This window comes from Streptomyces sp. NPDC052107 (assembly GCF_040680215.1).
In the GTDB taxonomy this organism is placed as follows: Bacteria; Actinomycetota; Actinomycetes; order Streptomycetales; family Streptomycetaceae; genus Streptomyces.
Genome location: NZ_JBFAWG010000010.1, coordinates 1 through 57671, shown reverse-complemented (window position 1 = coordinate 57671; position 57671 = coordinate 1). Strand labels below are relative to the sequence as shown.

General features: G+C 71.1%; 48 protein-coding genes, 3 tRNA genes and 3 pseudogenes (1 of these 54 running past the window's edge). 26 read left to right on the top strand and 28 right to left on the bottom strand.

Features of this window, described 5'->3' with window-relative positions:
• Positions 1-47, top strand: the 3' end of a protein-coding gene (locus tag AB0M27_RS13745; protein ID WP_365721189.1) for a rod shape-determining protein. Its footprint begins 991 nt before the window's first position; the window shows 47 of its 1038 coding nt (coding positions 992-1038); the start codon falls outside the window, past its left edge; its stop codon occupies positions 45-47.
• 27 nt (positions 48-74) lie between these two features.
• On the opposite strand, the gene AB0M27_RS13740 is transcribed toward AB0M27_RS13745, so the two are convergent.
• From AB0M27_RS13740 to AB0M27_RS13720, 5 genes are all read right to left on the bottom strand, one after another.
• Complete coding sequence (locus AB0M27_RS13740; protein ID WP_365721187.1) at positions 75-335, bottom strand: hypothetical protein; 261 nt, start codon at positions 333-335, stop codon at positions 75-77.
• Positions 336-975: 640 nt separating this feature from the next.
• Positions 976-1203: a hypothetical protein gene (locus AB0M27_RS13735; RefSeq protein ID WP_365721185.1), complete on the bottom strand. Its 228-nt coding sequence runs from the start codon at positions 1201-1203 to the stop codon at positions 976-978.
• Entirely contained in the window at positions 1200-1805 is a 606-nt protein-coding gene (locus AB0M27_RS13730) for a protein kinase (RefSeq protein WP_365721183.1), read from the bottom strand. The genes AB0M27_RS13735 and AB0M27_RS13730 overlap by 4 nt, the downstream gene beginning before the upstream one ends.
• Before the next feature lie 35 nt (positions 1806-1840).
• Positions 1841-2248 (bottom strand): PIN domain nuclease, encoded by a 408-nt coding sequence (locus tag AB0M27_RS13725; RefSeq protein WP_365721181.1) that lies wholly within the window; start codon positions 2246-2248, stop codon positions 1841-1843.
• The gene (locus AB0M27_RS13720; protein ID WP_360943527.1) at positions 2245-2478 is read right to left on the bottom strand and encodes a type II toxin-antitoxin system VapB family antitoxin; all 234 of its coding nucleotides are present in this window, start codon (positions 2476-2478) and stop codon (positions 2245-2247) included. Before AB0M27_RS13720 ends, AB0M27_RS13725 begins: the two co-directional genes overlap by 4 nt.
• An 844-nt stretch (positions 2479-3322) precedes the next feature.
• Here AB0M27_RS13720 and AB0M27_RS13715 point away from each other — a divergent pair.
• Positions 3323-3562 carry a hypothetical protein gene (locus AB0M27_RS13715; protein WP_365721178.1) on the top strand — a complete coding sequence of 80 codons (240 nt, stop codon included), beginning with the start codon at positions 3323-3325 and terminating at the stop codon, positions 3560-3562.
• Between the two features lie 39 nt (positions 3563-3601).
• Here AB0M27_RS13715 and AB0M27_RS13710 read toward each other — a convergent pair whose 3' ends face one another.
• Entirely contained in the window at positions 3602-4624 is a 1023-nt protein-coding gene (locus AB0M27_RS13710) for an LLM class flavin-dependent oxidoreductase (RefSeq protein ID WP_365721176.1), read from the bottom strand.
• Between the two features lie 273 nt (positions 4625-4897).
• Positions 4898-5050 (bottom strand): annotated as a pseudogene (locus AB0M27_RS13705) (transcriptional regulator); the annotation flags it as partial.
• 231 nt (positions 5051-5281) lie between these two features.
• On the opposite strand from AB0M27_RS13705, the gene AB0M27_RS13700 reads away from it, so the two are divergent.
• Positions 5282-5863 (top strand): hypothetical protein, encoded by a 582-nt coding sequence (locus AB0M27_RS13700; protein WP_365721174.1) that lies wholly within the window; start codon positions 5282-5284, stop codon positions 5861-5863.
• A gap of 669 nt (positions 5864-6532) precedes the next feature.
• Here AB0M27_RS13700 and AB0M27_RS13695 read toward each other — a convergent pair.
• Together AB0M27_RS13695 and AB0M27_RS13690 are read right to left on the bottom strand one after the other, a co-directional pair.
• Positions 6533-6961, bottom strand: a pseudogene (locus AB0M27_RS13695) (alpha/beta hydrolase); the annotation flags it as partial.
• Positions 6916-7557 carry a hypothetical protein gene (locus AB0M27_RS13690; RefSeq protein WP_365721521.1) on the bottom strand — a complete coding sequence of 214 codons (642 nt, stop codon included), beginning with the start codon at positions 7555-7557 and terminating at the stop codon, positions 6916-6918. The pseudogene AB0M27_RS13695 and the gene AB0M27_RS13690, both read right to left, overlap by 46 nt.
• A gap of 40 nt (positions 7558-7597) precedes the next feature.
• Here AB0M27_RS13690 and AB0M27_RS13685 point away from each other — a divergent pair, with 40 nt between their 5' ends.
• Both AB0M27_RS13685 and AB0M27_RS13680 read left to right on the top strand, forming a co-directional pair.
• Positions 7598-7813 carry a type II toxin-antitoxin system VapB family antitoxin gene (locus tag AB0M27_RS13685; protein ID WP_030606272.1) on the top strand — a complete coding sequence of 72 codons (216 nt, stop codon included), beginning with the start codon at positions 7598-7600 and terminating at the stop codon, positions 7811-7813.
• Positions 7810-8220: a PIN domain nuclease gene (locus tag AB0M27_RS13680; protein ID WP_365721172.1), complete on the top strand. Its 411-nt coding sequence runs from the start codon at positions 7810-7812 to the stop codon at positions 8218-8220. The genes AB0M27_RS13685 and AB0M27_RS13680 overlap by 4 nt, the downstream gene beginning before the upstream one ends.
• 988 nt (positions 8221-9208) lie before the next feature.
• Here AB0M27_RS13680 and AB0M27_RS13675 read toward each other — a convergent pair.
• Genes AB0M27_RS13675 through AB0M27_RS13660 form a run of 4 tightly spaced genes read right to left on the bottom strand, consistent with a single transcriptional unit; the run spans position 9209 to position 17422 of the window.
• The gene (locus AB0M27_RS13675; protein WP_365721170.1) at positions 9209-10471 is read right to left on the bottom strand and encodes a TIGR02679 family protein; all 1263 of its coding nucleotides are present in this window, start codon (positions 10469-10471) and stop codon (positions 9209-9211) included.
• Positions 10468-14589 (bottom strand): TIGR02680 family protein, encoded by a 4122-nt coding sequence (locus tag AB0M27_RS13670; protein ID WP_365721168.1) that lies wholly within the window; start codon positions 14587-14589, stop codon positions 10468-10470. The genes AB0M27_RS13675 and AB0M27_RS13670 overlap by 4 nt, the downstream gene beginning before the upstream one ends.
• Positions 14586-15815: a TIGR02678 family protein gene (locus AB0M27_RS13665; protein WP_365721166.1), complete on the bottom strand. Its 1230-nt coding sequence runs from the start codon at positions 15813-15815 to the stop codon at positions 14586-14588. The genes AB0M27_RS13670 and AB0M27_RS13665 overlap by 4 nt, the downstream gene beginning before the upstream one ends.
• Entirely contained in the window at positions 15812-17422 is a 1611-nt protein-coding gene (locus tag AB0M27_RS13660; protein WP_365721164.1) for a TIGR02677 family protein, read from the bottom strand. Before AB0M27_RS13660 ends, AB0M27_RS13665 begins: the two co-directional genes overlap by 4 nt.
• 346 nt (positions 17423-17768) lie before the next feature.
• Here AB0M27_RS13660 and AB0M27_RS13655 point away from each other — a divergent pair, with 346 nt between their 5' ends.
• Positions 17769-18032: a type II toxin-antitoxin system prevent-host-death family antitoxin gene (locus AB0M27_RS13655; RefSeq protein ID WP_365721162.1), complete on the top strand. Its 264-nt coding sequence runs from the start codon at positions 17769-17771 to the stop codon at positions 18030-18032.
• A complete protein-coding gene (locus AB0M27_RS13650; RefSeq protein ID WP_365721160.1) occupies positions 18029-18283 on the top strand; it encodes a Txe/YoeB family addiction module toxin in 255 nt (84 codons plus the stop codon). Before AB0M27_RS13655 ends, AB0M27_RS13650 begins: the two co-directional genes overlap by 4 nt.
• 703 nt (positions 18284-18986) lie before the next feature.
• Here AB0M27_RS13650 and AB0M27_RS13645 read toward each other — a convergent pair.
• From AB0M27_RS13645 to AB0M27_RS13610, 8 genes are all read right to left on the bottom strand, one after another.
• The gene (locus AB0M27_RS13645; protein WP_365721158.1) at positions 18987-19424 is read right to left on the bottom strand and encodes a hypothetical protein; all 438 of its coding nucleotides are present in this window, start codon (positions 19422-19424) and stop codon (positions 18987-18989) included.
• Between the two features lie 168 nt (positions 19425-19592).
• Entirely contained in the window at positions 19593-20060 is a 468-nt protein-coding gene (locus tag AB0M27_RS13640; protein WP_365721156.1) for a hypothetical protein, read from the bottom strand.
• On the bottom strand, positions 20060-24379 hold the full coding sequence (locus AB0M27_RS13635; RefSeq protein ID WP_365721154.1) for a DUF6531 domain-containing protein: 4320 nt from the start codon (positions 24377-24379) through the stop codon (positions 20060-20062). Before AB0M27_RS13635 ends, AB0M27_RS13640 begins: the two co-directional genes overlap by 1 nt.
• Entirely contained in the window at positions 24369-24734 is a 366-nt protein-coding gene (locus AB0M27_RS13630) for a hypothetical protein (protein ID WP_365721152.1), read from the bottom strand. Before AB0M27_RS13630 ends, AB0M27_RS13635 begins: the two co-directional genes overlap by 11 nt.
• 382 nt (positions 24735-25116) lie before the next feature.
• The gene (locus AB0M27_RS13625; protein ID WP_365721150.1) at positions 25117-25473 is read right to left on the bottom strand and encodes a hypothetical protein; all 357 of its coding nucleotides are present in this window, start codon (positions 25471-25473) and stop codon (positions 25117-25119) included.
• Between the two features lie 958 nt (positions 25474-26431).
• Positions 26432-26508, bottom strand: a tRNA-Ile gene (locus AB0M27_RS13620).
• A 177-nt stretch (positions 26509-26685) separates the two neighbouring features.
• Positions 26686-26758: transfer RNA gene (locus AB0M27_RS13615), tRNA-Asn, on the bottom strand.
• Between the two features lie 6 nt (positions 26759-26764).
• A tRNA-Asn gene (locus AB0M27_RS13610) sits at positions 26765-26837 on the bottom strand.
• Positions 26838-26996: 159 nt separating this feature from the next.
• On the opposite strand from AB0M27_RS13610, the gene AB0M27_RS13605 reads away from it, so the two are divergent.
• From AB0M27_RS13605 to AB0M27_RS13590, 4 genes are all read left to right on the top strand, one after another.
• Entirely contained in the window at positions 26997-27302 is a 306-nt protein-coding gene (locus tag AB0M27_RS13605; protein WP_351798025.1) for a YtxH domain-containing protein, read from the top strand.
• 72 nt (positions 27303-27374) lie between these two features.
• Positions 27375-28814, top strand: coding sequence for an FGGY family carbohydrate kinase (locus AB0M27_RS13600; RefSeq protein WP_365721147.1), 1440 nt, complete (start codon positions 27375-27377; stop codon positions 28812-28814).
• A gap of 114 nt (positions 28815-28928) precedes the next feature.
• Positions 28929-30662, top strand: coding sequence for an ABC transporter ATP-binding protein (locus AB0M27_RS13595; protein ID WP_365721145.1), 1734 nt, complete (start codon positions 28929-28931; stop codon positions 30660-30662).
• On the top strand, positions 30662-32590 hold the full coding sequence (locus AB0M27_RS13590) for an ABC transporter ATP-binding protein (RefSeq protein WP_365721143.1): 1929 nt from the start codon (positions 30662-30664) through the stop codon (positions 32588-32590). Before AB0M27_RS13595 ends, AB0M27_RS13590 begins: the two co-directional genes overlap by 1 nt.
• Positions 32591-32620: 30 nt before the next feature.
• Here AB0M27_RS13590 and AB0M27_RS13585 read toward each other — a convergent pair whose 3' ends face one another.
• The gene (locus AB0M27_RS13585) at positions 32621-33919 is read right to left on the bottom strand and encodes an RNA polymerase sigma factor (protein WP_365721141.1); all 1299 of its coding nucleotides are present in this window, start codon (positions 33917-33919) and stop codon (positions 32621-32623) included.
• A gap of 113 nt (positions 33920-34032) precedes the next feature.
• Between AB0M27_RS13585 and AB0M27_RS13580 the strand changes: the two genes are divergently transcribed.
• Together AB0M27_RS13580 and AB0M27_RS13575 are read left to right on the top strand one after the other, a co-directional pair.
• Complete coding sequence (locus AB0M27_RS13580) at positions 34033-34659, top strand: hypothetical protein (protein WP_365721139.1); 627 nt, start codon at positions 34033-34035, stop codon at positions 34657-34659.
• Entirely contained in the window at positions 34656-35591 is a 936-nt protein-coding gene (locus tag AB0M27_RS13575) for a nucleotidyl transferase AbiEii/AbiGii toxin family protein (RefSeq protein WP_365721137.1), read from the top strand. The genes AB0M27_RS13580 and AB0M27_RS13575 overlap by 4 nt, the downstream gene beginning before the upstream one ends.
• On the opposite strand, the gene dnaG is transcribed toward AB0M27_RS13575, so the two are convergent.
• The 4 genes from dnaG to AB0M27_RS13555 form a co-directional block, all read right to left on the bottom strand.
• Positions 35588-37492, bottom strand: a complete 1905-nt coding sequence (dnaG, locus tag AB0M27_RS13570) for a DNA primase (RefSeq protein ID WP_365721135.1) — start codon at positions 37490-37492, stop codon at positions 35588-35590. The two genes, AB0M27_RS13575 and dnaG, sit on opposite strands and share 4 nt — an antisense overlap.
• A gap of 38 nt (positions 37493-37530) precedes the next feature.
• Positions 37531-38796 carry an FAD-dependent oxidoreductase gene (locus AB0M27_RS13565; RefSeq protein WP_365721133.1) on the bottom strand — a complete coding sequence of 422 codons (1266 nt, stop codon included), beginning with the start codon at positions 38794-38796 and terminating at the stop codon, positions 37531-37533.
• A gap of 104 nt (positions 38797-38900) precedes the next feature.
• Complete coding sequence (locus tag AB0M27_RS13560) at positions 38901-40172, bottom strand: deoxyguanosinetriphosphate triphosphohydrolase (RefSeq protein ID WP_365721131.1); 1272 nt, start codon at positions 40170-40172, stop codon at positions 38901-38903.
• A 107-nt stretch (positions 40173-40279) separates the two neighbouring features.
• Complete coding sequence (locus tag AB0M27_RS13555) at positions 40280-41140, bottom strand: sirohydrochlorin chelatase (protein WP_365721129.1); 861 nt, start codon at positions 41138-41140, stop codon at positions 40280-40282.
• Positions 41141-41302: 162 nt separating this feature from the next.
• Between AB0M27_RS13555 and AB0M27_RS13550 the strand changes: the two genes are divergently transcribed.
• The 4 genes and pseudogenes from AB0M27_RS13550 (at position 41303) to AB0M27_RS13535 (ending at position 46548) form a co-directional block, all read left to right on the top strand.
• The gene (locus AB0M27_RS13550; protein WP_365721127.1) at positions 41303-41983 is read left to right on the top strand and encodes an ElyC/SanA/YdcF family protein; all 681 of its coding nucleotides are present in this window, start codon (positions 41303-41305) and stop codon (positions 41981-41983) included.
• Between the two features lie 174 nt (positions 41984-42157).
• Positions 42158-43453: a membrane-associated oxidoreductase gene (locus tag AB0M27_RS13545; protein ID WP_365721125.1), complete on the top strand. Its 1296-nt coding sequence runs from the start codon at positions 42158-42160 to the stop codon at positions 43451-43453.
• A 98-nt stretch (positions 43454-43551) separates the two neighbouring features.
• On the top strand, positions 43552-45657 hold the full coding sequence (locus AB0M27_RS13540) for a molybdopterin oxidoreductase family protein (RefSeq protein WP_365721123.1): 2106 nt from the start codon (positions 43552-43554) through the stop codon (positions 45655-45657).
• Positions 45658-45714: 57 nt separating this feature from the next.
• Positions 45715-46548: pseudogene (locus tag AB0M27_RS13535) on the top strand (arylamine N-acetyltransferase).
• A 1-nt stretch (position 46549) separates the two neighbouring features.
• On the opposite strand, the gene AB0M27_RS13530 reads toward AB0M27_RS13535, so the two are convergent.
• A complete protein-coding gene (locus AB0M27_RS13530) occupies positions 46550-47005 on the bottom strand; it encodes a gamma-glutamylcyclotransferase family protein (RefSeq protein ID WP_365721121.1) in 456 nt (151 codons plus the stop codon).
• 139 nt (positions 47006-47144) lie between these two features.
• On the opposite strand from AB0M27_RS13530, the gene AB0M27_RS13525 reads away from it, so the two are divergent.
• From AB0M27_RS13525 to AB0M27_RS13485, 9 genes are all read left to right on the top strand, one after another.
• Positions 47145-48797 carry a M4 family metallopeptidase gene (locus AB0M27_RS13525; RefSeq protein WP_365721119.1) on the top strand — a complete coding sequence of 551 codons (1653 nt, stop codon included), beginning with the start codon at positions 47145-47147 and terminating at the stop codon, positions 48795-48797.
• Between the two features lie 319 nt (positions 48798-49116).
• Positions 49117-49623, top strand: coding sequence for a hypothetical protein (locus AB0M27_RS13520; protein WP_365721117.1), 507 nt, complete (start codon positions 49117-49119; stop codon positions 49621-49623).
• Between the two features lie 143 nt (positions 49624-49766).
• Positions 49767-50405 carry a class F sortase gene (locus AB0M27_RS13515; RefSeq protein ID WP_365721115.1) on the top strand — a complete coding sequence of 213 codons (639 nt, stop codon included), beginning with the start codon at positions 49767-49769 and terminating at the stop codon, positions 50403-50405.
• A 290-nt stretch (positions 50406-50695) separates the two neighbouring features.
• Positions 50696-51913 carry an FAD-dependent oxidoreductase gene (locus tag AB0M27_RS13510; RefSeq protein ID WP_365721113.1) on the top strand — a complete coding sequence of 406 codons (1218 nt, stop codon included), beginning with the start codon at positions 50696-50698 and terminating at the stop codon, positions 51911-51913.
• Positions 51913-54519, top strand: a complete 2607-nt coding sequence (nirB, locus tag AB0M27_RS13505) for a nitrite reductase large subunit NirB (protein ID WP_365721111.1) — start codon at positions 51913-51915, stop codon at positions 54517-54519. Before AB0M27_RS13510 ends, nirB begins: the two co-directional genes overlap by 1 nt.
• Positions 54516-54869 (top strand): nitrite reductase small subunit NirD, encoded by a 354-nt coding sequence (nirD, locus tag AB0M27_RS13500; protein ID WP_365721109.1) that lies wholly within the window; start codon positions 54516-54518, stop codon positions 54867-54869. The genes nirB and nirD overlap by 4 nt, the downstream gene beginning before the upstream one ends.
• 61 nt (positions 54870-54930) lie before the next feature.
• On the top strand, positions 54931-55515 hold the full coding sequence (locus tag AB0M27_RS13495) for a helix-turn-helix domain-containing protein (protein WP_365721107.1): 585 nt from the start codon (positions 54931-54933) through the stop codon (positions 55513-55515).
• Between the two features lie 74 nt (positions 55516-55589).
• Positions 55590-56351, top strand: a complete 762-nt coding sequence (locus tag AB0M27_RS13490; protein WP_365721106.1) for a glucose 1-dehydrogenase — start codon at positions 55590-55592, stop codon at positions 56349-56351.
• 176 nt (positions 56352-56527) lie between these two features.
• Complete coding sequence (locus AB0M27_RS13485; RefSeq protein WP_365721104.1) at positions 56528-57127, top strand: hypothetical protein; 600 nt, start codon at positions 56528-56530, stop codon at positions 57125-57127.
• A 15-nt stretch (positions 57128-57142) separates the two neighbouring features.
• On the opposite strand, the gene AB0M27_RS13480 is transcribed toward AB0M27_RS13485, so the two are convergent.
• Positions 57143-57559, bottom strand: coding sequence for a TIGR03668 family PPOX class F420-dependent oxidoreductase (locus AB0M27_RS13480; protein ID WP_365721102.1), 417 nt, complete (start codon positions 57557-57559; stop codon positions 57143-57145).
• Positions 57560-57671 lie beyond the last annotated feature (112 nt).

Here is a 57671-nt window from a genome sequence, read left to right as displayed (position 1 = left end):
TGGAGGGCCGGATCGAACCCCTGGTCCTGAACCCGCTGGCCGCCTAGCAGCGGCCCGCGCCCGCGAAGAGCTGGTCACCGGTCCGCCCCACCAACAGCGCGGCGATCGCGCCGGCCTGTGGCTGAGCGCGCCCAGCGTGCCGAGCACGGCACGCCGCCCAACGCCGAGCCGGCCTGACGAACACCGTTGAGCGCCCCCTGGCTCGTCGCGGCATACCCGGCCGGCGCCGCGACGGCGCCCGGAATGGACAGCGTGCCGGTCGCGGCCGGCGCCGGCTCAGCGGTCACGGGCAGCGGCACCGGCAGCGGCAGATGCCCGCCCACGTCGGCGGACATGCCGGTCGGCATCGCCGGGCGGGGGGCCGTAGCGGGCGACGGGCCGGCCGGTGAAGAACGGCATCACACACCGGCAAGGCCATCGGCAGGTCGGCGGGGCCGGCGTGGAAGGGCGCCAGGCGACAGGTGTGCTGGAGCCATGCGGCGAGCGGTCCAGGGCACGGCCGGTCCGCGCGGGCGAGCAGCAGCGTGGCCGACTCGGGCCGCTGGAGGCTGCCTTGGGTGTGAGCGTGCTGGTGCGGGCGGGCACGGCCGACGCGGCACGGTGACGCCCGAGCAACTGCTGCGCCAAGACTTCCTGGTGGCCGAATGCGGCTGCACCTCGACCTGGCCCACCGCGCGGACCCCTACCGGAGGTGACGGAGGCACAGCGCGCGCCCTGACGCGGGTACGGGCGCGGCGGTCAGTACGGCAGGATGCGACCGGACGGCGTCCTGCGGTCGATCTCCCGGTCGCGCGGGGCGGCGGGGCGTCGGATGACGCGTACCCGGATGCGACGGTCCATGACGCCCTCCCTCTGCCGAAGTGGCCCGGCTGTCGACGCCGGTAGGAGGTGGGTGCCCAGGACAGGGGCCGTTCAAGCATGTACGGGTCAAGCAGTGGTCGGATACCGCTGTCGGCGAACAGGGTGGCCGGGCCGCTACCGGGGGGCGTATCGGCCGAGGACGTGGTCGAGCCGGGCCAGCCACTCGCCGAGCCGCGCCGACCGCCGGGCGTTCAGCTCGCAGTCGTACACGCCGCCGTCCCACAGCCGTACGACCACCGTGAGATGGTGGCCGCGCCGGGTGCGCCCGACGTGCGCGATCTCGGCCCACTCGAAGTCCGCGGCGGTCCCAGCCACTTCGAGGACGATCCCGGTGGCGTTCACGACGACACGGGACTCCCCGTCGGTGAGTTCGACCTCCGGCACGACGTACGGGACCGGCGGACCGAACCCCGGGACGGCCTGCTGCGGGGGCGTGGCCGGGTAGGGCGGAAGCGGGGCCACGACGGGCGCCGGCGGCGGGGGTGCGGTCGGGGTCGGGGGTACGGCGTCCGCGCCGGGGCCGGCCGCGGTGTCTGCTCGGTCAGCAGGTCCAGAAGTTCGGTGGCGGTCGGCCGGGCCGCCGGGTCCTTCGCCAGGCAGCGCGCGACCAGGCCGGCGAGCGGGGCGGGTACGGCGGCCAGGTTCGGCGGTTCGTGCACGGACCGGTACATCAGCCCCATCGGCGTGCCCTCGCCCCAGGCGCTGCCGCCCGCCGCCGCGACCAGCACCGCGCCGAGGGCGAACATGTCGGCGGCGCCGGTCACTTCGTGGCCCAGGGCCTGTTCGGGCGAGAGGAAGCCGGGTGTGCCGAAGGCGGTGCCGGTGGCGGTGAGCCGGGTGGACTCGACGGCCCGGGTGATGCCGAAGTCGAGGACGGCGGCCAGCTCGGCCCTGGCGACCTTCACCGCCACGGCCCGCCCGCCGCGCGTCCGTGCGAGATACACGGGGCCCAAGCTTCACATTGAGGTACCAGGTGTGATCAGGATCGCGCGTCCCGCTGTTCCACTTCCTTGAGTACCGCGGCCACGGCGGCGAAGTCGTTGTCCACGTGGAGCACGGTGTGGCCGTGGTGGACCGCTGTCGCGCAGACCAGAAGGTCGACGGCACCCACAGAGCGATGCTGGCCGCGCTGAGTGAGCTTGTACTGGGCGGTGTCCACCCAGCGCCAGGCGTTCTTCGGCACCGGGGAGAGCCCGCACAACGCGTCCAACTCCTCGGCGAGTTCATCCCGGTGCACTGGCCCCGTGGCCGAGTACAAGAACTCGGTACGGGTGGGCTCGCAGATGTGGAACACCCCGGCGGCGATATGCCCCTCCCAGGGACGCAGGGCCCCGGGACTGCGGAAGAGGTGCCACAGGGCCGAGGTGTCGAGAAGATAGGTGATCACTCGAAGGCTGCCCGACGGGCATGCTTACGGGCCTCGTGCGCGGCCGCCGCGGCGTCGAACTCGCCTCGCTCACCGCGTGCGGCCAGCTTCTCCGCCGCCTCCAGTCGCCTGATCCGGGCTACGTAGTCCCGCAGGGCCGCATTGACCGTCTCCTTCTTCGTGGACGCCCCCATCAGGCGCATCGCCTCGGCCAGCGCCTCGTCATCAAGATCGATCTGGGTCACGGACATACGGCCACCCCAACGCCGAGAGGACATGATGTACATAGTTAAGATACATCACCAACATGCGATGCGTCGCGCCCTGATGTGCCACGGCGACCCGTTCGCGCCCGTACCCCGGGTTCGATCCGCCATGCTGGGGGCGGTATGGCCATGCACCCCATGGGTCGGCCACCACGAGCCCGCACGTTCCCAAGGCAAGGTTGCCCTGCTGGCACGCTCCCTTCGCCCCCGCGCCGCCCACCCCGCCCCTGACACCCGTCTCGCCGGCGAAGGTCGACGCGGAGGCGTTCGCCGCGGCCACCGTGTTCGCCGCCCACGCCGCCTCGGTCCTGTCGGTGTGCGCGACGGACCCGCCCGCCCGGCTCAAGTTCCGGTGGAGTCGGAGCGCGCGAGCTGACCCGGGCGGCCGAGGCGGCACACTGCGAGGAGGCCGTCGTGCGCCTCGCCCTGGAAACCGCGTACGAGGCCGGGCTGTTGGCCCGTGACGGGGACAGGGTCGTAGCCACCGACTCCTATGGGAGCTGGGCGCATCTGGAGCCCGCGGAGCGGCTCCCGGTACTGCTGCACGCCTGGTGGCCCCTCGCCCTCACTCCGTCCGCGGCCCGCGACGAGGACAACAAGGCACTGCCCGCCCTGGCCGGGGCGCCGCCCTGCACCGGCTGTCTCCAGGCCCGGCAGGGGCTGCTCAGCGCCGCCTCCCGGCTCCCCGCCGGACAGGGTGCGAAGAACCCGGCGGACCTGGGCCCCCTGACCCACTGGCCACGTTCGTTCGCCGAGCTGCTGCCGCAGGATGCGACACCGTTCGCCACCGTGATCCGGGAGGCGGAGCGGCTCGGCGTCCTCGCCCGCGGTGCCCTGTCCCCCCCTTGGCGCCGCTCTGCTGACCGGCGACGCCAAGGAACTGGCCGCCGCCTGCCGCCGCCTGCTTCCCGCGGCCACCGCGACGGCCCGGTTCGGCGCCGACCTGACCGCCGTCGTCACCGGTGCTCCCACCGCGCGCCTGGTCACACTGCTGGACCCGGTCGCCGACCGGGAGACCAGCGGCACGGCCTCGGCATGGCGGTTCAGCCCCGGGAGCATCCGCCGATGATCAGGATCTTGCTCACGACGACTCCCCGCTGGGTGGCGGTCAGCGCCAGCCGAGGACCGGCGCGACGTGGGTGAGGATGCTGTCCAGTACGTGAGTGTTGTAGTCGACGCCGAGCTGGTTGGGCACGGTCAGCAGCAGCGTGTCGGCCTCCTGGATCGCCTCGTCCTCGGCCAGCTGCTTGACGAGGACGTCGGGCTCGGCGGCGTACGTACGGCCGAAAATCGCCCGCGTGTCGGCGTCGATGTAGCCGACGTGATCACTGCTGTCGCTGTCGCGGCCGAAGTACGCGCGGTCCCGGTCGTCGGTGAGCGCGAAGATGCTGCGCGACACGGAGACACGCGGCTCGTGCTTCCAGCCCGCCTCTGCCCAGGCCTCACGGAAGGCCCGGATCTGCGCCGCCTGCTGGACATGGAACGGCGCGCCGCCCTCGTCGTCCTTGAGGGTCGAGCTCATCAGGTTCATACCGAGCTTGGCGGCCCAGGCGGCGGTGGCGTTGGAGCCGGCGCCCCACCAGATGCGCTCGCGCAGCCCTTCGGAGTACGGCTCGATCCGCAGCAGCCCCGGCGGGTTGGCGAACATCGGCCGCGGGTTCGGTTCGGCGAACCCCTTGCCCTGGAGCACGGTCAGCAGCACCTCGGTGTGTGTACGAGCCATGTCGGCATCGCTCTCACCCTCACTGGGCGCATACCCGAAGCACCGCCACCCGTCGATGACCTGCTCCGGTGACCCACGGCTGATGCCGAGCTGGAGCCTGCCGCCGGAGATGAGGTCGGCGGCGCCGGCGTCCTCGGCCATGTACATGGGGTTCTCGTAGCGCATGTCGATCACGCCGGTGCCGATCTCGATGCGCGAGGTCTTGGCACCGACGGCGGCGAGCAGCGGAAACGGCGACCCGAGCTGCTGGGCGAAGTGGTGCACACGGAAGTAGGCGCCGTCAGCACCGAGCTCCTCGGCCGCCACGGCCAGGTCGATGGACTGCAACAGGGTGTCCGAGGCCGTCCTGGTCTGGGAGTGCCTGGTGTCGGACCAGTGGCCGAAGGAGAGGAATCCGATGCGTTTCATGCACCTGTGAACGACGGACGGAACTAATTGATTCCTCAACTACCGACGAAGTCGATCACGGCGATCAGGTACTGAGCACGGTCATGGCCCAATGCGCGAACAGCCACTCACCGCCGACCCGCACGACTCGGCCCTGAGCGACGTAGGCCACGAACGCGTCCCAGATCCTGCTCAACTGACGGCCGAGAACAGGCGATCACCTGCCACGGCGGCCGCCGTCGCGCCCACCCACATCCACAGACGATCGGGGGATCACGTTGTGGGGCAGCCCTGTCAGTGGAGTGCGTCGATGGCCTTCACGATCAGCGCCCGGGCGTCGGCCCCGTACACGGCGAGCTCCGCGAGCCGGGCGAACGCCCGCAGGTAGATGTCCAGTTCACCGGGGGCCGTGGCCGCCACCTTCGCCGCGAGCAGCTCCACGTGGAGCGTGGATGACCCGCGCGCGCCGCATACGGACCGCGACGAACACGGCGCGGACAGTAGATCAGGCAAGGCTTACCTAGCAAGTACCCGTGCGTCGGATATCGGTGGCATCACACCGCGATCACGCTTCGACCATACCCAGAGGTTGTCGGCCTCTCCGTATCTTGACGGTGAGAGCTGATCTTAGGTAAGCCTTACCTAATCCATTTGCTGTGACTTTTCTGGGAGTTTCCTGTGTCAAGCCTGTCGTTGGAGTCATCGGCGGCCACCCCGCCTGCCCCGTCCCGGCGGCTCGGCTTGTACGACACCTGGTGGACGGTCGCCACGGCCGCACTCGCGGCATGCCTGGCGCTCTCGGCCTGCGCCTGGGTGTCTCTGCACCTGCACACGGATCACGCCCTGCATACCGCGGCCCTGTTCGTCCACCTGGCCTCCCTGGTGCTCGGCTTCGGTGCCGTCCTGGTGGCCGACTACCACGGCCTGCTCTGGATATCAGGGCGGTGCAGCCTACGCGACACCCTCGACAGCACCGCCCGCCTGCACGCCCCCATCTGGACAGGCCTCGCCGGACTGATCGTCAGCGGAGTCATACTCCACCCCGATCTGACCTCGCCCCTCACCCGCACCAAGCTGGCACTGGTCCTCATCCTCACCCTCAACGGACTGCAGGCAGGACTCCTCAACAGACGCATGGCCCAGCATGCCTCCACCCCAGTCCCACCACGCTTCCTGGCCTGGGGCGCCACCACCGCCCTCGTCTCCCAGGTCTGCTGGTGGGGCGCCGTCGTGATCGGATTCCACAACAGCCAGCACTAGAGGGCCCCCGACACCGGTCCGTCAACCGCTCGCCGAAAAGGGGCGGCTGGTCGGCAACTTCACAGGAGCCTGCAACGCGGCGAGTGCGCGGCCGCCCTGGCCCTGCTGAACGGCCAACCCTCGCCCCGGCAACACCCGCTGGCGGCGGCTCTGGTCCTGCGCACTACGACAGCGGCCGCCCCCTCTGAGTGAGGGCGATCTGCGGGTGGCGGGCACCGGGCCGCAGGGGGCCAGCCGGGGGCTGGGCCGTGATAAGCGTGATCAGGGTGGTGGCGCCGCGCTGGGACGGCAGACTTGAAGACGCTTTCGGAAAGGCGCTGTTCGAGGTCGGCGAGGCGGCAGCCGAGGATCGCGGTGATACGGGCGGCGAGCGTGGACAGTTCCGTGGGGAGCCGGTCGGGGTGGCGGTGACATCGGTGATACCGAGCCGTCCGCCGGGCCACAGGACGCGGGCGATCTCGGTGGCGGCCTGGGCCTTGTCCTGAACAGGATCTTGGCGGGCCTTGCCGATCAACGCTCATCCATGACGTATCAGCAAGTCAGTACTGGTAGGCGGCGCGTACGGCTGCAGATCCGCGTTGGACCTGCAGCCCCGGCGCCACTGGGTGATCGCGGGCCATGGGCGCCGGACGTGTCCCATGACGTCGGCCACCAGGCGCAGACCTACGGCTACGCGCCGGACGCCCGCCTGATCAGGTCGGCGACCGCGTCGGGCTTGGACAGATACACGGAGTGACTCCCGGGGACCTCCACGGTCGTGGCCCCGATGCGCTCGGACATCGCGCGCTGCGCCGGCGGAGGGATCATGCGGTCGTCGGTGGCCACGAGGTACCAGCTCGGCTTGGTCCGCCAGGCGGGCCGGGACGCGGCCCCGTTGAGAGCATCGACGCCCCAGGGGACCTGGGAATCGGCCATGAAGGCCGCCAGGTCGGCCGGAACGTCCGCGGCGAACGAGGCGGCGAACTTGTCCCGGTCCAGGAACAGGAAGCCGTCCCGCGGCGGCAGGATCGGCGGCACCGGGGCACCGGGCGGCGGGTCGGCGATGAGGCTGCTCACCGACTCGCCCTTGTCCGGGGCGAACGCCGCGATGTAGACGAGGCCGGAGCCGCACGACCGGCCCAGGGGTCCGCGCCGAGTCGCTGGAACGCGTCCACCGCGGCGGCCAGGTGGAGTCGGGCCTCGGTGGTGGCTTTGACGCGGCGCAGGTGCTCCCCGTAGTAGAGCTGGACCCCGGCCATATCGAACGGCCAACGCTCGGCCTCGGGCACGGCCGGCGCCTGCTCGAACCAGGTGCTCTCACCACTGTCGGCGGAGAGGCCGGTGGAGGCGAGCAGCAGCGTCTTCAGTCTCGGTGAGATGGCGTCGAGGCCGGCCTTGCGGGCGGCGGCGACGTGCGCCTGGGCTTCACTGCGCCGGCCGGTGCGCACGGCGGCTTCCGTGAGGTCCATCAGCAGCCACAGAGCTTGCGGTACGAACGCCGGAACGACACCGCGGGGAGCGACAGTCGTTGCCCGCCGGTAGGCCTCCTCGAATGCTCCCCGGCCGAGCGCCGCCAGGGTCCGCGCGTGCGCGGCGTAGGGCTGGAGCCCGTCGACCTCGTCCGGGCCCGATGCCGGTACTCGCGCATACCCCCACTCATCTCGGCGTAGGCCGCCCAAGAGTTCACGGGCCGCCCACCATATACAATTGATCACGTATATTGATATACGTCACCGTGTGCATGAGGAGGTCATCTTGAGCCGCACTGTCATCGACCTCGACGACGAGGCACTGGAAGCCGCCGCCAAGGAACTCGGCACCACCACCAAACGAGACACGATCAACACCGCCCTGCGCGAGATCACCGCCCGCTACCGGCGCCTGCGCGCACTCGAAGACGCCCGGCAGCTGGTGGCCGAAGGCGCTCTGGACATCGACATCCTCCTGGACAAGAGCCAGTACCGGCCGTGACCGTCGCCGACTACCTCATCGACACGTCCGCACTCGCCCGCGTCCTGCTCGGCCAGAACACGACCGAGTGGGACGACAGGATCGGCGCCGGTCTCGTCGCGATCTGCGACCTCACGGAACTCGAGGTCCTCCACTCCGCCCGCTCAGCAGGGGACCGTGCACGATTGAAGGCGGCGCTCGACGCCCACTACGTGTGGTGTCCGATGCCCGACGGCATCTATCGCCGCTCCCGCGTGATCCAGGAGCAACTCACCGCGAAGGGCGAACACCGCAGCGCGGGCCCGGTCGACCTCCTCGTGGCCGCCACCGCCGAAGAGGCAGGACTCACCCTGCTCCACTACGACCGCGACTTCGACACCATCGCCCGGACGACTGGGCAGCCGGTACGCGCGATCGAGCTCAAGTAGCAGAGCTCCCGCGGGCGCTCACTGGGGTTCTGCTGATACGGACACCAACTGGCCGTGACGGCGCCGCCATGCGGCCGATGAGCACCGAGCATCCGCAGATATACGCACGCAGCCTTCGGAAGCGGCACGGTACGCAGCGAACGCCTTCCGCGCCCCCGACAGCCACACGCCCTCGAACTCCGCGCCGGGCACAGCGGCGACGCGCTGTTCTTCGTCCCTAACGGCTTCACCATGCACGCCACACCGGCGACGCACTCCTCCGTCGGCGCCGACGTCTCCCACGGCGAGCATCGATGAACACGACGGCTGCGCCGTGGCGCTTCTTCGAGGGAGGCGAACTGTCGCGTCGACCGTGGCGTATCACCCAGACCACGCGACAGCCGAGGGCTGTTGTACGACGAGGTGGGCTGCCGGCGGCACCTCCGGCCAGGCTGCCAGACCTCCCGCGACCCGCCCCATTTCCTCGTGTCCACTGAGCATCCACTGGATCTTGCATCTCGGCTCCACCGCGTAACCTCCAGCAGACGAGCTTGTTTCGCATTACTGCAGGTCAGATCCTTGACAGAGATAGCCGCACACCCGTCGCGTCACCTCGAACAGTACTTGTGAGCAGCGGATTCCCCTCCGCTGGGCCCGAGTCGTTACTCAGGGCCACTGAAGTGACGTTTTCGCAGGTCAGGGCATGTTACTGGCGGGGCGGGTGGGACTCGAACCCCACGGCCGACGGATTATGAGTCCTTTTTGGATCTTCCGATCCGTCCCGGCTCTTGCCTCATCTTCCCTATAGCCCCAGGTCAGAGGCTCTTCGCCGTGCTGGCTCTGCGTCGGCCTTCCTGATCCTTCCGGGTCTTTCCGTCCCCTGCGCGTCCCCTGCGCGTCCCCTGGCGGTCCGACAGGATGTCCGTAGGCGTTCGCGCCACCGCGGGCGAGGCCCTGCCGCGACCCTGGACACGCGGTGAGATGGCCACGGCGCCGTCGCCGCCCCCGCTCACTGACCGAGGTCGGTCAGCAGGTAGTCGAGTACCGTCTCCTCCTCGATGCGCACGCCGAGTTCGGTGAGAGCAGCGGACAAGTCCGGGTCCCACGCTGCGGTGGCCGGCGTGCCGGCCAGGGGCCGGGCCAGGGGGGTGGCGGCGACCGCGGCGCGGTAGTCGGCGGCCGTGTAGCGCCAGGGGTGCCAGGGGACGCGGCACTGCAGGGCGGAGGCGATGCGCAGGCCGCCCCAGTCGAAGTCGCCGTGGTAACGCAGGGTGCTGCCGTGGCCGTGCAGGTGGCGCAGCAGGGTGAGGGCGGCGGCCGAGGGCTGACCCTGAAGGCAGACCAGTGGCGGGCAGGCCGTGCCCAGGGTGTCGGCCGCGGCGGCCAGCACGGCCGGGTTCTCGCACACGTGGACCACGGCCGGTGCGGTGCGTGGCGGGTGCCGGGTGAGTTGACGCAGCGTCAGGACGGCTGGTTCACCCGCGTCCGCCGCCCACTCCAGAGCGAGGGTGCCGCGCAGGCCCAGGGCAAGGACGGTGGAGGCCAGGGCGTCTTTGAGGAGCCCGACCGAGGCCCATGCCTCGCGGCGCCACTCGGCTCCGCTGCCGTCCGGGAAGCCGGTCAGGGTGCGGACGCCGGACAGGACCAGGGTGGCGAGCGGGGTGCCGTCGTCGAGGGCGTGAGCGTCGCCGAAGGTGCCGGCGGCGAAGGCGGGCAGGGACACGGCAGGCTCGACCGGCAGCCGGCGCAGGGCCTCGGCCGTGTCGCGCAGCAGGCTCTTCGCCGTCCTCGGGGTGCGGGCGAGCCGGCGTACGAGGCCGTCCCCGCGCAGCCGCTCGGCCCAGTCGGCCAGTTCGGGCCGGTGGGTGCGGATGAGGTCGTCGAGCGGGGCGCACGCGTCCCGCCAGGCGCGCTCCTCCCGCTCGCGTACGTCGGCCAGCCGGGCGACGGGTCCGGTGAGGGCGGTGACGGCGGCGCCCAGGCCGTCGGGGCTCACACCGGAGCGACGCAGGACGGCGTCCACGGCGTCGAGGCGGACAGTCAGCGCGCGTCCGGCGCCCGGGGCGCGGCCCAGCAGTCGTTCGACGGCGGCCCGCTGCGCGGCGGTGGGGGCGGTCAGGGTGACCGGGCCGGTGAGGGGTTCGTCCCGCGCCATGCGCCGACGGACGCGGTCGACCAGCCAGGCGAGGTCGGGGCTGCCGAGCAGCCGGGTCAGGCGGTCGCGGTCGACGGGGGCCGCAGGCTGGCGCGGGGTGTCCATGTACTCGCTCATGTCCACAAGGCATCCTGGGCTTCGGCCGTGTTCGGCGTTGCCCGCGGGCCGGTGTTCGGGCCTGTCTGCGCGGGGACGGCCGCCGCCAGGTGGCCCGGTCCACTGCCCCTGACCCGTGCGGCGCCGTCCCACTCCCAGCGGGTCACCAGGACGGCCGGGATCTCGTCGACGCGGGAGAGCTGGGCGATGGCGATACCGGGGACCTGCGGGTAGCAGGCCCATTCGCGTTCGGATGTCATCACCACGTCCAGGTCGAAGGCGTGCAGCAGGCCCAGGCACTTGGCGCGGGAGTCGTCGTCGACGCCGGCGAAGGCCTCGTCCAGGGTGACCAGGCGCGGGGCGTGCGGGGCGGCAGTGGCGTAATGAGAGGAGGCCGCGGCGAACAGCGGCACGCTCACGGCCAGGACTCGCTCGCCGCCGGAGGCCGGCCCGGTGGCGGGAACCCACTTGCCGTGCTGATGTCGTTCGATGCCGAACTCGTGCCAGGCACGGTAGTCGAGGGCCGCGGTGAGCACCTCCAGCCAGCTGCCCGCTGTGTCGTCGGCCTGTCGGCGGGCGATCTCGGCCTGCAGGAACTCACCGACCGCGGCCCGGTCCTCGGCTGTCCAGGCGTCGGTGGACTGGCGCAGCCGCTCGCGGGCCTGCGCGAGCCCGGCCGGCGCCTTGCGCGAGGGGCGCCAGAGAAGCCTCAGTCTCATGCCGGTGGAGGTGGGCCGCTCCCGCAGTTCGGCGTTCATGGCCTGTACCTGGCGCTCGGCGGCGCCGATCAACTCCTGCAGGGTGCCGGCGACCTCGGTGAGCAGGTGGGTTTCCAGGATCTCGCGCTCGTGCGCGGACAGGATGCGGGTCAGCTCGGCGACTTCCGCAGCGAGGGCCTGGGCGAGGTCGGGGACGGCACGGGTACGGCCCTGGTAGACGATCTCGACGACCATGCCGTCCTCGGTCATCCGGGCCGAGGCGCTGTGGCCGCCTCGGGAGAGCGCGTCCTGCAGCTTCTTGTACTCCTCGCTGAGCCGCTTCTGCACGCGCTCCCAGGCGCCGTCGGAGTCGTCGGTGCCGGACAGGTCGCTCTCGATGGCGCGGGCGAGTGCGATGGCGGGAGTGGCGGCCCAGGGTCCGGTGTCCAGGGGTGGTACGGCCGTCTCGGGCAGGGCGACGGCCAGCAGACCGGTGGCCGTGAACCGCTGGAGCGCGGCGATGGCCTCGGCGCGCGACGCGGTGGCCTCGCGGACGTCCACTTCCAGGCGTTCGATGTGCCCGAGCGCCAGATGGGCACGCCGGTCGGCGGCCGTGTGGTCCTCGCGTGCCCGGCGCTGCTCGCGGTCGCAGGCGGTGAGCGCGTCGGCGGTCTCGGCGAGCAGCCGCTGAAGCTCGGCCACGGCGGCGCCGACCGTGGAGCGCAGGGTGGCGTGGCGCTCGTCGGCGGCTGCCGCGACACGGGCGGCCTCCTCGGCGCGCAGCGCCAGCTCCGCCACCCTTTCCCCGGCCCGCTCGGCTTCCGCGCGCTCGTCGGCCAGGGCCCGTGCCGCGTCGGTGCGCTCGCTCAGCGCGGGCCACAGGCCGGCGAGGACGGCGGTGTGGTCGGCCAGGGCCTGGCGGACGGCGGCCAGGTCCGCCCGGCCCGTGGGCAGGTTCACCGCGGCGGCCGTGTCGGCGAGTTCGGTGGCGGCCTCGGCCTCCTGCCGGGACATCTCGTGGAGTTCGGCGGCGCGTTCGTCACAGCGGACGCGGGCCCGGTGAGCTGCGTCCGAGGCCGCGGCGGCGAGGGCGTGCGCGTGGCGCAGGGACGCGTCGTCGGGGACGCCGGTCAGTTCGGCGTCCAGGGTGCTGCGTCGCCGGGCGACCGTGGCGCGTTCGGCGTCGAGGCGAGAAATGTCCTCGGCATATGCCGCCAGTTCGCCGTGCAGGGCGGTGATCCGGGCGCGGCGAGCCTCCTCACGGGCGCCCTCGCCCACGTAGACGGCAGTCTGCTTCGACCAGCTGCCGGTCAGCGCGCCGACGCGGAAGCGGCCGTCCGAGCTCACCCAGGTGTCACCGCCCGAGCCGAGGCCCACACCGGCGAGAAGACGGGCGACGGTCTGCTCGCCCACCGCCGCCGCCTGGGGATCGCCGTGGTCCGCGGCCGGGCGCAGCACGTCGGCGAGCGTGCTGCCGGTCAGCGGACCGGCAGGCGACAGCAGGACATCGTGCCCGTCCGCGCGCAGGGCTGTGCCGTCCGGGCACACCCAGGCGTCCAGGAGCCCGGATGCCTCCAGCGCGGCCTCCAGCCCCGCCCGTTCACCCGCCGTGACATGGTCGTGGAAGTCGACCAGCCGCCACAGGGGCGCGCCCGGCATCTGCTCGCGCAGGCCGAGGGTACGGGTGTGAGGCGCCACCGGCCCACGCTGGCCGCCGGCCTCCAGCTCGGCCAGCTCCCGCTCGGCCTCGGCGCGCCGGGCCTCAAGGCCGGCCAGTTCCTGCCCGAGGGCGGCGGCCCGGTCGGCGAGTTGCGCCGCTCGTACGCGATGAGTGTGACCGGCTTCTTCCCGCGCGGGGAAGGGACCTTGGCAGTGGGTGACCCAGTCCTGGAGGGCGTCGAGCAGTCCGGTGGGATCGGGGACAGTGAGTTCCTCGCAGCCGTCAAGGTGGGTGCGGACGCCGGCGACCAGGTCCGCGCCCGCTGCCTCGGCGCACTGCTCGGCCTCGGCCTGCCGCTGTGCGGTGTGGCCGGCCTCGGTCTCGGCCTCGTCCAGTCGGCGGGCGGCGGCGCGCCGCTCCGCGGCGGCCCGGTCGGCGCGGTCCGCCAGCTCCTCGACGTGCTCGATGGTGCGCCGCCTGCGGGCCACCGACTCCTCGGCGGCGCGGCGCAGTTCGGCCTCCGGCGCGCCCTCGGTGCGCGGGCCGCCGTCGAGGCGCGCCGCCGCGGCCGTGTCCCGGGCGCGCGCGGCCAGGTCGGCGACGCGTTCCTCGGCTGCCGCGAGGCGCCGCTCGGCCGTGGCGAGGCGCCCGAGGGCCCGGGTGTGGACCTGGGCCGCGTCCTGGCGGTCGGCCTCGGCTCGCTTCAGCTCTTCGGCGGTGCGGCGCGCCTCGGCCGCCGCCTGCTCCAGCTCCCGGGCACTGCGCATTTCCGGACCCTCGCGCAACGCGGCCTGCTGTGCCTTCAGCCGCGTGGCGGTCTGCTCCAGCTCCGAGATTCGCCCGGCCGCCGCCTCCCGGTCCCTTTCCGCCTGTTCCCGCTCGGTCCGGGCCTGGGTCAGGTCGCGGTGCAGTTGCTCGTAGCGGGCGTGCTCGCTGCGCGGCAGCCGGGCGCGGCGGCGGGCGGCGACGCGGGCGTAGCGCCGGTAGTGGTCCAGGAAGGCGGAGGCCGCCCGCTCGGCCTCGCTCGCCGCCCGCAGTTCCTCCTTCTCCTCGTCCAGGGAGCGGAACGCCTCGGCCACGTCGGCGATCACGGCCTGGTCCATCGGCGGCAGCGACTCGGTCAGGGCGCGGGACAGGGCGGCCTCGTTGGGCCGCTTCGACAGCTGCGGCTGACGCAGTTGGATGAGCAGGTCGACCAGGGCGGCGTAGCGTCGCTCGCCGAGGCCGAACAGCGCCTCGTCGACCGCGCGCCGGTAGGCCGTGGCCGTGTCGTACACCATGCCGTGCCCGGCGACCGCCTCCGCGAGCCGGTCCCGCGACAGGGCGGTGCCGGTCGCGTCGAGCAGGCTCAGGTCCTGGCCGATGCGCTGGTCGGTGACCGCGTACCAGTGGCGGGCGATACCGCGGCCCGCCACCGCCTTCAGCCCGCAGGCGAGGGTGCGGAAGTGGGCGCGCCCGGTGTCCTCCTCGACGCGGCCGAACTCGATCCAGGTGTAGCCGAGCCGCTCGGGGTGGGGGTGTTCCCCGCCGAGCAGCAGGTTCCACTCCATGCGCTTGCCCGGGTCGGCATCGGGCTCCACCCGGCGCGGCGACAGGTCGCCGTCCAACAGGAACGGGAGCGTGAGGGCGAGCACCTTGGACTTGCCGGTGCCGTTGTTGCCGCGCAGCAGCAGGCGGCCGTCGCGGAACCAGAACTCCTCGGTGTCGTAGTAGAAGAGGTCGACCAGGCCGATGCGCAGTGGCCGCCACCGGCCGGGCACGGGGTGGGGCAGGGCGGTCACGGTTGTTGTGCCTTTCGCTGGGAGGTGCGCTGTCCGGGTTCCACGACGACGGTCTCGCCGACCGCGTACCGGGCGAGCGCGGGCAGCGCGGCCACGCCGTCGGGTGTGCGCTTCACCAGGCCGAGCGCGGTCAGTCTGGCCAGTGCCCGCTCGACCAGTTCCCCCTCCGTGCCCGGCTGCTTGGCGCTCTTGGACCAGAACGCGCCGTGGACGGCGGTCAGTTCCCGCACGCGCCGTTCCAGTTCGGCCCGGCCGACCTCGCCGTCCGCGGCGGCGAGGTGCTCGGCGAGCAGCAGGGTGACGTGGCCGTGGGTGCCCTGTTCGGGCATGCGTACGTCGGTGAGGTCGTCGAGGGGGTCGACCATCGCGATGCCCTCGGCCCGTACCTCGGGCACCAGGCCGGTGAGTTCGCTCACGCGTGCGGTGAGGAAGGCGCGCTGGCGGGTGAGGTAGACCAGTTCCTCGTCGGTCAGCTCGTCGTAGTACAGCACCGGGTCGTCGAGAAGCCGGCGGGTGAGCTTCTGGCGGATCGCGCGGAACCGAAGCTCGTCGCTGTCAAGGGCGCTCTCCGCGGTGAGTGCGTTCAGCCGCTCCTCGAATCCGTCCGCGTCGATCAGCGACGGGCCGTGGCGGGCGGCCAGCAGCCCGGCCAGGACGCGGCGCTCGACGTCGTAGAGCACGTCGCCCGCTCCGCTGACGTAGGCGTCCTCGTCCCCGGCCACCCGGCGCAGCACCCCGTACCGCAGCAGCAGTCTTACGACGGCGGCGAGGTCCAGGCGTTCCTCGCGCCGCTCGAGGGTGAACTCCACGCCGACGGCGGCCAGATGCGGGTCGGCGGCGTCCAGCACCACCTGTTCGGCGAGGCGGCCGAGCGCGATCTGCGCCTCGCCGCGTTCCAGTGCTGCCAGTGCCAGGCACAGCAGCACATAACGGCGGCGGGTGAACGGCACACCGGCGCGGGACGCCTCGCGCGCCGGGTGGGTGGCATCGGCCAGGGTGCCGGGCGTCTTGCGCAGCCGGGCGGTCTCCGCGTCCACTCGCAGCGACCAGCCGGTGTTGCGCTCGAACCAGTCGCGCAGTTCGGCGGCGTACCGGCGGACCAGGCGGTAGGCGTCGGCGCTCGGGCCGCGGGCGAGCAGCAGCGGTTCCTTCAGCAGGGCGCGGGCGGCCCTGTGGAACTCGGCGGTGCGACGGTTGTCCAGCACCTCGCCGAGGGATGTGGTCATCGTGCCTCCTGCGCGGGGGTGCTCGCCGTGAGGTCGGTGATCTCGACGGTGTGGTCGGGTCCCCAGAACACTCCGCCCGGCGTGTGGATCTCGGCTGTCGTCCCGTCGTCGAGGGCGGTGAGGCGGATCTCCATCGTGCCGTCGTTGCTGGTCGCCACGGTCGTGGTCGTGCCGGGCCGCCAGGTGGCCAGGGCGTCGCCGAGCAGCCGGAGGAACAGGCCGAAGGCCATCGGGTCCAGCTCGCCGAGCGCGGACAGACGGGTGGTGCCGTCCGTCGCCAGCCGGGCGCGGGCGGCCGCGATCTCCTCCGCCTGCTTCGCGGCGAGTTCGGCCAGCAGCCGCCGCTGCTCGGAGCGGTCCTGCACTCTGCGGGGCTTGCCGCGCCGCTCGTAGCTTCCGGTACGGCGCAGCTGCGGGCTGATCCGCAGCGGTTGTGCCTCGGCCCAGGGCGTGGAAGGGGCCACCGGACGCGCCGCGCGTTCGGCGAGGGTGTCGGCGTCGACGGTGAGGTGACGGGCGGGGTGGAGGCCGAAGGCGGCGCGCCACAGCCGGTGCCGCGCCGCGTCGTCCGGGGCATCGGCGAACCAGCGGGCCAGGGTGCGGAAGTCCGCCGAGCGGTCGGAGCGCCCGGCCCGTCTCTCATTCAACTGCCTAACTACGGCCAGGAGTTGCGGGATCGCGCCGAGTGCACGTCCGCGTAGCAGGCGGGCCTGGGACTCACGGCCGTCCGCCGACACGAACCAGGCGGCGAGTCCGGCCCAGCGCCCCGCCCACCGCTCGTACGCTTGTATCTCGGCGGTGTCGGCTTCGTCCGGAGCGGCATCGGCCGCCTCCCGGGCCGCCGCCAGCCGCAGCAGCGCCCCCACCCGGCCCCGGTCCTCCAGCTCCCCGATGAGCAGAGCGATCCGCCCGCCCAGAGTGATCAGGTCCTGGATGAAACGCTCCAAGTACTGGATCAGCCGGTCCTTGTAGGCGAGGAACACCTCCACCTCGACGCCGTGCAGGTCGATGGTGCGCTGCAGCGACCCCATGAACGCCCGTGCGTTCTCGGCCAGCGCCTCGAACCGGCTCGTCAGCGCGGACAGCGCCAGATGCGCCTTGGCCGCGTCCGGTTCCTCCTCTGCGGCGAGCACGAGCAGCGCGCGCAGGTGCGTGACGATGTCGTGCAGCGCCACTGCCTGGAGTGCTCCGCGCCGCCCCAGCGCCTCGTCGTACACGAACAGCGCCTGCTCGGCGGCCTCGCCGGCCTGGGTCAGCTGGTAGATGAAGCGTCTGCGGTAGAAGTCCTCAACCGCAGTGACCCGGGAGGTGTCCGGATCCGCCCGCAGATTGCCCCACCCGACGAGGCTGTCCAGCGCCTTGGCGACGCCGTCCGGGCCGGCGGGGCGGTCCTCCGGTGGCAGCGCGGCGTGCACGTCCTCGGGCCGCAGATGCACCGCGAACCGCTCCTTGGCCGCCAGGAACACACGCATCACCTGACGGTACAGGGCAGCGTTGGGTGCGGTGAGGTGGGCGAAGGGGGCGTACGAGGTCTCTGCGGACGACTCCGCGCATATGGCGGCATCGGCGGGGCCGATGCGGTCCGGTTCGACAGGGCGTGAGGTCATCGTCCTGGCATTCTTCCCGATGAGGCCCCTGCGTGGCATTCCTGGCCACATCCTTGCGCGGGGTCGCCACGCTCTCCCACTGCCGGTCGTCGGCGCGGCCGGCCGCCTCCCGCCGGGCGGCGTCAAAATCGCGGTCGCCGAGCCTTGCTCCAGCCGAACGGGCGATCCCGAAACCGATGACACGGTCGCCGCACCGGTGAGATCAGCCTGCACACCCCGGGTTCGGCGCCGCACTCGGCATAGCCGTGAAACGTCGGCTGCGACCCCTTCATCATCGACTGGCGATCAGTGGACACCATAAGACTCGTACTATATCTTGTACAAGTCGAGAGAGGAGGCGAGAAGCATGTCCATCACCGCCAGCGAGGCGCGCCAGAACCTGTTCCCGCTGATCGAGCAGGTCAACGAGGATCACGCTCCGGTTCACATCACCTCCCGCAAGGGAAACGCCGTCCTGATGTCCGAAGAGGACTTCAGCTCCTGGACGGAGACCGTGCACCTCCTGCGCTCCCCCAAGAACGCCCGTCGCCTGCTCGACTCCATCGCCGAGGCCGAGGCCGGCGAGGCCCGGCATCGTGAGCTGATCGACCCCCACGCGGAGCGTGCGTGAAGATCTCGTTCACGTCGCACGCCTGGGAGGACTACACCTACTGGGCCGAGAACGACCGCAAGATGGTCAAGCGCATCAACACGCTGATCGACGACACCACGCGCGACCCCTTCAAGGGCATCGGCAAGCCGGAGCCCCTGAAGGGGGACCTGTCGGGCTACTGGTCCCGGAGAATCGACGACACACACCGGCTCGTGTACAAGCCGACCGACGACGAGTTGATCATCGTTCAGGCTCGGTACCACTACTGACACGGTCCGAAGAACTCGGCGCCCCCCTTCGAGGGGCACCGGCCCCGCTGTGGGAGCCGATACTCGAAGAGCTGCGGCGCCCCGGCGCAAGAAAGAGGCAGCACAGAGACGAGACCTCGCTCAACGCCTTGCCTCCACAACACCAGTCAGGCGATACGGCCAATTTCGCCTATGACTCGCATGTCGCCCGCGCCATGTCCCCTGCGTGTCCCCTGGACCTTGGTCTGAGCGGGTGAACGGGGGCCGCCAGGCTGGCATGGCGGCCCTCCTTCATACGTTTCTGCAAGTAGAAACGCTTCTGCATCTGCGGTGCCTGGTGGGGCGGGTGGGACTCGAACCCACGGCCGACGGATTATGAGTCCTTTGAGGATCTTGGCGGCCCTTGCCGATCAACGTCTATCCGTGACGTTTTTGCTGGTCATAAGCGGTGCACCATGTCGCCGCCCATCCGTCTTTGTCGGTCTGTTCCTGTCCTTGTGTCCCGACTACGTCCCGACACCGTCCCGTTTGGACGGGGTACGCAGGACTTTCGGGCGATCGCGCCAGCTCAGGATCGGGTCTCGAAGCCGTCCGCAGCGGATTCCCTTTCCAACCGGCAGCGACGAGAAGGTAACGACGTTCTGTGGCAGCTACGTAACTGAAGAGAGGTGCCGAAAATGGCGGCCCGGCTGGTCATGCGGTTCGTCCTCCCGCCTTCGGGCCCTCATCCTTTTCCGCCGGGTACGAGGGGACGGAACGTGGCGAGGGTAGCTTTCCAGTCGGGTGTGACGGGGTCTTCCGGAGGGAGGCCGCGGCCAAGGACCTCCGCAGCGTTCAGCACGGCGGAGACGAGCTCTGGAGCCGTCGTCCGAGCGACGACGCCGTTCTTGCCGACGACCGACAGACCGTTCTTGGTTCGTCGAACGACAAAGCCGAACGAGGTGTCGGCACCGGTGAAGGTGAGCACGCGCGTGTTGCCCCGGAGAAAGTCGCCCAGGCCGTCCAGCAGCTGGACGACCGAAAGGTAGATCATCATGCCCTGATCGGGGACGTGGCCGGCCGAGTCGGCCGTACCGAAGTCCCCGGTGACGGCCATGTCGCCCAGATCGAAACCGCTGGCGTCGCCCTGGCCAGGCCGTACGGTGAACTGCACAGTGATCACGGTGTGCAGCCCTTTCCCAAGGTCTGGATCCGGCGTGCCGGATCGTACGCGAAGGACCGCGCCCCCGGGAGCAAGACCGTCACGCCACTGTGGCAGCTCGTCGAGACGGGCGCCCGCAATCCAGACGGAAGCCGTGCAGCTCGGGAGCCCAGCCAGCTTTGACGAACATCACGGCCGCCACCGGATCAGGGCAGGCATGGCAGCGTGGTCGGTGCCTTCCATTGTCACGATGACTTCCCGGCCCGTCGCCGTTCCCAGCCAGGTCACGAAGGCGCGAACGGGTGCGAAGGTCGCCTTGTCGACTACGTCGGAAGGATCGAAGGTGAACTCGATCTCTTCGATGTCGAAGAAGTAGCAGGTGAACCACACACCGTCGACGTCGATGGCCAGGCTCGCCGATTCCTCCGAATCCTGCTCGAGTCGGGACCATACGGCAGAGGCGTCCAAGGCATCGCTCTCCGTCGTGTCGGAGAGCGTCCAGGTAAGCACATGGTGTCCCGGGACCGAGCGCAGCCCGTCGAACATGCGCCGCCAGTCGTCGATCGTGGTGTCGAGGACGCAGACGTCCCGCAGTGCTCCATCTGCGACGAAGTCCTCTGCCCGGTAGGCCGGTTCGGCCTCGTGCTGCCACGCCATCACAGGAACCCTTCGAAAGTGAGTTGACCCCCACGCCAACTCCATCGGGCGCCCCAGCCTCCGGGAACCCTGAAGTCCCGGGTGATGCCGCCGTATTGGGCCGACGCCGAGGTGTTGACTTTCTCGACCACGTTCGGGTCGGTGAGTATGTCCTGGATCATCTCATTGGCGATCTCGGTCCGCTCACTATTGGTGACCTTGCCGAAATTGTACATATCGACATGAGCTTGACCCCGCTTGGCCAGATTGCCAGGGCTTGGGTCACCGTGTTTCTGCAAAGCCCTGCCGGCCGGTGACAACTGGCCCTTCTTGATGGTGGCGGCCGCCTGGTACAAGTCGTCGGTGCCATAGTTGCAGGGGGAAAGACCGAGGGGATCGATCCAGGTCAGCGGAGTGCGTACATAGCCGTGGTGATGATCCGCCGGCTCCAGCCCCAGCGGGTCCGCGCTGATGTACCGGGCTGTCCCGGGGTCGTAGTAGCGGTGCAGGTTGTAGTGAAGCCCTGTCTCGTCGTCGGCGTACTGCCCTGGGAAGCGCAACGGGCAGTCGACGGGCCCGGCGCCGTCGTCCGGGACCGGGAAGTACGTGCCCCACAGGGTGGTGCGGCGCTGCCAGAGCAGCTCTCCGGACGCGGACACCAGTTCCATGGGCGTACCGACGGGGTCCGTGACCACGGCGTGGAAGCGAGCGGTGCGCTCAGGGTTCGTCTCATCGGCCAGGCGCGCCAGGAACGACGCGTTCGACCGCGTGGCCGACGGCTCGTGGTCGGTCTGGGCCACCGGGCGAGGGGTGCCCGGCTTGTAGTCCCAGGTCAGCACCCGGCCGCCCGGTGCGGTCTGCTCGGCCAGGAGGGTGTCATCCCAGCTGAACTCCGTGCGGTCGTGCTCCGAGCCGTCCACGGCCACCCGGTGCTTGGAGATGCGCCGGCCCAGCGGGTCGTAGGCGTAGCGCCAGCGGTCACCGTCCGGAGTGACCACCTCCGCCAGACGGTCCTCGGCGTTCCAGACGTAGGTCCACGTACGGCTCTGGCCGTTCAGGAGCCTGCGGGTTCTGCGGATCAGGCGTCCCTGCGCGTCGTGCTCATACGCGGTTGCGCCCGCCGAGCGGACGAGGGTGCCGTCGAACTCTCGCTCGCCGGGCGTGTCGTGGGCGGGCGCGGAGGCGTCCACCAGATTGCCCGCCGCGTCGTAAGCGTAGGTCTCGGTCCAACCGTGGGCGCGCACTCCGGTGACGCGTCCCATGCCGTCGAGGTCGAAGCGCCGGGTGCCCGAGGTCAGCTCGCGGATCTCGGTGAAGTAGCCGTCGGCGCGGTGTGTGTAGGTGCGGTGCTGGAGAAGGCGGTCCGCATCGTCCGCCTCCGGGCCGGAGGTCAGGCTCTGACCGGTGAGGAGGTTCCGCGGGCTCCAGCTCTGGGTCAGCCTCACCTCCGTACCGAGGCGGCGCTCCGTCTCGCGGCCCGCGGGATCGTGAGCGAAGTGCAGTTCGCCCACGGGCGAGCGCAGGATGAGCGGGCGGCCCACCGGGTCGTACGTCCACTCCGAGGCCAGCCCGGACGGCGTCACCCGGCTGACACGGCGGCCGAGAGCGTCGTAGGCATGCGTGGTCGTGCGGCCGTTCACCGTCTCCGACAGCACGCGGCCCAGGCAGTCCCGCTGCAGTACGACCTCGGCGTCGGCGTTGGCCGCGTGCGCGAGAGCGCCGTCGGGACCGTATGCGAACGTCGTGACGGCGCCCGCCTCGGATCGCTGCTCCACCACCCGACCCACTGCATCCCGCGTGAGGTGCAGTGTCTCCCCGACGCCGTTGGTCCGGGAGGCCAACTGCCCGGCCACGTCATGGACGTACGTCAGCGTGCGGCCGTTGAAATCTGTCTCCGCAGTCAGCCGGCCCGCCTCGTCGTAGGTGTACGACCAGGTGCTCCCCTGTGGGTTGGTGACACCGGTCAGGCGGAGCTCGGTGTCGTAGGCGAACTGGTAACGGGCGCCATCCGGGTCCGTCCGGGTGGCGGGGACGTCGAAGGGGCCCGGAGTGTGATGGGTCGTGTTGCCGGCGGCGTCGGTGTGGCCGAGGAGGTTGCCTTCCGCGTCCCAGGCCCATGACTCGCGAGTGCCGTCCGGGTGTTGACGCCACGCCGGTTTGCCCTCGGTGGTCCAGCCCAGGCGGGTGGAGTGGCCCAGCGGATCGGTCACCTCGACGATCCGGCCGAAGGAGTCCCGGCGGATCGTCGTGGTGTGGCCCAGCTCGTCGGTCGTCGCGACGGGCAGGCCGGCAGGGTCGTACGCGATGGTGCGGGTGTGGCAGAGGGCGTCGGTGATCGCTGTCGGGCGGCCCGCCTCGTCGTGCGTGTACCGGGTCTCGGCCCCCGTAGGGTCGACGCTCGTGAGGAGGTTGCCCCGCTCGTCGTAGGTGTGCCGCCAGACGGCCCCGCCCGGCTCGACGACCTCCGTCGGCTGCCCGAACGCGTTGCACGCGGCCCGCGCGACCGAGCCGTCCGGCAGGGTGAGTTCCGTCAGATTGCCTGAGGCGTCGTAGGCGTACCGGGTCGTGCGTCCCAGGGGGTCGGTGACGGCGACGGGCCGGGCGCCGTACTCGTCCCAGAGGGTGCGGGTGACGTGCCCCAGCGGATCCGTCTCCTCCTCGACCTGGCCCTCGGCGTTGTAGCGGTGTACCGAGACGCGGCCCAGGGAGTCCGTGTATGTCGTCGTTCGTGCCGTGTCGTCGTACGTCAGCGTCCCGGACAGGATGCCGTCGACGCCCTCGGTGCGGACCACGCGGCCGCGCTCGTCGTAGACGTAGGAGAACCAGGTGCCGTTTCGGTCGGTCCAGCCGGTGACGCGGCCTTCGCCGTCATAGGCGAAACGCAGTGGCTCACCGCTGGAGTTGATGACCTCGGTGAGGTTGCCGGCATGGTCGTAGTCGTAGCGCATGACGACCGTGCCCTCGCCCTGCGTGCCCTGCGGGCCGTAGCGGGAGGGTGGCTCGTCGAGCAGGCGCAGGGCGGTGATGCGCGGGCCCTGGGTGTCGACGGCCACGTAGTAGCCGCCGGAGTGGCGCAGGCCGAAGGGGACGCCGTCGTCGTCGCGTTCGACGTCGATGCGCATGCCGTTGCGGTCGCTCCAGGACTCCAGCGCCAGGTGGAAGACGCCGAAGGTCGGGGACGGGACCGGGGCGGCGAAGGTGCGGGTCACGCCCGTTGCCGGGTCCGTGACCGTCATGGCGCTGTCCGGCTTGCCGTCCCACTCCAGGGGCCACCGGGCGCCCTTCACCGGCATGGTCGGCACGCCCGGTTCGGGCACCGGGTACACCAGGCGCATGCCGTCCGACGCCGCGAAGACGACGCCCTCCCCGTCGATCTGGAGGCACTCGTCCAGGGTGGATATCCAGGTAGGGCCGAAACAGACCCCGCCCCGGTACGAGGACAGGTGGGTGCGCGTGAACTCCAGCGGGAGACTTCCCGGCAGCGTCAGGTCCGTCTGCGTCATCAGCATCGCGCCGGTCGCCACGTCGATCGGCTCGCCCACACACGGGGTGCGCTCGGCATTGCGGGCCGCCGGGCCCAGCTCGACCAGGTCGGGGCGGAGCGATGGCGGGCGCAGCAGCGACGGGGTGCTGCCGCTGAGGCCGCCTTCCATGCTCGCCTTCAGCAAACCGCTGCCCGCTCCCAGCGCACCGCCGAAGATCATGCCGTCCTTGGCGGCCTGGTTGACCTCGTCCAGGCTGAAGCCGTGCTGCAGACCCGTCGCCATCTTCAGCGGCTGGGCCACGGCGAGGTTCACGGTGACTGACTCGACCCCGCCGAACGCGGCGGCGACGAGGGTACCGGCGGCGATCTCGGCCACCGTCGTGGAGACCGCGACACCCATCGTGGCGCCGAACTCGATAACAGCGTCCGCCGCTGCGACGGCGGCCCCGGAGGCGAGGCCCGCGGTGAAGAAGGCGAGCGTCACGCCGCCCGCGATCACGGCGGCGTCGATGCCGATCTGCGTCCAGAGCTTGTTGATGGCGTCGTCGATGGCGTCGGCGAACTTGTCGAGCGCCTTGGCCATTTCGCGCGCCGAGTCCGCCAGGTCCTTCAGCCAGCCGCCGTCCTGGTCCTTGGCATAGCGGCCCCAGAACTTGCTGAACGCCTCGATCGACTCACCGGTGTTGTGGTGGATGATCGACGATGCGCTGCGGTGCACGGGAGAGCGGACGTCGTCGACAGCCCCCGCGAACGTACGCCAGGCCTTCGCCGCGTCCCGCAGCTTGCCGGAGTCGGCCTCCGGCCACCACATGCCCAGCTTGAGAAGGATGTGCCGGGCTTTGTCCTCAACGCTCACCGGCACCGTCGCTCTGCTTGCCGGTCTTCACTTCCGTGAACATGCCGGCGATGAGCTGGTCGTTGTCCACGTGCCCGTCCGCCATGTCCACCATGGCCTCGTGAATGCTCGTCAGCCCGAGCACCAGAACGCCCGCCGCGCTCTCGATCTTCTTTTGCTGCGGCTTGTAGGCGTTGCCGAACTTGTCGCCCTGCTCGTCGTGGCCCCAGGGCTCGCCCAGACCGTCGAGGGTCTGGATGAGGGTGGTCAGCGCCTTGCTCAGATCGATGGCCCCTTGGTGGAAGGCAGGTGCCGCCGCCTTGATGTCCGCGGTCTTGATGTCCAGGACCTTGCCGGGGACCTTGCCGTCGCCCATCGATGAACCCCCGTTCGCAGGCGCGGTCTCCGACTCTATGGTGGTGGGTTCAAGGAGAGATCATGTCTGGGTAATGCAAAGGCAATGCAAAGGCAATGCCGGTTACTGGAACTTGGCATCCACGCAGTTCATGAAGGCCGCCTAGTGCCAACTGGTAATCCTGGTCACAATGCCGCGTGCCGGGCGGTCGCATAGTTGGGCGCAACGCGTGGCCTGGGCCGGGCACTTGAGTTTCCGCAGCTTGGCGCGCGGAGGTCGTCGGGTGCGGACACGATCAGGGCTTTGAGCTGGTTGATCGCGGCGGTGGAGGCGAGAACCGCGCCGTGGCGGGTAGCGAGCAGGACACGGAGAGCCTCCCGTTCGCCGCGGAGCCGGGGCTGGATCAGGTGCTCGGCGGAGAGTGCTTCCTTGGCGGCCACGGATGGCGTCGACCATGTCGGTCTTGCGGCCGCCACGGGACAGCGGGCTGCTTGGGGCGGCAGACCTCCACGGCACGCTCGCCAGCCTGGTCGAGGAAGGGGGCCAGGCCGGCACCGTAGCTGCCGATACCCTCGAGCGCCCAGCAGCGGCGGCCGGCGATCTGCTGGCGGGCGAAGTCGAGCAGGCGGCGGTAACCCCGAGCGTTTGCCGGGGCATCAGTGCTGGACAGGACCGCACCGATGGGGCTGACGGCCGCAGCGGCGAGGGTGTCGCGGTGGGTGTCGACGCCGATGATGCCGTCGACCTGTGCTGCGAGCATGGTTACGCGGTTGTTCTCCCGCCCAGGGCAAACACCACGCTCAAGCCCTCCTCTGCCTCGCGAGACGACGAGCCGACGTGCTCTTCGCGATGCTCCGGAACGGGGCCTTCTACGAGCCTCAGCCTGTCCGGGCCGTCGTCTGGCAGACCTAGACCATGGTCAGAATGATGAGTGGGGCTGTAGTCGATCTTCCAGTCGGCATAGACCCCACAGAATCCGCCCCTGATGCACCGCAGGCCTACGGTCACCCAGCGGACCGACCCGTCGTCGCCGAGCGAGGACGCGATCGCGGCCTCGACTCCTCACCCCCGCACGGGCAGCTGGCCGCACCAGGCTCGTCGCCCTTCCGGGACTCCTCGTTCCAGGACTCCTCGCTATCCGCAATGAACGCACGGCTGCTGCAGACAGAACACTCCCGTTCCCCCCGGACGCGTTGACTGGCACGAAGAACACCCGGCCGCTACGCCCCTCACAAGTGGCAGGAGCATGGGGGCACCCCCGCCCCAGTCCTGTCCCACCTACACTCGCAGTTTCAGAGCAGCCACGGTCTGTGAGCTACCCCCTTGTATACGGGGGATTCCTCGGGCCATTTTCAGTACGGGCCGATTTCCCCCGTCCCCGACGGCCGCAGCCCCCAGCGATCAAGGCGACTCGCTCTCCTGCCAAGCCACCCGTCGACCCCGCCCGTCAGGGTCGGAGGGCGGTGCAAGTGGGTCCACAGACGACTCTTCCCATTCCCTGCGTCCCATCAGCGTCCCAACTTGTGCGTCCAGGCCCGTACGGTTCGACGATTACGGCTCCCCTCGACCATGAACCCACGCATCCGCCCAGGTCAACGCATCGTGAACCTCCGCAGCCCCAACCGCCGTCGAAGTCAGGAGCAGCGGATTCAGTCCGTTCGCCCAAAATCCTGAATCCGCACCCCTGCTGAGACGTTTCTGCAGGTCAGAAGCCTGCATGGTGGGGCGGGTGGGACTCGAACCCACGGCCGACGGATTATGAGTCCGCTGCTCTAACCGGCTGAGCTACCGCCCCATAGCGGCGTGTCGCGTACAAGTGTGCGCGCCGTCTGCCGCAGCATAGCCGCTCATACGATCTCCTGCTTCAGGATGGTCGGCTTCTGCGCTGCTCATGACCTTGAGGACCTCGACGCAGGCACGGCGGTTCCCCCGGGCATGAAAAAGGACCCCCAAGGGGTCCTCGTTCATCGCGCTCCCCCGACTGGACTCGAACCAGTAACCTGCCGGTTAACAGCCGGCTGCTCTGCCAATTGAGCTACGGAGGACCGAAGCTCCCCCGACTGGACTCGAACCAGTAACCTGCCGGTTAACAGCCGGCTGCTCTGCCAATTGAGCTACGGAGGATCGCCTCGTTTGCATCGAACGTACCTCCCCGGGTATTCGCCAGGGGGCGCTCGCTCGCTGCGACACATACATTAGCGCAAGCAGGGGGGTGGTCCGCCAATCGGTTCGCCCCTGCGCCCACGTCGCACCGCAGACCTAGGCAAGGGAAGGGTGGCAGCCATGCGCTACCGGCTCACGTTCGTCGCCGGACTGGCCCTCGGTTACGTGCTCGGCACGAGGGCCGGACGCGAGCGCTACGAGCAGCTGAAGAAGTCCGCTCGGCGGATCGCGCAGAACCCGGCCGTCCGCAACACGGCCGAGACCGCCGCCCAGCAGGGCCGCCAGTACGCCGGCAAGGCCTTCCACACGGTCAGCGACAGGGTCGGCGACCGGGTCCCGGAGACGGTGGCCCAGCGGGTGCGTTCCCTTCGGGAGCGGAACCTGAACGGCACGCCTGAGGACGACTGGGGCACCAGCAACACGTAGGCGTGCACGCATCCCCACGCCCTTGGGCGCCCTGGGCCACCGCATCCACAGGAATGCTGCAAAATTCAGGGCATGGGGATAGTCGCCGGCTTGGACAGCTCACCGGACTTCACACGCATCGTGGTCTGCGACACGGACACCGGTGCCGTGCTGCGGCAGGGGTACGCCCCGCATCCAGTGGAGGGCCGGCCCAGCGACGTGGACCCGCAGGCCTGGCTGCTCTCGCTCGGAGAGGCGGCCGGCGGCGGCCTCCTGGAGGGCGTGCAGGCCATCGGCGTGTCGGCCCAGCAGAACGCGCTGGTCCCGCTGGACGCCCAGGGCAACACCGTGCGCCCGGCGCTGGTCGGCGCGGACAAGCGGGCGCAGGTCGCGGCGGCGGATCTCGTCGACGCGCTCGGCGGCCGGGAGGCCTGGGCGCAGGCCGTCGGGTGCGTACCGGTTGCCGCGCAGCCGGTCACCAAGCTGCGCTGGCTCGCCAAGAGCGAGCCCGAGAACGCCCGCCGCACGGCCGTACTGCTCCAGGCGCACGACTGGCTGGTCTGGCAGTTGCTCGGCCGGCCGGTGCGCAGGACCACCGATCGCGGTGGGGCGTCCGGGACCGGGTACTGGTCGGCTGCCACCGGCGCCTACCGGCCCGAGCTGGTCGAGCTGGCGCTCGGCCATCAGGCGATGCTGCCGGAGGTGATCGGCCCGTCGGACGCGGCCGGTACGACCCCGGAGGGGCTGCTGATCTCCGCCGGGACCGGGGAGACCATGGCCGCCGCGTTCGGGCTCGGTATCGGGCTGGGGGATGCCGTCGTGTCCCTCGGTGCCTCGGGCTCCGTGATGGCCGTGCACCCCGAGGCCCTCGCCGACCAGTCCGGGATGATCACCTCGCTCGCCGACGCCACCGGCATGCATCTGCCGGTCGTGACCACCCTGAACGCCGTACGGACCCTGCGCGGGACCGCCGAACTCCTCGGGCTGCCGGACCTGGAGAGCCTGTCCGAGCTGGCGATGAAGTCCACGCCGGGCGCGCACGGACTCGTCCTGCTCCCCTATCTGGAGGGTGAGCGGACGCCGAATCTGCCGCACACCGCCGGGACGATCGCGGGCCTCAGGCGCGAGTCGATGAAGCCCGAGCATCTGGCGCGGGCCGCGTTCGAGGGCATGCTGTGCGGGCTCGGCGACGCGCTGGACGTGCTGCGCGGGCGGGGCGTGGACGTGCGGCGGATCTTCCTGCTCGGCCAGGCCGCCGAGCTGCCCGCCGTGCAGGCCTCGGCGCCCTCGCTGTTCGGCGCGCAGGTCGTCGTACCGCAGCCCGCGGACTACGCGGCGATCGGCGCGGCCCGGCAGGCGGCCTGGGCGCTAGGTGTGTCGCAGGGCGCGCTCGATCCGCGTACCCCGCCTGTCTGGCAGGGCGCGGCGGCGCAGGTGCTGGAGCCGGGCGACGAGCTGCCCGTGGGGCAGGCGGTGCGCCAGCAGTTCACGGCGGTGCGGGAGCAGACCCACCCGGGGGCGTTCCGCTCTTAGCTCAAGAGGCCGGTCCGAGGCGTTAATCGGTTGAGGTAACGCGGGTGGAGTGTCCGACGATAGGGGCCAAGGGCAACCGACCAGCCCCCACCCGCCGACTGCGAGAGACGCAACGTGCTCATACGACTTCTGCGGACCTATCTCAGGCCCTACAGGAAACCCATCGCCCTACTGGTGCTGCTGCAGTTCCTGCAGACCTGCGCCACCCTCTACCTGCCCACACTGAACGCGCACATCATCGACAACGGTGTCGTGAAGGGGGACACGGACTACATCCTGTCCTTCGGCGCCCTGATGATCGGCATCTCGCTCGCGCAGGTCGTCTGCAACATCGGTGCCGTGTACTTCGGTGCGCGGACCGCCTCCGCGCTCGGCCGGGACGTGCGCGGTGCCGTCTTCGACCGGGTGCAGTCCTTCTCCGCGCGCGAGGTGGGTCACTTCGGGGCGCCCTCGCTCATCACGCGTACGACGAACGACGTACAGCAGGTCCAGATGCTGGCCCTGATGACGTTCACGCTGATGGTGTCGGCGCCCATCATGTGCGTGGGCGGCATCGTGCTGGCGCTCGGCCTGGACGTGCCGCTGTCCGGGGTGCTGGTCGCCGTCGTGCCGGTGCTGGCGATCTGCGTGACGCTCATCGTGCGCCGGCTGCGCCCGCTGTTCCGGTCGATGCAGGTCCGCCTGGACACAGTGAACCGGGTGCTGCGCGAGCAGATCACCGGCAACCGGGTGATCCGCGCCTTCGTGCGCGACGAGTACGAGCAGGGCCGGTTCGGGAAGGCCAACGGCGATCTCACCGAGATGCAGCTGGCCACCGGCCGGATGCTCGCGCTGATGTTCCCGATGGTCATGACGGTGGTGAACCTGTCGTCGATCGCGGTGGTGTGGTTCGGCGCGCACCGCATCGACAGCGGCGGGATGCAGATCGGTGACCTGACCGCCTTCCTCGCCTATCTGATGCAGATCGTCATGTCCGTGATGATGGCGACCTTCATGTTCATGATGGTGCCGCGCGCGGAGGTGTGCGCCGAGCGCATCGACGAGGTCCTCGGGACCGACTCCAGCGTGGTGCCGCCCCTCGCGCCGGTCACCGAGCTGCGCCGGCACGGCCACCTGGAGATCCGGGGCGCGGGCTTCCGCTATCCGGGTGCCGAGGAGCCGGTGCTGAAGTCCATCGACCTGGTGGCCCGGCCCGGGGAGGTGACGGCCGTGATCGGCTCCACCGGCAGCGGGAAGTCGACGCTGCTCGGGCTGGTCCCGCGGCTGTTCGACGCCACCGAGGGCGAAGTGCTGGTCGACGGCGTGGACGTCCAGGAGGTCGACCCGAGGCTGCTCGCGCGGACGGTCGGACTGGTGCCGCAGAAGCCGTACCTGTTCGCGGGGACGGTCGCCACCAACCTGCGCTACGGCAACCCGGACGCCACCGACGAGGAGCTGTGGCACGCGCTTCAGGTGGCGCAGGCCAAGGACTTCGTGAGCAAGCTGGAGGGCGGCCTGGACGCGCCGATCGCGCAGGGCGGTACGAACGTCTCCGGCGGCCAGCGCCAGCGGCTCGCCATCGCCCGCACCCTGGTCCAGCGGCCGGAGATCTACCTCTTCGACGACTCCTTCTCCGCGCTCGACTACGCCACCGACGCGGCCCTGCGCACCGCGCTCGCCCGCGAGACCGCCGAGGCGACCGTCGTCATCGTCGCCCAGCGGGTGGCGACCATCCGGGAGGCGGACCGGATCATCGTGCTGGACGAGGGCCGGGTCGTCGGCTCCGGCCGGCACCACGAGCTGATGGCGGGCAACGAGACCTACCGGGAGATCGTGCTCTCCCAGCTGACGGAAGCGGAGGCTGCCTGATGGCCGGGCCCATGGGACGCATGATGGCCGGGGGCGGCCCCGACCAGCGCTCGATGGACTTCAAGGGGTCGGGCAAACGGCTCGTCTCCCTGTTCAGACCGGAACGGCTCACGATCTACGGCCTGCTGCTGTGCGTGGTCGTCAGCGTGACCCTCAGCGTGATCGGCCCCAAGATCCTCGGCCGGGCCACCGACCTGGTCTTCTCCGGCATCATCGGCCGGCAGATGCCGGCCGGGGCCACCAAGGAGCAGGTCCTCGACCGGATGCGGGCCCATGGCCAGGGCTCCATCGCGGACATGCTGAAGAGCACCGACTTCACTCCCGGCAAGGGCATCGACTTCGGCGCCGTCGGGAACGTCCTGCTGCTCGCGCTCTGTACGTTCATGGTCGCCGGTCTGCTGATGGCGGTGGCGACGCGGCTGGTCAACCGGGCCGTGAACCGCACGATGTACCGGATGCGCGAGTCCGTGCAGATGAAGCTGTCGCGGCTGCCGCTGTCGTACTTCGACAAGCGCCAGCGCGGCGAGGTGCTCTCCCGCGCGACCAACGACATCGACAACATCGGGCAGACGCTCCAGCAGTCGATGGGCCAGCTGATCAACTCGCTGCTGACCATCATCGGCGTGCTGGTGATGATGTTCTACGTCTCCTGGATCCTGGCGCTGGTCGCCCTGGTCACCGTGCCGCTGTCGTTCCTGGTGGCCACCCGGGTCGGCAAGCGCTCGCAGCCGCACTTCGTGCAGCAGTGGCGCTCCACCGGCAAGCTGAACGCGCACGTCGAGGAGATGTACACCGGGCACACCCTGGTGAAGGTGTTCGGCCGGCAGCAGGAGTCGGCGCAGCAGTTCGCCGAGCAGAACGAGGCGCTGTACGAGGCCGCGTTCAAGGCGCAGTTCAACAGCGGCGTCATGCAACCGCTGATGATGTTCGTGTCGAACCTGAACTACGTCCTGGTGGCGGTGGTCGGTGGCCTCCGTGTCGCTTCGGGTGCCCTGTCCATCGGTGACGTCCAGGCCTTCATCCAGTACTCGCGGCAGTTCTCGATGCCGCTGACGCAGGTCGCGTCGATGGCGAACCTGGTGCAGTCCGGTGTCGCCTCGGCCGAGCGGATCTTCGAACTCCTGGACGCGGAGGAGCAGGAGGCGGATCCGGTGCCGGGCGAGCGGCCGGCTCAGCTGCGCGGCCGGGTGCGGCTGGAGCACGTGTCCTTCCGGTACGACCCGGAGAAGCCGCTGATCGAGGACCTCTCGCTCACGGTGGAGCCCGGGCACACGGTGGCGATCGTCGGTCCGACCGGCGCGGGCAAGACGACGCTGGTCAACCTGCTGATGCGGTTCTACGACGTGTCGGGCGGCCGGATCACCCTCGACGGGGTCGACATCCGGAAGATGTCCCGGGACGAACTCCGGTCCGGCATCGGCATGGTGCTGCAGGACACCTGGCTGTTCGGCGGCACGATCGCGGAGAACATCGCGTACGGGGCGTCCAGGGAGGTCACCCGCGGGGAGATCGAGGAGGCGGCACGGGCGGCGCACGCCGACCGGTTCATCCGCACCCTCCCCGACGGGTACGACACCGTGATCGACGACGAGGGCACCGGCGTCAGCGCGGGTGAGAAGCAGCTCATCACCATCGCGCGGGCGTTCCTGTCCGACCCGACGATCCTGGTGCTGGACGAGGCGACGAGCTCGGTCGACACCCGGACTGAGGTGCTGATCCAGAAGGCGATGGCCAAGCTGGCGGCGGGACGGACGTCGTTCGTGATCGCGCACCGGCTGTCGACGATCCGGGACGCGGACACGATTCTCGTCATGGAGAACGGGTCGATCGTGGAACAGGGCGCGCACGCGGAGCTGTTGGCCGCCGACGGTGCGTATGCCCGGCTGTACAAGGCCCAGTTCGCGCAGGCTGTGGCCGAGGTGGACTAGGCACGGGGGCCGCAGTCCGGCGGCCCCCTTTCAGTCCAGGTAACCCCTCAGCTGATCCGCGAATGCGTGATCCCGGAGCTTGTTGAGGGTCTTGGACTCGATCTGCCGTATCCGCTCCCGGGTCACCCCGAACAGCCGGCCTATCTCCTCCAGCGTGCGGGGGCGGCCGTCGATGAGGCCGTAGCGAAGCTGAACGACCTTGCGCTCGCGTTCGCCGAGGGTGGACAGCACGGCCTCCAGGTGCTCCCGGAGCAGCAGGAACGCCGCCGATTCCACCGGGCTCGCCGCGTCGCCGTCCTCGATCAGGTCGCCGAGGGCCACGTCGTCCTCCTCGCCGACCGGGGCGTGCAGCGAGACCGGTTCCTGGGCCAGGCGCAGCACCTCGGAGACCCGCTCGGGCGGCAGGTCGAGGTGCGCGGCGACCTCTTCGGGCGTCGGCTCGTAGCCCCGCTCCTGGAGCATGCGGCGCTGCACCCGGATGACCCGGTTGATCAGCTCCACCACGTGCACCGGGACGCGGATGGTGCGGGCCTGGTCGGCGAGGGCCCGGGACATGGCCTGGCGGATCCACCAGGTGGCGTACGTCGAGAACTTGTAGCCGCGGGCGTAGTCGAACTTCTCCACCGCCCGGATCAGCCCGAGGTTGCCCTCCTGGACCAGGTCGAGCATGGTCAGCCCGCGCCCGACGTACCGCTTGGCGACGGAGACCACGAGCCGCAGATTGGCCTCGATCAGCCGCCGCTTGGCCATCCGGCCCAGCACCACCAGCCGGTCCAGATCCAGGGCCAACTGGCTGTCCAGATCGGGGGTGTTGATCAGCTTCTCCTCGGCGAACAGGCCGGCCTCGACGCGGCGGGCGAGTTCGACCTCCTCGGCGGCGGTGAGCAGCGGGATGCGGCCGATCTCGCGCAGGTACTGGCGGAACAGGTCGGCCGAGGGGCCGCTGGTGTCGGCCCGGGCCGCGACCGGTGGCTCGACGGGCTCGGCGGCCTCCAGCGGTTCGTCGTCCTCCTCGGGCTCGTCCACGAGCGCTTCCGCCGGTGGTTCCGTCGGCTCGGCGGGCACCGCCTCCGGGTGCAGGGTGGGGCGGCTCTGCGGGGGCACGGCCACGAGGACGTCCAGCTCTGCGTCCGGCTCGTCCGCGGTCGTGCCGGTGGTACTGGTGGCACTGGTGGCGCTGTCGGTCTGGGTGAGGGTCTGGGTCTGCACGGGGGCGACCTCCAGGATGATCGCTGCTGAAGGTTGTGCGGCAGCGGTACTTCGGGAGCGGAGAGTCGACGGCCTGCGCTCCGAGGACTCGGGCACCGGACCCAGTGTGGGGTACGACACATCCCCGCCACGAGGGGCTTGCGGTGACTTTTTGCGTCCGGTCCGTGACCGGATGGTGATCGGCGCAGGAAAACCGGGGGCCGTGTCCCGCCTTGATCTGGGAGGATCCCCGGGTGTCCGGACTTCTGTACGAAAGCCATGTCACCGTCCGCTGCGCCGACCCCGCCGAGACGGAGCGGCTGCGCGGCTGGGCGGACGCGGCCGGGCTGAAGCTGACGCACATCGTGCTGGCCCGCGGCCGGATGCGGGACCAGCCGATGCTGACCCTGGCCGGTTCGGCCTCGTACGCCGAGCAGTCGGCCCGGGCGGAACGGACGGTGGCGGCGCTGCGGTCGGCGGGTTTCACGCCGGTCCGGGTGAAGACGGAGTCGGTGCCGTGGGCGCCGGAGGTGCCGCAGGGGCCGTGCGGGGGCGCGCACTATTTCGAGCACCATGTGAAGCTCCTGCTGGACGCCGGCACGGACCTCGCCGAGCTGACCGACCGGGTCGTCCCGCACGGCGCGCACCTGTCGTGGAACGCTCGCCGGGTACGCGAGGGCGGACGGCACGAGCGGTTCGTGACGCAGCGCTGCCGGGGCGTCCGCGACGCGGAGGCCGAAGCGGCGCTGCGGCTGCTGCTCGCGGAGCTGGACGGGCTCGAAGTGCTGGGCGTGGAACGGGAGTTCGTGCTGTACGACAGTGACGAGTCGGTGGACGACGGGTGGATCGAGGAGCCGATGGTTCAGGGGGTGCGGAGATGAGCGGGACAGAGCGGGAACGGCCGACCTGGGATGTGCCCCGGACACTGACCTGGATACCGGGCGACGACATGACCCAGCGCCCCGTCTTCGAACCGGCCCTCAAGCAGTACCAGAACGCCTACCGCGCCACCGACCCCGTCTTCACCGACCCGGTACGCGGCGAGGCCTGGCGTACGGCCCGGCGGCAGGCACTGCACCTGGTCCTGGCCGCGATCGCCGACTCGGAGTGGGCGGACGCGCTGGTGCTGCGCGGCAGCCTGCTGATGTCGCTGTGGTTCGGGGAGGCGGCCCGCGAGCCCGGTGACCTGGACTTCGTCGTCGTACCGGCGGACTGGGGGATCGAGGAGGCGCGCACGGACCGGATGATCGGGGGGATCGCGGAGGCCGCGCAGGCCGGCGGGGGTGAGATCCGCTTCTCGGCGCGCGACGCGGCCGTGGAGGACATCTGGACCTACGAGCGCGTCCCCGGCCGCCGCATGGTCCTGCCCTGGTCGGCTCCCGGCCTGCCCGGCGGGCATGTGCAGCTGGACTTCGTCTTCAACGAGCGGCTGCCGGAGGCACCCGAGCCGGTGGGGCTGCCGGGCGGCGCGGTGCTGCTCGCCGCGACGCCGGGGCTGTCGCTCGCCTGGAAGCTCATGTGGCTGATCACCGACCTCTACCCGCAGGGCAAGGACCTGTACGACGCCGCCCTCCTCGCCGAGCGCCATCCGCTCTCCCACGAGCTGCTGCAGCAGGTGCTCAGGGAGTCCGGCGAGTGGCCCAACCCCGCCATGGAGAAGCCGGTCCCCCTGGCGGACCTCGCAGAGGCGGCCCACCATGTCGAGTGGCACCACTTCGTCACCGAGTATCCCCAATTCGCCGACCGCGAGGGGGAGTTCGTGGACCGCTTGGTGCGCGCCGTGACCCCGGCCTTCCCGCCCGAGGCCGGCTAGAGCGCCACCGCCCCGCGCTCCCGCAACGCCTGGTCGTACTGCTGCAGCACCCACATCTCGTTCTGTACGGCGGCCAGCCGGGCGGGGTCGCCGCCGGTGGCGAGGCGGGTCAGCTGGGACTGGATGTCGTGGATGCGGCGCTCGACGGCGCGGCGGCGGATCTGGACCAGGACCGTGCCGGCGTAGGTCTCGTCGACCGTGCGGCGCAGGATCGGCTCGACGGCCAGCTCGGTGACCATCGCGCGGACGGTGTCGTCCGGGGCGGCTTCCCGGACCCTGACCAGGTATTCCTGCGGGTCGGCTACGCCGTACTCGGCGCCGCCCGCCTCCGCGATCGCCTGGCGCACGGCCGCGTACGGCGGCGCGGTGAACTCGTCCACGCCGTAGGCGTCGAAGGCCGGGGAGACCAGCTCGGGGCGCTGGAGGGCGAGTTTGAGCAGTTCGCGTTCTGCGGCGTAGACGGGGTTGCGCAGGGTGAGGGCGGGGCCGCTGCTCGCCGGGCGCGGTGCCGCCGCCCACTGCTGGTCGGCCGGGCGGGAACGCCCCTGCTGCTGCGTGCCCTTGCCCTCCCGGGCCCAGCGGGCCAGCTGGGCCACGCGCCGGACCACGAACTGGGTGTCGAGGATGCCGAGCATGCCGGCCAGTTCGACGGCGACCTCGTGCTGGGCGCCGCTGTTCTTGATGCGGGCGACGATCGGCGCTGCCTCGTCCAGCGCCGCCGCGCGGCCGGCCGGGGTGTCCAGGTCGTAGCGGCTCACGATCTGGCGGAGCGCGAACTCGAAGAGGGGGGTCCGCGGTTCGGCCAGGTCCGCCACCGCCTCGTCGCCCTTGGCCAGGCGCAGCTCGCACGGGTCCATGCCGTCGGGCGCGATGGCGATGTAGGTCTCGGCGGCGAACTTCTGGTCGTCCTCGAAGGCGCGCAGGGCGGCCTTCTGGCCGGCCGCGTCGCCGTCGAAGGTGAAGATCACGCGTGCGCTGCCGTTGTCCATCAGCAGGCGGCGGAGGATCTTGATGTGCTCGCCGCCGAAGGCCGTACCGCAGGTCGCGATCGCGGTCGTCACTCCGGCGAGGTGGCAGGCCATGACGTCGGTGTAGCCCTCGACCACCACCGCGCGGCTGGCCTTGGCGATCTCCTTCTTCGCCAGGTCGATGCCGTACAGCACCTGGCTCTTCTTGTAGATCGCCGTGTCGGGCGTGTTCAGGTACTTCGGGCCGTTGTCCGCCTCGTACAGCTTGCGGGCGCCGAAGCCGACGACCTCGCCGCCGATGTCCCGGATGGGCCACATCAGACGGCCCCGGAAGCGGTCGATGGGGCCGCGACGGCCCTCCTGGGACAGCCCGGAGAGGATCAGTTCCTTGTCGGTGAAGCCCTTGCCGCGCAGGTAGCGGGTGAGGTGGTCCCAGCCCTGGGGGCTGTAGCCGACGCCGAAGTGGACGGCGGCGGCCTGGTCGAAGCCGCGCTCGGCGAGGAAGATCCGGCCGGTCTCGGCCTCGGGGCTGGTGGCGAGCTGCTCGGCGTACCACTGCGCGGCGATCTTGTGTGCCTCGACCAGGCGGATGCGCTCGCCGCGCTGGTGGGCCGGGTTGTACCCGCCCTCCTCGTAACGCAGCGTGATGCCGGCCTGGGCGGCGAGCCGCTCCACCGCCTCCGAGAAGGAGAGGTGGTCCACCTTCATCACGAAGGTGATGGTGTCGCCGCCCTCCTGGCAGCCGAAGCAGTGGAAGAGTCCCTTGCTCGGGCTGACCTGGAAGGACGGCGACTTCTCGTCGTGGAACGGGCACAGGCCCTTGAGGTTGCCGCCGCCCGCGCCCCGCAGCTGGAGGTACTCGGAGACCACGGCGTCGATCGGGACCGCGTCCCGTACCGCCTTCACGTCCTCGTCGTTGATCCGTCCTGCCACGCGTGAATTCTACGGGGGCGCTGTGACAGTCCCGGTCCTCAGGAAGTGAGGCTGTCCAGCGGTACGTGCGGGTCGGCCAGGGCCTCCGTGTCCACCTGGGCCCTGGAGCGGATCAGCTTCTGGATCTGCTCTGTGACATCCCACACGTTCACGTTCATCCCGGCCAGCACCCGTCCCTCCTTCACCCAGAAGGCGATGAACTCCCGCTTTCCGGCGTCGCCCCGGATCACCACCTGGTCGTACGACCCGGCCGGCGCCCAGCCGCTGTACTCCATGCCCAGGTCGTACTGGTCGGTGAAGAAGTACGGCACACGGTCGTACGTCACGTCCTGACCCAGCATCGCGCGGGCCGCCGCCGGGCCGCCGTTCAGCGCGTTCGCCCAGTGCTCGACCCGCACCCGGGTGTCGAACAGGGCGAGGGGGAAGTTCGCCACGTCACCGGCCGCGTAGATGTCCGGGTCGGACGTGCGCAGCCGCTCGTCGACGACGATGCCGCCGCCGTGCGCCCGGTCGGCGATCTCCAGGCCCGCCGCCTCCGCGAGGCCGACCCGGGGCGCCGCCCCGATCGCGGCGAGGACGTCGTGCGCCGGGTGCTCCTCGCCGTCGTCGGTGCGGGCCGCGAGGACCATGCCGTCCTGGCCGACGATCTCGGTGAGCTGCCGCCCGAAGTGGAAGCGGACGCCGTGCTCGCGGTGCAGCTCCGCGAAGACGCCGCCCAGCTCGGGGCCGAGGACCCCGTGCAGCGGGGTCGGCGCCGGTTCGATCACCGTGACCTCCGCGCCGTACTCGCGGGCCGCCGCCGCGACCTCCAGGCCGATCCAGCCGGCGCCCGCGATCACGATGTGGCCGTTGTCCCGGCCGAGCGAGCTCAGCACGCCCTTGAGCCGCTCGGCGTGCGCGAGCCGGCGCAGATGGTGCACGCCCGCCAGGTCGGTGCCCGGGATGTCCAGGCGGCGGGGCTCGGCGCCGGTGACCAGCAGCAGCTTGTCGTAGCGGACGAGGGTGCCGTCGTCGCCGAAGCGGACCGTCTTCGCGCCGCGGTCGACGCGGTCCACGAACTGGCCGAGGTGCAGCTCGATGTCGTTCTGCGCGTACCAGGCCGGTTCGTGCACGAAGACGCTGTCGCGCTCCTCCTTGCCGAGCAGATACCCCTTGGACAGCGGCGGCCGCTCGTAGGGGTGGTCGCGCTCGTCACTGATCAGTATCACCCGGCCGGTGAAGCCCTCCGCCCGGAGCGTCTCGGCCGCCTTCGCGCCGGCGAGTCCGCCCCCGACGATGACGAATGTCTGATCCGCGTCGACCACTTGATGCCTCCTCGTAAGGGTGCCGCCACATGCGAGCGTCCCGCACGCGACGTGATGCGGGAAGAGGGAGTGACCCGATCAGGCCACGGACGGTCATGTTCCTCTCACATATGCCCCGTAAGTCTCGCGTGCAGCGAGCGCGCGGAGGCGTCGGTGAGGGAGGCGATCTGGTCGACGATCACCCGCTTGCGTGCGTGGTCGTCGCCTGCCCCGTCGAACAGTGCCCGAAACTGGGGATCCAGCCCGTCCGGCGCGCGGGCGGTGAGCGCCTCCGCCAGTTCCGCCACGACGACCCGCTGGTCCGCGCGCAGCCGCTCCTGCTCGGCGCGCTGCATCACATACCGGTCCGCGACCGCCTTGAGCACCGCGCACTCCATGCGGGCCTCGCGGGGTACGACGAGCTCGGCGTCGTACCGGGTGAGCCGGCCGGTGCCGTACGCGGCGCGGGTGGCGCCCTCGGCGGCCAGGCAGAACCGGCCGATGAGCTGGCTGGTGGCGTCCTTCAGGCGGGCCTGGGCGACCGCGGTGCCGTCGTAGCCGTGCGGCCACCACTCCTCGTCCTGGAGCCGGTCGAGGGCGGCGGAGAGCTCGGCCGGGTCGGTGTCGGCGGGGACGTACCGGCCGATGGCTACCTCGAACACCGCCTGCCGCTCGGGTTCGGCGTGCAGGCAGTTGGGGTCGATGTGGCCGGCGTGCAGGCCGTCCTCGACGTCGTGCACCGAGTACGCCACGTCGTCCGCCCAGTCCATGACCTGGGCCTCGAAGCAGGTGCGGGTGCCGGGGGCGTGCGCTCTGACCCAGTCGAAGACCGGGCGGTCGTCCTCGTAGACCCCGAACTTCTTCGACGCCGGGTCGGTGGGGTGGGCGCCGCGCGGCCAGGGGTACTTGGTGGCGGCGTCGAGGGTGGCGCGGGTGAGGTTGAGGCCGACGGAGCGGTCCTCGGTGAATCGTTTGGGCTCGATGCGGGTGAGGAGCCTGAGGGACTGGGCGTTGCCCTCGAAGCCGCCGCAGTCGTCGGCGAAGGCGTTCAGGGCCTGTTCGCCGTTGTGGCCGAAGGGTGGGTGGCCGAGGTCGTGGGCCAGGCAGGCGGCCTCCACCAGGTCGGGGTCACAGCCGAGGGCCGCGCCCAGCTCCCGGCCCACCTGGGCGCATTCCAGGGAGTGGGTGAGCCTTGTTCGGGGGCTGGCGTCCCATTCCTGGCTGCGGGTGCCCGGGGTGACCACCTGGGTTTTACCGGCGAGGCGCCGCAGCGCGGCGGAGTGGAGGATGCGGGCGCGGTCACGTTGGAAGGCGGTGCGGCCGGGGCGTTTGTCCGGCTCGGGGGCCCAACGCTCCGCTGAGGTCGGGTCGTAGGTTCCGTTGGGTGTGCCTTCCATGATTCGACAGTAAGCGTCGGCAGTGACAAAAGGGTGTTGGCGGTGCGCCCAATCGTCTGCCGGGGTGTGTCGTTCGGCGGGTGCGGATGCGTGCCCCGCTGTTTCTTTCAAGCTGAAGCCAGTTCCGCCTGCCTCGTCACCCGTGCCTGGTCGTACCGGTGCAGGATCAGGCGCGCCATTGCCGGGTGAGCGCCCAGCGGGGCCGACGCCATCCACGGTGCCGCCTTTGCGCACTGCGTCGCGAAACGTCCCGGAGCCGTGAAGCAGGAGGCGATCGCCACCCGGTGCCGGCCGCGCGCCGCCAGTGCCCGTACCGCCGTCGGGACGGTCGGCGTTGCCGCCGAGGCGTAGGCCGGGACGACCGGCACCCCCAGCCGATCCGCGAGCAGGCGGGCCGTGCGGCGGGTGTCGGTGGTCGAGTCGGGGTCGCGGGAACCGGCGGCGGCCAGGACGACCGCGCTCGCACGGCGAGCGGGCGGGTCCATGGCCGTGGGCCAGCCGGCCTCGACCAGGCGGTCGAGGAGGGTCTCCACCAGGAGCGGGTGCGGGCCGAGCGGGGCGGCCAGGCGGGTGGGGGCCGAGGCGGTGGCGGCCATCTCGGGGATGTCCTGTTTGACGTGGTAGCCGCGGGAGAGGAGCAGCGGGACCAGGACGGCGGGGGTGTCGCCGAGCGTGGCGAGGGCGTCCGGCAGCAGGGGGGCGTTCAGCTCGATGTGGCCGAGGTGGACGGGGAGGGCGGGGCGCAGTTCGCGCACCCGGTCCCCAAGCGTCCGTACGGTCTCCAGCGCGCGCGGGTCACGGCTGCCGTGGGCGACCAGGACGAGGGGGGGCGGGGCCGTGCGGCGGTGGCCGAGCGGGGAGACCAGCCGGAGTCGGCCGGCGAGCTGGCTGCTGATGCTGTCCATGAGGTGCGCCGTGCTGTCGAGGTGGACGCGGGGCTCGGACCGGGGAGGATGCGACGCCGTCATGAAAGGATCCTGACGGCGCCAGGTTGCGTGGCCGTTGCCGGGCCGTCACGAGCGTTTTCCGCTGCTTCACGTCGTACGGATGCTCGATGTGAGGCGAACCGGACGGCCGCCGGGGACGTCCTCCATGGTCGGAACCGGTCGGAGCCGATCCATGGGGGCCGTATGAAGATCCGTCGACCGCGGCTGCCGCGCACCCGCACGGGGCAGCGGCGGCTGGTGCAGGCCGTGATGGCCGGGTGCGTGCTGGCGCTGCTGCCGGCGACCTGGCTGTTCGTGTCCACGGCGGACCGGCTGCGCACGACGGCGGACGCCCCGCGCACGCAGGTCGCCATGGTGTTCGGGGCCGGGCTGTGGAACGGGGAGCCGTCGCCGTATCTCGCGCACCGGCTGGACGCGGCGGCGAAGCTGTACCGGGCGGGGCGGGTCGAGGTCGTCCTGGTGACCGGGGACAACAGCCGCAAGGACTACGACGAGCCCGACGCGATGCGCGCCTACCTCAGGAAACACGGGGTGCCGGACAAGCGGATCGTCAGCGACTACGCCGGGTTCGACACCTGGGACTCCTGTGTGCGGGCCAAGAAGATCTTCGGCGTGGACCGGGCCGTGCTGATCAGCCAGGGTTTCCACATCCGGCGGGCGGTGGCGCTGTGCGATGCGGCGGGGGTGGACTCGTACGGGGTCGGGGTCGACGCCAAGCACGATGTGACCTGGTACTACGGCGGGACGCGCGAGGTGTTCGCGGCGGGCAAGGCGGTGCTGGACGCGGTGTTCCATCCTGATCCGACGTTCCTCGGCCCGCGGGAGAACGGGGTCACCAAGGCGCTGGCTCAGGCGCGGGGCTGACGTGGAGATCACGGACCTCACGCCGCCGAGCGCCGCGTCCGGGAGGCGTTCCCGCTCGGCGAAGGGGTCGACTTCCGGGAGAGCGACGACGAGGACCCCGCGCAGGGCGCCTCATGCGGCCCGGAGCGGACGCTGCGGGCGGAGGAGCTGCGGGAACTGCTGCTGGACAGGCCGGTGCGGGAGGGACGGATCGCCGGGCTGAAGGTGTGGGGCGCGCGCGTCACCGGCGTGCTCCATCTGATGTACGGGACGGTCGACCACCCGGTCCGGCTGCGAGCCTGCTTCTTCGACGAGACCCCGAACCTGTACGGGGCGAGGATGCCCGCCCTGGTACTGACCGATTCGGTCCTTCCCGGGCTCACCGCGGGCACCCTCCACGTCGACGGGGCGCTGCGGATCACCTGCTGCCGTATCGCGGGTCGCGTACGGCTGGCGGGCGCGAAGATCTCCGGGGCGTTGTTCGCCAACCAGGCACGGCTCGGCCGCCTCGAGGAGGTCTGCGAGGAACCCGTCCTCCAGCTCGGCCACGCGGAGGTGGGTGCGGACGTGTGGGCCGTCGGGCTCGTCGCCCATGGCGAGGTCCGGCTCAAGGGGACCACCGGGGGCGGGCAGGTGAACCTCGACGACGCCGTGCCGCAGAACCCCGGCGGCACGGCACTGGACGCCGAGACCCTTTCGGTCGGCACCGATCTGCGGGGGATGCGGCTGCGTACCCACGGGCGGTTCAATCTGCGCGGTGCCCGCATTCCCCACCAGCTCAACCTCGCGTACGCCCGCCTGTCCCATCCGGAGGGACCGGCCCTGCGCGCCAGCAGCAGTGTCATCGGCGAGCTGTGGCTGCGCGAGGCCGCGCCCATCGAGGGTGCCGTCAATCTGCGCCGCGCCCAGGTGGAGCTGCTGCACGTGCCGCCCGAGGTCTGGCCCGAGCGCGTGCAGACCGACGGGCTCGGCTATCGCGTCCTGGCACCGCACCTGCCCGCCGAGCAGCGACTGCCGCTGCTGGAGCGTGAGGCCGGCGGCTATCTTCCCTATCCCTACGAGCAGCTCACCACCGCATACCGCACGGTGGGCGACGACGCCGCCGCGCGCACCTTCCAGCTGGCCAAGCTCCGCCGCCACCGGCGCGCCCCGCCGCCGTACGCACGGCTGTGGGGCTGTCTCCAGGACGCGGCCGTCGGCTACGGCTTCCGCCCGATGCGGGCCGCGGGCTGGCTGCTGCTCCTGCTGTGCACCGGCACGCTCGCCTTCGCCCTGCACCATCCGCCCGCGCTCAAGCCCTCCGAGGCGCCCGCGTTCAACCCGCTCTTCTACACCCTCGACCTGCTGCTGCCGATCATCGACTTCGGCCAGGAGGGGGCGTTCGCGCCGCACGGCTGGTATCAGTGGCTGTCGTATCCGCTGATCGTCACCGGCTGGGTGCTGGCGACGACGATCGCGGCGGGCGCCAGCCGCTCGCTGAGCCGGCAGTAGGGACCTCACGGCGTCACCGGCCCGGCGGGGAGGTCGCCGTGCCGGGCGTGTAACGGGAGGCGGTCGGGGCCGTAACACGCCCGACGCACGCTGGCGGCATGGAACCGATCGCCTCGACGCCCACCCACTGCCCGTACTGCGCCCTGCAGTGCGGGATGAACGTCACGCCCCTGCCCCAGGGGGGCGTCGAGGTGACCGAACGGACGGACTTCCCGGTGAACCGGGGCGCGCTGTGCGGCAAGGGCCGTACGGCGGCCGAGGTGCTGTCGCCCGCGGTGCGACTGACCTCGCCGCTGGTGCGCTCCGGGGGCCGGCTGGTCGAGGCGGGCTGGGCCGAGGCCCTGGACCGGATCGCCGAGCGGCTCGGGAGCATACGGCAGGAGTACGGCGCCGACGCGCTGGGCGTGTTCGGTGGGGGCGGGCTGACGAACGAGAAGGCGTACACGCTCGGCAAGTTCGCCCGGGTCGTGCTCGGCACCTCGCAGATCGACTACAACGGCCGGTTCTGCATGTCGTCGGCCGCGGCGGCGGGCACGAAGGCCTTCGGTCTCGACCGGGGTCTCCCCTTCCCCCTGGAGGACATCCCGAAGACAGGGTGCGTGATTCTCGTCGGCTCCAATCTGGCCGAGACCATGCCGCCGTCGCTGCGTTTCTTCACGGAACTCCGGGAGAACGGCGGCACGTTGATCGTCGTCGACCCGCGCAGGACGAGGACGGCCGAGCAGGCGGACCTGCACCTGGCCCCCCGCCCGGGCACCGATCTCGCCCTGGCCCTCGGCCTGTTGCACCTGGTGGTGGCCGAGGGCCGCACGGACGAGGAGTACATCCAGGAGCGGACCACCGGCTGGGAGCAGGCTCGCGCGGTGGCGATGGCGCACTGGCCGGAGCACGTGGAGCGGATCACGGGGGTGTCCGTTCCCGAACTCCGGGAGGCCGTACGGCTTTTCTGCGAGCCGGAGTCGGCGATGGTGCTCACCGCCCGCGGGCCGGAGCAGCAGTCCAAGGGCACGGACACGGTGGGCGCGTGGATCAACCTGTGCCTGGCGACCGGACGCGCGGGGCGGCCGTTGAGTGGTTACGGCTGCCTGACCGGGCAGGGCAACGGGCAGGGGGGCCGCGAACACGGCCAGAAGGCCGACCAGCTGCCCGGCTATCGCAAGCTGGACGACCCGGAGGCGCGGCGGCACGTGGCCGAGGTGTGGGGCGTCGACCCGGATGCGCTTCCCGGTCCCGGACGCAGCGCGTACGAGCTGCTCGACGCCCTGGGTGGGGACATCCGGGCGCTGCTGCTGATGGGCTCCAACCCGGTGGTGTCGGCGCCGCGCGCGGCACATGTCGAAGAACGTCTCAAGTCCCTCGGTTTCCTGGCTGTTTGTGACGTCGTGCTGTCGGAGACGGCCGAGCTGGCGGACGTGGTCCTCCCGGTCACCCAGTGGGCGGAGGAGAGGGGAACGACGACCAGTCTGGAGGGCAGGGTCCTGCTGCGCCGCCAGGCGATCACCCCGCCGCCCGGGGCCCGCAGCGACCTGTACGTCCTGCACGAGCTGGCGGCCCGCCTCGGTGTGGAGAAGGGCTTCCCGACCGACGCCGAGGAGGTCTTCGAGGAGCTGCGCCGGGCGAGCGCGGGCGGCCCGGCGGACTACTCGGGGATCACCTACGGGCGGCTGGCGGAGGAGAACGGGGTGTTCTGGCCGTGCCCGCGGAACGCGGACGCGGAGGCGGACCAGCCGGCCCACCCCGGTACCCCCCGCCTCTTCCTGGACCGCTTCGCCACGCAGGACGGCCGGGCCCGGTTCGTCGCCGTGGCGCACCGGGCGACGGCGGAGGAGCCAGACGCCGAATACCCGCTGCTGCTGACCACCGGACGGGTGGTCGCGCAGTACCAGTCGGGTGCGCAGACGCGGCGGGTCACCGAGCTGAACACCGCCGCCCCCGGCCCCTTCGTGGAGCTCCACCCCCGCCTCGCGGCCCGTATCGGCGCCGCCGAGGGGGATCCGGTGGCCGTGACCTCCCGCCGGGGCCGGGCGACCGCCCCCGCCCGGATCACGTCCGCCATCCGCCCCGACACCGTCTTCATGCCGTTCCACTGGCCCGGCGAGGGCCGTGCCAACACCCTGACGAACCCGGCGCTCGACCCGACGTCCCGGATGCCGGAGTTCAAGTCGTGCGCGGTGCGGGTGGAGGTCGTAGGGCCACAGCAGTAGCGCGGATCGGTCCGTGGGTCGCGGCGGACATCGGCAGGGCCGGCGTCGGTTCGATACATGTCCGGCTTCGAGCAGTCCGATCTGGACGCCTACCTGGACCGCATCGGCTGGAAGGGCGGCCGGCGGCCCGTCCTGGAGACCCTGAGCGGGGCGCATCTGGCACACGCGCTGTCCCCCGCCCTTCGAGAACCTGGACGCCGTGTCCGGCAGGGCCCCTTCGCCCGCCCCGGCCGATCTGCCGGCCAAGATGATCCACGGCCGGCGCGGCGGCTACTGCTACGAGCACAACACCCTGCTCCGGCCGGCGCTTCAGGCGCTGGGGTTCGGGGTGACGCCGTCGGCCGGGCGGGTGGTGGTGGGCGCGGACACCCCGGAGAGCCGGCCGCGGACGCATGCGATGCCGCGCGTCGAGGTGCCGGGGAATGCGCAGCCGTATCTGGCGGACATCGGCTTCGGTGCCTTCGGGGCGCTGCTGTTGCCGGTGCCGCTGGTCACCGGCGAGGAGTTCGAGGGCGCCGGGCGCCGGCACCGGCTGGTGCCGCTGTCGCACGAAGGCCCGCTGGAACTGTGGGAGCTGCAGGCGTACGACCGCCGGGCGCGGGAGTGGACCGGCCAGTACGCCGTCACACTGGAGCCGTTCGACGCCTCGGACCTGGAGGTGTTCAACTGGTACGCCAGCACCAGCCCACGCTCCCCGTTCACCCGCCGCCCCTACCTGCAGCGGGCCACCGCCGAACGCCATCTCTCCCTGGACGGCGCCCGTTGACCGAGACCCACCCTGACGGCACGGTGACCGAACGCAAGCTGACGGACGAGACGCAGGCGCGGCGCGTGGCGGCGGACGAGTTCGGCATCGACGTGCCCTCGGGGCTGACCCCGCTCGGCGGCTGACTCAGCGCCGGGACAGCCAGTCGCCGTCCTCGATCGGCGTTCCCTCGGCACGCAGCCGGGCGGCGACACGCGGGGCGGCCAGGTAGACCCAGGCGAGGGTGGTGGTGCCGTCGGTGGTGCGTGTGACGTTGCGGGCCACGCGTTGGTACAGGTTGCGGGGGTCGCCCGGTGTGTACTCCTCCAGGCGGTCCAGGGCTGCGAGCAGTTCTGCGTACGACTCCGGTCGGGCGGTGATCAGTTCGCCCCGGATCTCGCCGCCCGGCCGCTCGACGGCGTAGGGGTAGCCGGGGCCGTCGTACAGTGCGGCGTCCCGCAGGCGGGCCGGTTCCTCCGACGTGGTGCGGCCCCGCAGGAACAGGTCGTGGTTGGGCTCGCCGGGGCGCAGGGTGCCGTAGACGAAGAAGGGCAGCGGGGTTCCGGGCTCCTCGGGGTCGTTCTCGTTCTCCTCGGTGATCACGGAAACGATTCTCTACCCCCTTCGGCTCCTCACACATCTCCATGAAGAGGCTATGGACATGACATGTCAGGCCCCCTTAAATCACTGGGGACATCAGCGCCGCCCCCACGCCTAGTCGGGCGCTTCCCCGAGGAGACCGATGAGCCGGATACGCCAGCACGTCCGAGGATCCCGTCGTCTCGCCACCACCGCCGGCGTCGCCGTCACCACCGCGACCCTGCTGTCCCTGGCGCTCTCCCCCGCAGCCCACGCCGACGCCAGACCGACCAGGGCCATCGCGATCCAGAACGCGGCGTCGGCGCTCCTGGCCCATGCCACGAGCCTCGGCCTGACCTCCGCCGAGGACACCAGCGTCCGCGACGTGGTCGTGGACAAGGACGGCACCCAGCACGTCCGCTACGACCGCACCTACCACGGACTGCCCGTGCTGGGCGGCGACTTCGTGGTGCACCTGACCCCGGACGGCGCCTACCGCAGCGCGAACCGGGCCACCCGCGGCACGATATCCCTCGCCTCGATCCTGCCCGAGGTCTCGGCCCTCAAGGCCGCCGACCTCGCCGTCAACGCCCTGCGCGCCGTCAACCTCGGCGACACGCTCAAGCAGGTCAAGGCCAAGCCCGAGCTGATCGTCGACGCCCTGCACGGCACCCCGAAGCTCGCCTGGCGCACCAACGCGGTCGGCCTGGACTCCCTCGGCAACCCGGTCGCCCGGACCGTGCTGACCGACGCCCGCACCGGCCGGCAGATCGACGCCTGGGACAGCATCGAGACCGCCGCCGGCGACGGCAAGTCGCTGTACAGCGGGACGGTGCCGCTGGAGACGACCCAGTCGGGATCGTCGTACCAGCTCAAGGACCCGACGCGCGGCAACACCTACACCGGTGACGCCGAGGGCAAGACGGACCTGTGCTTCTTCGGCATCTGCTTCAGCCGGGCCCCCGCGACCCTGTTCACGGACGCCGACAACCACTGGGGCAGCGGCACCACCTCCGACCGCGCCTCGGCCGCCGTCGACGCCCAGTACGGCACCGACGAGACCTGGGACTACTACAAGAACGTCCACGGCCGCAACGGCATCGGCGGCGACGGCAAGGGCTCGTACAACCGCGTCCACTACGGCAGCAACTACAACAACGCCTTCTGGGACGACAGTTGCTTCTGCATGACCTACGGCGACGGTGACGGCACCACCTTCGGGCCGCTGGTCGCCCTCGACGTGGCCGGGCACGAGATGACCCACGGGGTGACGTCGAAGACCGCCGCGCTGACCTACTCCGGCGAGTCCGGCGGGCTCAACGAGGCCACCTCGGACATCCTCGGCACGATGGTGGAGTGGTACGCCAACAACGCCTCCGACACCGGTGACTACCTCATCGGCGAGAAGATCGTGAAGCCCGGCTTCGGCCACACCGCCCTGCGCTACATGGACAAGCCGTCGAAGGACGGCAACTCGGCGGACTACTGGAGCAGTTCGGTCGGCAACCTCGACGTCCACTACTCCTCCGGCGTCGCCAACCACTTCGCCTATCTGCTGGCGGAGGGCAGCGGCCCGAAGACCATCAACGGCGTCAGCTACGACTCCCCCACCTACAACGGCTCCACGGTCACCGGCATCGGCCGCGACAAGGTCGGCAAGATCTGGTACCGGGCGCTGACGGTCTACATGACCTCCTCGACGAACTACGCGGGGGCCCGCACGGCGACCCTGAACGCCGCCAAGGACCTCTACGGCGCGGGCAGCACGGAGTACAACGCGGTGGCGGCGGCCTGGAGTGCCGTCAACGTGAACTGAGCCCCGCATCGAGTACGACAGGCCGCGGCCGCCCCGGTGATGGTTCCGGGGCGGCCGCGGTCTGCTGTGCCACACCTGCCGTCACCCGTTCAACGGGCGGCGTCGCTCCATTCGTGTTCTCTTCGCACGGTCATCTCATCGCCCCTTCCCCTGCGCCTGTGACCTGCCGGAAACCGACGGCGGTTACTCCGTGTGGGGCTGGTCCTGACACCCGTTCACCGCATTGCTGGCGGCCCCTCAGGGAGCGGACCCGGGCGAAAGCCATTTACCTCGGAAGGGCAGAGGGACACACCAGTCCGACCAGCCCTGGGGAGCACCCATGCGACGCACCGCTCGTCTGCTGACCGGTACCGCGCTCGTCGTGGCCGCCGGGGCACCCGCCTGGGCCGGCACCGGCAGCCTGGACGTGTACCCCTCCAGCGTGGCGCCCGGCGGCCAGGTCACGGTGAACACCGCCGCGTGCGGCGACAAGGGCTCGGCGGTCGGGGACGCCGGTGCGGTCGGCGCCGGCACCTTCACGCTGGCGCCCAGCTCGCACAAGGGCGAGGCCATCGGGCAGTTCCGGGTGCCGGAGAGCGCGCAGCCGGGGACGTACGAGATCGTCGCCAAGTGTGCCGAGGGCGACCGGCAGGTGAGCGGCGACCTGATGGTGGCGTTGAGCGCGGCGCACGAGCAGGCGCAGCCGCGAGGAAGTGTGAAGACGGGGGTCGGCGGCGCACTCGGCACCGACCCCGTGCAGACCGCGGCGGGTGTGGCGGCGCTGGCCGTCGCCGCCGCGGGCGGTACCTGGCTCCTGCATCGCCGGGCGAGAGGCGACGGGTTCTGACGGACGCCCTCCGCTGTCCGTCAGCCGGTACCGCACATCCCGCCCCCTCCGGGTCCGACGCCCCTCGCGGCCCGGAGGGGGAGGGGGTGGTCATTGGGTCCGCCCCCCGGTCTTCGGGGGTCCGCCCCCGGGAGAGGGTTCGTATGCGCAGCAGAAACAGGCGCGACAGGCTCGGCGACTCCGCGATAGCCGCCGTCACCGTCGTGGCCCTCGGCTCCGGGGTGTGGCTGCTCGGCGGCGGCGCCGGGACGCACACGCCGCCGCAGCCCGCCGCGGCTCAGGGACGTCCGGAGCCGAGTGGCGAGCGGCTCGCGGCCCCCGCCCTCGCCCCGTCCATACCCACCCGTATCCGCATACCCGCGATACGCGTGAACGCCCCGCTGATGGGTCTCGCCCTCACCCGCTCCGGCAGCCTGGACGTCCCCCCGGCCCAGAACAAGAACCTGGCCGGCTGGTACGAGGCCGGCACCATACCCGGCGAGACGGGCACCGCGATCGTCGCCGGCCATGTCGACAACACCGAGGGCCCGGCCGTCTTCTACGACCTGGGCGCGCTGAAGCGAGGCGCCCGCATCGAGGTGGACCGCCGGGACGGCTCCGTGGCCGTGTTCACCGTCGACGCGGTGGAGGTGTACGCGGCGAACAACTTCCCCGACGAGAAGGTCTACGGCGCGGCGCCCCGCCCCGAACTCCGCGTCATCACCTGCGGCGGCGGCTACTCCAAGACCACCGGCTACCTGGGCAACGTGGTGGTGTTCGCGCACCTGACCGGCAGCCGGTAGGTGGTTGGACAGGTCGTAGAGGGGTTGCGCAGGTCGTCGTTCGACCGCGGCTCGGTCGTAGGCCGGACGCGCAGTTCCCCGCGCCCCTTCGTGGCGCTGGTGCCCCGTTTCCCGCCAAGGACATGCTCCCTCCCCCACGCCCCGAGCGGCGCCAGTGCCTCGTTCAGCAGGGCGCCCCGGCGTGCCCACGGACCCCTCACACCCCCCGCCCGCCCCCGCTGAGGGCAGCGTTCCTCACGGGAAACAGACGTGATGCGGCCGGGTAACGTCGGGACCGCACGCTCAAGGGCATGACCTCGAATACGCGTGTGGTGGTGATCGGCGCCGGCCTCGCGGGCGTACGGCTCGCCCGGCGGCTCGGCGAGCTGGGCACGCCCGCGCTGCTCGTCGGCGAGGAGGAGCACCCGCCGTACAACCGGGTGCTGCTCGCCGAGGTGCTGGCCGGCCGGTACGCCCCCGAGGTGATCGGCCTGCCCGCGCCCGAGGACCTGCTGCGCGCCCGGGTCACCGGTATCGACCGGGCCGCCCGGACCGTCGAGTGCGCCGACGGCGCCTCGATCGCATACGACACGCTGGTTCTCGCCACCGGGTCCAACCCGGTGCTGCCACCGCTGCGCGGCCTGTTCACGCCCGACCACCAACTCCCCGAGGGCGTCCACGCGTTCCGCACGCTGGACGACTGCCTGGGACTGTCCAAGGCGGTCCGGCCGGGTGTGCGCGCGGTCGTCATCGGAGGCGGGCTGCTCGGCGTCTCCGCCGCCCGCGCACTCGCCGTGCGCGGCGCCCAGGTGGTCCTCGCCCAGCAGGCCGAGCGGCTCATGGAACGCCAGCTCGACCCGGACGCCTCCCGGCTGGTGCTGCGGCACCTGACCGACCTGGGCGTCGAGGTGCACACCGAGTGCCGGGTGCGGGACGTACGCTCGGTCGCCGGCGCGGTCCGCTCGGTGGAGATGGCCGACGGATACGCCCTGGACGCCGACCTCGTCGTCCTCGCCTGCGGGGTGCGCCCGCGCACCTCACTCGCCGAACAGGCCGGTCTCGCCGTGCACAAGGGCATCCTCGTCGACGACGCACTGCGCACCTCCGACCCGCACATCCACGCCGTCGGCGACTGCGTCCAGCACGAGGGCACGGTCTACGGCCTGGCGGTCCCCGCACTCGAACAGGCTGACGCACTGGCCGAGTTGCTCGCCGGAGACCCGAACGTGCGCTACTCCGGCACCCGTTGCCTGACCCGGCTGACCCTCACCGGCCCGGGCTCCCCCTTCGACCTGGCCGCGTTCGGCGAGCCCGAAGGGCGCCCCGGCGACGACGTCGTACGGCTCGCCGACGCCACCCGCGGCACCTACCGCAAGGTCGTCGTCCGCGACGACCGCCTGGTCGGCGGGGTCCTCGTCGGCGAACTCGGCACCGTCGGCGCGCTCGCCCGCGCCTGGGAGGGAGCAGAGCCGCTCCCCTCCGACGGCGGCCCCCTGCTCCACCTGCTCACCAATGATGGAGGCTCCTGATGACCACCGCCCTGGGGGCCACCCCCACGATCGTGCTCGTCGGCCACGGCATGGTCGGCCAGCGCTTCCTCGAAGCGCTCGCCGAGCGTGGCCTGACCGCCACGCACCGCGTGGTCGTGCTGTGCGAGGAGCCGCGTCCCGCGTACGACCGCGTCGCCCTCACCTCGTACTTCTCGGGCAAGACCCCCGAGGACCTCTCCATGACCGACATGGAGTTCATCAAGGACCACGGCATCGAGCTGTACGTCGGCGACCCGGCGGAGACGGTCGACCGCGCGGCGAGGTCGGTCACGGCCAGGTCCGGCCAGGTCTTCGCGTACGACACCCTCGTCCTGGCCACCGGCTCGTACCCGTTCGTGCCGCCGGTCCCGAACAAGGACGCCGAGGGCTGTTTCGTCTACCGCACGATCGAGGACCTGCTCGCCATCGAGGAGTACGCGAAGACGAGGGCGACGACCGGCGCCGTGGTCGGCGGCGGGCTGCTCGGCCTGGAGGCGGCCGGCGCGCTGAAGGGACTCGGACTTGCCACGCACATCGTGGAGTTCGCGCCGCGCCTGATGCCGGTGCAGGTCGATGAAGGTGGTGGCACGGCACTGCTGCGGACCATCGAGGGCATGGGCCTGACCGTGCACACGGACGTGGGCACGCAGGAGATCCTCACCGGTGAGGACGGCTCGGTCAGCGGCATGAAGCTGTCCGACGGCTCCGAACTCCCCACCGACATGGTGGTGTTCAGCGCCGGTGTCCGCCCCCGCGACCACCTGGCCCGGGACTGCGGCCTCGCGGTCGGCGAGCGCGGCGGCATCACGGTCGACGAACAGTGCCGTACGGTCACCGACCCGCACATCTTCGCGATCGGCGAGTGCGCGCTGGCGTCGGACGGCCGGGTGTACGGCCTGGTGGCGCCCGGCTACGAGCAGGCGCAGACGGCCGCGGCGACGATCGCTTCCGACGAAGCCGCTTTTGTCGGCGCCGACCTGTCCACCAAGCTGAAGCTGCTCGGCGTGGACGTGGCGTCCTTCGGTGACGCGCACGGCACCACCGCAGACTGCCTGGACGTCGTCTACTCCGACTCCCGCGCCGGCTTGTACAAGAAGCTGGTCATCGGCGCGGACGGCACGCTGCTCGGCGGCATCCTGATCGGTGACGCGGAGGCGTACGGCACCCTGCGCGCGCTGACCGGCTCCGTGCCCCCGATCTCCCCCGAGTCGCTCGTCCTGCCCGCCGGAGCCGACTCGGGGGCCCGGCTCGGCCCGTCCGCGCTGCCGGACGAGGCGATCATCTGCTCCTGCCACAACGTCAGCAAGGGCACGATCCGCGGCGCGGTGACGGAGCACAAGTGCACCACCGTGCCCGAGGTGAAGAAGTGCACCAAGGCCGGTACCGGCTGCGGCTCCTGCGTCAAGGTGCTCGGCCAGCTCGTCAACGCGGAGCTGGAGGCGTCCGGCGTCGAGGTCGACAAGGGCCTGTGCGGCTGCTTCGCCCAGACCCGCGAGGAGTTGTACGAGATCGTCCTCGCCCTGCGCATCACGTCGTACCAGGATCTTCTCGACCGGTACGGCCGTGAGGGCGCCCGGGCCGGCGACGGCTGCGAGGTCTGCAAGCCGGCCGTCGGCTCGATCATCGCCTCCCTCGCCCCGACGATCGGCGCGAGCGGCTATGTCCTGGAGGGCGAGCAGGCGGCCCTGCAGGACACCAACGACCACTTTCTGGCCAACCTGCAGAAGAACGGCTCGTACTCGGTGGTGCCGCGCATCCCCGGCGGTGAGATCGCGCCGGAGAAGCTGATCGTGATCGGCGAGATCGCCCGCGACTTCGGCCTCTACACAAAGATCACCGGCGGGCAGCGGATCGACATGTTCGGCGCTCGGGTCGAGCAACTACCGCTGATCTGGGCGAGGTTGGTGGACGCCAGCTTCGAGTCGGGCCACGCGTACGGCAAGGCACTGCGCACGGTGAAGTCCTGCGTGGGCCAGACCTGGTGCCGCTACGGCGTGCAGGACTCGGTCCGAATGGCGATCGACCTGGAGCTGCGCTACCGGGGCCTGCGCTCCCCGCACAAGCTGAAGTCGGCGGTCTCCGGCTGCCAGCGCGAGTGCGCGGAGGCCCAGTCGAAGGACTTCGGGGTGATCGCCACCGCCAATGGCTGGAACCTGTACGTCGGCGGCAACGGCGGCGCGACCCCGCGCCACGCGGACCTGCTGGCCCAGGACCTGTCCGACGCCGAACTCGTCCGCCTCATCGACCGGTTCCTGATGTTCTACATCCGCACCGCCGACCGCCTGGAGCGCACCTCGACCTGGCTGGAGCGGATCCCGGGCGGCCTGGACCACGTACGGGACGTGGTCGTGCACGACTCGCTCGGCATCTGCGACGAACTGGAGCAGCTGATGCGGGCGCACGTCGCGCACTACCGCGACGAGTGGGCGGAGACCATCAACGACCCCGAGAAGCTCGCCCGGTTCGTGTCCTTCGTGAACGCCCCGGACACCCCGGACCCGGTCGTCGCCTTCGTCCCCGAGCGCGACCAGATCAAGCCCGACCTGCCGCTGCTGTCCATCGGCCTGCGGCCCGCCGACGACGTTCTGGAAGGAAGCGCCCGATGACCCTGGCTGTCGAGACCACCGACCTGAAGGTCCAGCTCCGGCTCGCCGCCGACGACTGGTTCACGGCCTGCGACCTGAGCGCGCTCACCCCGGGCCGCGGGGTGGCCGCCCTGCTGCCGGACGGCCGCCAGGTGGCCCTCTTCCGGGACCGCGCCGACCGCCTGTACGCCGTCGACAACCGCGACCCCTTCACCGGCGCGGCCGTCCTGTCCCGCGGCCTGACCGGCACCCACCAGGACCGTCCGTTCGTCGCCTCACCCCTGCTGAAGCAGCGCTTCGACCTGGTCAGCGGGGAGTGTCTGGACGACGAGGAGGTACGGGTGGCGGCGTACGAGGTGCGGGCCGCCTAGCCTCTGCTTGACCGATCACCTCGCTTGACTGGTCGTTCCAGAAAAACCTAGGCTGAGTTACATGGCCAGGACCAAGGAGTTCGATCCGGACGCCGCGCTGCAGACAGCCCTGGAGCTGTTCTGGCGGCGCGGCTACGAGGCGACGTCGATGGCCGACCTGGTCGAGCACCTCGGCATAGGCAGGGCGAGCCTGTACGCCACCTTCGGGAACAAGCACGAGCTGTATCTGCAGGCGCTGGAGCGCTACGAGCGGTCGGGGCTCACCCGGATCGTGCGGGACCTGTCCCAGCCGGGCGCAGCTCTGCCGGCCGTGCGGGCGGTCGTACGACGGTACGCGGCGGAGGCGGCCGACGAGCGGCTGCGGCTGCGCGGCTGCCTGATCACCAACACGGCCGCCGAGCTGGCCCCGCACGACCCGGCCGCCGCCCGGCGCGTCGAGCGCAACTGGGACCACCTGGAGACGCTGCTGCACTCCGCGCTGGTCCGCGCCCAGAACCAGGGCGAGCTGCCGGCCGGCCGCGATCCACTCGCTCTGGCCCGCACGCTGCTGGTGCTGATGCAGGGCCTGCGGGTCGTCGGCAAGGCTTCGGCGGACCCGGCCCGCGTCCGGGACGCGGCGGAGCAGGCGCTGGCGCTGCTCGACTAGACGGACGCCCTCCCACTCGGAGGGCGTTTTTCCTACTCCCATACTGAACCGATCGTTCTATAAAAGGAGATCCCATGCCTCGCTTCACCGGCCGGACCGCCCTCGTCACCGGCGCCGGATCCGGCATCGGCCGGACCGTCGCCCGCGCGCTCGCCGCCGAGGGAGCCCGGGTCGTCGTCGCCGGACGGCGGCCCGAGCCGCTGGCGGAGACCGTCCGCCTGATCGAGGAACAGGGCGGCAAGGGCATCGCCGTGGGCGCCGACGTCTCCCGCGCGGCCGACGCCGACGCGGTGGTCCACACCGCCGTCGAGCACTTCGGCTCGCTCGACGTGGCGGTCAACAGCGCGGGCGTGTTCCGGGGCGGGCAGCCCCTCGCTGACTTCCCGGAGGAGGACTGGCACACCCAGCTCGCGATCAACGTCACCGGCGTGTTCCTGGCCCTCCAGGCGCAGATCCGCCAAATGCGCACCCAGCCGGCGGGCGGCGCGATCGTGAACATCTCCTCCACCTTCGGCCTGCACACCGCCTCCCCCGGGGCCGCCGCCTACTCGGCGACCAAGGCCGCGGTGACAGCGCTCAGCCGCGGCGCCGCCCTGGACCACATCCGGGACGGCGTCCGGATCAACGTGGTCAGCCCCGGCGCCACCGAGACCTCCATGTCCCTGCGCCCGGGCGAGACCGAGGCCGACCGGACCGACCGCGCGCGGGCCACCCTCCCGCTCGGCCGCCTCGCCACCACCCACGAGGTCACCGCCGCCGTCCTCTACCTGGCCTCGGACGACGCGGCCTCCGTCGTCGGCACCGATCTGGTCGTGGACAGCGGCGGCTCCCTGTAAGCGGCCGAGACGTGACCGGCCGGTCCTCGACCCGCTTTCAGTGGATCTCGTCGCCTGGTCCTCCGCTGAGAGCGCGGTGAGGCCGCCGTGAAACCGGGTGGGCGCAGGCTCTGTGCCAGAAGGAAGGCGACGGAGCCGCGACCCGGGGCCGCGACGGACTCAAGGAGCACACGACCATGTCTCTCACCCTCACCGACCAGGACAAGCTCACCCTGCGGACCGCCGCGTACGGCGCCGTGTCGCTGTTGACCTCCGCCGACGCCGCCGGCTCGCCCCACAGGGTCGCCACCCACGGCAGCATCGCCCTGGCCTCCGCGACCGGCCCGGTCGGGCACGTGCTCGCCGAGAAGTCCAAGGTGCAGAACCTGGACGGCAGGTCCGTGGCCGCCATCGCCGACCACGTGCTGCCGGCCCTGACGGCGGCCATGAGCCTGCTCAAGAAGCAGGACCCGGCAGATGCCGACAACTTCCGCAGCACCGTCCTCGTCGCCCTCGAAGCAGCCACCCGGGCCCACAAGGGCGGTGTGCATTCACCCGCTCGACTTTCCGGGCCCACGCCTTCGCCCAACTGCCACGCCGGATCGCTCCGCTCGCTGGTGTACAGCAAACGAGCATGGCGCCATACGGGCCCTGCGGTTCGTCCGATCCTCGATGTACACGACCTGCGGCGCGAACTCCTCACGGTGCCGTGCGATCTCGTCTACGACCGAACGTCCTTGAGGAACGGACCGCCTGGTCTTCGGTTCCCCGAGGTACGGCAACGTCACGTCGGGTGACGCTGTCCCGCGGGGCTATGTGAAGGCCCAGCCAGTCCACTGCTCGACCCGGACGGCGACCGCAGGGCCCTTGGGCGGGGACTGCTTGTACTGGCCGTACTTGTCGCACAACAAGCTCACCGCCCGCAGGCGCTCTTCGCCTTCCTCCAGGACTTCGCCGCGGCCGTCGGCGCGGGCCCACCACAGCTCCGTCCAGTCGTCGTCGTAGTGGTCGACCAGCACCGTTACTGCTGGATTCTCCCTGATATTGCGCAAGCGCCGTAGATTCCAGGTGCTCTTGGGCTTGTGGTCGACCGCGAAGTACAGGACGTCGTCCTGGACCACAAAGGTCACGGGAACCGCATGAGGCACCCCGGAGCCGTCGACAGTCGCCAGCCGGGCGACGGGTGAGGAGACAAAGCGTTCCCGGGCGACGGGCGGTGAGAGCTTCATGCATTCCACGGTAGTGAAGGCTCACCAGTTGGATTAGCGAAGCGTAGTGAACCTGTGGCAGAGTGCTACGCGCACGCCCGGCGCCCAGGCGACGTCGGGCACCCTCCTCGGT

Coding starts and splice junctions, on each gene's coding strand:
- AB0M27_RS13740 (WP_365721187.1), bottom strand. CDS start 335: ATGTCCGCCGACGTGGGCGGGCATCTGCCGCTGCCGGTGCCGCTGCCC.
- AB0M27_RS13720 (WP_360943527.1), bottom strand. CDS start 2,478: ATGTCCGTGACCCAGATCGATCTTGATGACGAGGCGCTGGCCGAGGCG.
- AB0M27_RS13710 (WP_365721176.1), bottom strand. CDS start 4,624: ATGAAACGCATCGGATTCCTCTCCTTCGGCCACTGGTCCGACACCAGG.
- AB0M27_RS13675 (WP_365721170.1), bottom strand. CDS start 10,471: ATGAGCGAGTACATGGACACCCCGCGCCAGCCTGCGGCCCCCGTCGAC.
- AB0M27_RS13665 (WP_365721166.1), bottom strand. CDS start 15,815: ATGACCACATCCCTCGGCGAGGTGCTGGACAACCGTCGCACCGCCGAG.
- AB0M27_RS13660 (WP_365721164.1), bottom strand. CDS start 17,422: ATGACCTCACGCCCTGTCGAACCGGACCGCATCGGCCCCGCCGATGCC.
- AB0M27_RS13655 (WP_365721162.1), top strand. CDS start 17,769: ATGTCCATCACCGCCAGCGAGGCGCGCCAGAACCTGTTCCCGCTGATC.
- AB0M27_RS13640 (WP_365721156.1), bottom strand. CDS start 20,060: ATGGCGTGGCAGCACGAGGCCGAACCGGCCTACCGGGCAGAGGACTTC.
- AB0M27_RS13630 (WP_365721152.1), bottom strand. CDS start 24,734: ATGGGCGACGGCAAGGTCCCCGGCAAGGTCCTGGACATCAAGACCGCG.
- AB0M27_RS13625 (WP_365721150.1), bottom strand. CDS start 25,473: ATGCTCGCAGCACAGGTCGACGGCATCATCGGCGTCGACACCCACCGC.
- AB0M27_RS13605 (WP_351798025.1), top strand. CDS start 26,997: ATGCGCTACCGGCTCACGTTCGTCGCCGGACTGGCCCTCGGTTACGTG.
- AB0M27_RS13600 (WP_365721147.1), top strand. CDS start 27,375: ATGGGGATAGTCGCCGGCTTGGACAGCTCACCGGACTTCACACGCATC.
- AB0M27_RS13590 (WP_365721143.1), top strand. CDS start 30,662: ATGGCCGGGCCCATGGGACGCATGATGGCCGGGGGCGGCCCCGACCAG.
- AB0M27_RS13575 (WP_365721137.1), top strand. CDS start 34,656: ATGAGCGGGACAGAGCGGGAACGGCCGACCTGGGATGTGCCCCGGACA.
- AB0M27_RS13560 (WP_365721131.1), bottom strand. CDS start 40,172: ATGGAAGGCACACCCAACGGAACCTACGACCCGACCTCAGCGGAGCGT.
- AB0M27_RS13555 (WP_365721129.1), bottom strand. CDS start 41,140: ATGACGGCGTCGCATCCTCCCCGGTCCGAGCCCCGCGTCCACCTCGAC.
- AB0M27_RS13550 (WP_365721127.1), top strand. CDS start 41,303: ATGAAGATCCGTCGACCGCGGCTGCCGCGCACCCGCACGGGGCAGCGG.
- AB0M27_RS13540 (WP_365721123.1), top strand. CDS start 43,552: ATGGAACCGATCGCCTCGACGCCCACCCACTGCCCGTACTGCGCCCTG.
- AB0M27_RS13525 (WP_365721119.1), top strand. CDS start 47,145: ATGAGCCGGATACGCCAGCACGTCCGAGGATCCCGTCGTCTCGCCACC.
- AB0M27_RS13520 (WP_365721117.1), top strand. CDS start 49,117: ATGCGACGCACCGCTCGTCTGCTGACCGGTACCGCGCTCGTCGTGGCC.
- AB0M27_RS13515 (WP_365721115.1), top strand. CDS start 49,767: ATGCGCAGCAGAAACAGGCGCGACAGGCTCGGCGACTCCGCGATAGCC.
- AB0M27_RS13510 (WP_365721113.1), top strand. CDS start 50,696: ATGACCTCGAATACGCGTGTGGTGGTGATCGGCGCCGGCCTCGCGGGC.
- nirB (WP_365721111.1), top strand. CDS start 51,913: ATGACCACCGCCCTGGGGGCCACCCCCACGATCGTGCTCGTCGGCCAC.
- nirD (WP_365721109.1), top strand. CDS start 54,516: ATGACCCTGGCTGTCGAGACCACCGACCTGAAGGTCCAGCTCCGGCTC.
- AB0M27_RS13495 (WP_365721107.1), top strand. CDS start 54,931: ATGGCCAGGACCAAGGAGTTCGATCCGGACGCCGCGCTGCAGACAGCC.
- AB0M27_RS13490 (WP_365721106.1), top strand. CDS start 55,590: ATGCCTCGCTTCACCGGCCGGACCGCCCTCGTCACCGGCGCCGGATCC.
- AB0M27_RS13485 (WP_365721104.1), top strand. CDS start 56,528: ATGTCTCTCACCCTCACCGACCAGGACAAGCTCACCCTGCGGACCGCC.
- AB0M27_RS13480 (WP_365721102.1), bottom strand. CDS start 57,559: ATGAAGCTCTCACCGCCCGTCGCCCGGGAACGCTTTGTCTCCTCACCC.